This is a genomic window from Solihabitans fulvus (assembly GCF_008386585.1).
Lineage (GTDB): Bacteria > Actinomycetota > Actinomycetes > Mycobacteriales > Pseudonocardiaceae > Solihabitans > Solihabitans fulvus.
Window position 1 is genome coordinate 42,750 of record NZ_VUOB01000046.1, and the last position, 57,671, is coordinate 100,420.

The window sequence follows — 57,671 nt, forward strand, 5'->3', positions numbered from 1 at the left end:
CGACCCACACCGTAAGTCGCCACAATCGCCTGCGCCTCAATCGGATCACCCAACGTCGTCCCAGTCCCATGCGCCTCCACCACATCAACCTCAGACGACGACAACCCAGCACCCGCCAACGCCGCACGAATCACCCGCTGCTGCGCAGGACCATTCGGCGCAGCCAACCCATTCGACGCACCATCCTGATTCACGGCGGAACCACGCAACACCGCCAACACCACATGGTCATTGCGCTCAGCATCAGACAACCGCTCAACAAGAACGACGCCAACACCCTCAGCCCAACCAGTGCCATCCGCCGACGCCGCAAACGGCTTACACCGCCCATCCACCGACAAACCCCGCTGCCGACTGAACTCCACGAACATGCCGGGAGTGGCCAGCACGGTCGCACCGCAGGCCAGGGCGAGGTCGCACTCCCCCGCGCGCAGCGATCGCATCGCGAGGTGCAGGGCGACCAGCGAGGACGAGCAGGCCGTGTCCACGGTGACGGCGGGGCCGGCCAGTCCGAAGGTGTAGGAGAGTCGGCCGGAGGCGACGCTCGGCGTGGTGCCGGTGAGCGCGTAGCCCTCCAGGCCGTCCGACGCGTCCTGGAGGCGGGGGCCGTACTCCTGGGCGGTGGCCCCGACGAAGACGCCGGTCTGGCTGCCGCGCAGCGCGGCGAGGTCGAGCCCGGCGTGCTCGAACGCCTCCCAGGAGGTCTCCAGCAACAGCCGCTGCTGCGGATCCATGGCCAGCGCCTCGCGCGGCGAGATGCCGAACAGCGCGGGGTCGAACTCCGTTGCGCCGTCGAGGAATCCGCCGGCGCGGGTGTAGGTCGTGCCGGCGTGGTCGGGGTCCGGGTCGTAGAGCGCGTCGAGGTCCCAGCCCCGGTCAGTGGGGAACGGGCCGATCCCGTCGCGTTCCTCGATCAACAGCCGCCAGAGGTCCGCGGGCGAGGACACGCCGCCGGGCAGCCGGCAGCTCATCGCCACGATGGCGATCGGCTCGTCCCCGGCAACGCGGGTTGGCGCGCGCTCGACCGGGGCCGCGTCGGGCAGCAGTTCGGCGCGCAGTCGCTCGGCGACGGCCGTGGGCGTGGGGTGGTCGAACAGCAGGCTGCTCGGCAGCGGCACGCCGGTCGCGACGGCGAGGCGGTTGCGGAGGTCGACGGCGCTGTAGGAGTCGAAGCCGAGTTCCTTGAAGGGCCAGCCGATCTCGATCGCGGCGGCCGAGTCGTGGCCGAGCACTGCGGCGACCTGCGTGCACACCAGGTCGAGCAGGAGCCGATCCCGTTCGGCGGCGGGCAGCGCGACCAGCCTGTCCCGCAGGGTCTCCTCCGGTTCGTCGAGGATGTCCTGCGGTGGCCGGGATTCCAGCACGGGACGGGCGGCCGCCGGGTCGGGTCGGTCGATCCAGTACCGCCGCCGCTGGAAGGCGTAGGTCGGCAGCGGGACGCGCGCGGTGCCGTGCTCGGCAACCAGCGTGTCCCAGTCGACCGGGACGCCGCGGACGTGCAGTTCGGCCAGGGTCGCCAGCGCCGACCTCGGCTCCGGCTGGTCGCCCCGCAGCACCGGCAGGAAGGCCAGGTCCCGCGCGGAACTCCCCACGGTGTCAGGGGAAACGCAGTCGCGGCCCATGCCGGCGAGCACGCCGCGGGGCCCGACCTCGACGAACGTGTCGACGCCGTGGTCGGCCAGCCAGCGGACGCCGTCACGGAAGCGGACGGTGCCGCGCACGTGCTGCACCCAGTAGTCGGGCGAGGTCAGCTCCTCGGTGGTCGCCAGCCGGCCGGTCAGGTTGGACACCACGGGAATCCTGGGCGGCCGGAACGTCAGCGAGTCGGCGACGCGGCGGAACTCCGCGAGCATGCCGTCCATGCGGGCCGAGTGGAACGCGTGGCTGACCCGCAGCCTGCTGGTCCTCGCGCCGCGCTCGGCCCAACCCGCCGCGACGGCGAGGACGGCCTCCTCATCGCCGGACAGCACGACCGAGGTCGGACCGTTGACAGCCGCGAGGCTCACACCGTCCGGGAGCGCACCGAGTTCATCCTCGGCGGTCTCCACCGCCACCATGGCGCCGCCGGGCGGCAGCGACTGCATCAGCCGGCCGCGCGCGGCCACCAGCGCGCACGCGTCGTCGAGGGACAGCACGCCGGCGGCGCACGCGGCGGCCAGTTCGCCGATGGAGTGGCCGACGAGGTAGTCCGGCGCGATGCCGCAGTGTTCGAGCAGCCGGAACAGCGCCACCTCGACGGCGAACAGCGCGGCCTGGGCGAACACGGTCTCGTCGAGCAGTGCGGCCAGCGGTGAGTCTGGCGCGGCGAACACGACGTCGCGCACGCCCGCGTCGACGTGGCTGCCGAAGTGGACGTCCAGCCGGGCGCAGGCGGCGTCGAAGGCGCGCGCGTACTCGGGGAACGCGGCGTGCAGGTCGCGCCCCATGCCGAGCCGTTGGCTGCCCTGGCCGGAGAACAGGAACGCGGTCCCGCCCTGGCCGGCGACCCCGCGCAACACGGTCGCGGCGAGGTCGCCGCGCGCCAGGGCGCCGAGGCCGGACCGCACGGTGTCCCGGTCGCCGCCGAGGACCGCCGCCCGGTACTCGAGGGCGGTGCGGGTGGTGGCGAGCGAGCCGGCGATGTCGGCCGGGTCCTGGTCCGGGTTGGCGTCGAGGTGGGCGAGCAGCCGGTCGGCCTGGGCGCGCAGCGCGGCGGCGCTGCGTGCCGAGACGAGCCACGGCAGGGCACGGTCGGTGCGCGGCGCGGTGCCGGGTCCCTGGGCGACGGGCTCGGCGCGGGTCGGCCAGTCGGCGAGAATCACGTGGCAGTTCGTGCCGCCCATACCGAAGGAACTCACGCCGGCGAGCAGCGGTGCGTCCGGTCGGGGCCATGGTCCGGCCGCCGACTGGACGCGAAGATTGAGTCGGTCCAACGGAATATCGGGGTTCGGTCGCTCGAAATTCAGGCTTGGTGCCAGTTCGCGGCTCTTGACACAGAGTACGGACTTGATGAGTCCGGCAATTCCCGCCGCGCCCTCGAGGTGCCCGATGTTGGTCTTCACGGAGCCGACCGGCAACGGTTCGGCGGCGTTGCGGGCGGCGCCGAGGACCGCGCCGAGAGCGGCCGCCTCAATGGGATCACCGAGCCGGGTTCCGGTGCCGTGCAACTCGATGTACTGGATGTCACCTGGCGCCACTCGCGCGTCCGCGCAGGCGGCTTTGATCACATTCTCCTGGCCGCGCCGGTCCGGCGTGGTAAGCGTCTCCCCGAAACCGTCATTGTTGATCGCGCTACCGCGAATGACGGCATAAATCCGATCACCGTCCGCGACCGCGGCGCGCAGCGGCTTCAACACGACCAGGCCGCCGCCCTCGCCGCGAACGTAGCCATTCGCCCGCGCGTCGAAGGTGTGGCAGCGGCCGTCCTCCGACAGCGCGCCGAACAGCGTCGTGGCGGTGAACCCGGCCGGGTCGAGGTTGAGCTGCACCCCGCCGGCGATGGCGAGCGTGGACTCGCCCGATCGCAGGCTCCGCACGGCCAGATGCACCGCGACCAGCGACGACGACTGCGCGGAGTCCACCACGAGGCTCGGCCCGGACAGACCGAGCAGGTAGGAGATCCGGTTCGCCAGCGCGCTGCGATGCAGCCCGGTCGTGCTGTGCTCGGTGACGATCCCCTGGTCGCGTTGCAGCTTCGCGTAGTCGTCCGCGATGGAGCCGAGGAAGACGCCGGCACCGCTGCCGCGAAGCCGTTCGGCGGGAATTCCGGCGTCCTCAAGGGCTTCCCAGGAAAGTTCGAGGGCCAACCGCTGTTGGGGATCGACGGCGACGGCCTCGCGGGGTGACATGCCGAAGAAGGCCGCGTCGAACTGGTCCACACCATCGAGAAAGATCCCGCGCGGGGAATCGCCGACCTCGGTCGGTGACAATTCGTGCCCAGGCCCGCCGAGCCGCTCGCCAGGGAAGGTCGTCGCCGAGATCTGGTCGCCATTGTGCAGGAGTTCCCAGAACGCTTCACGGCTCGCCGCGCCGGGCATCCGACATGACATCCCAATGACCGCGACGTAACTGTCCGGTTTCATGGCGGTAGCAGGCATACGGATCCCAGACCCCCAGCGGCTGTGCTCGTCGTCCCCAGTTGCGACCAGCGTCGCTCAGCAAAATAACCTTACCTACCGCACCGCCGGCTGAATAGATTATTGGGCTGTTGCGCCCAACTGGTTGACCTGATCGGCCGCATAACTGATGCGCCGGGAGCAGGATCACCGAAAGATCGACTCGACTTTCCTGATCAAACAGGAAATGACGTTGCGCGCGAACAGGAAATCATGCGCGCACGCCGAATCCGCCGCACGCTTGCCCGGCGTGCGGCGGACTCGGTCGATGCCGTCAGCCGGCCACGCGGACCGGCAGCTCGGCGAGGCCGCGCATGATGATGTTGGGCACCCTGGTCGGGTTGTCGGTCGCCAGCGTGAGGTCGAGCCCGGCGAGCGTGCCGACGGCGACCTGCGCGGTGAGCCGCGCGAACGGCGCGCCGACGCAGAAGTGCGCCCCGAGGCTGAACCCGAGGTTGTGTCCGGTCGTCCTGGACAGCACCAGCGAGTCGGGGTCGTCGAACACCGCGGGATCGTGGTTGGCCGCGCCGATCATGAGCATCAGCTGCTCGCCGGGGTTGACGGTGAGCCCAGCAAGCTCGACCTCCTCCAGCGCGACGCGGGAGATCATCTGCACCGGGGCGTCGAAGCGCAACATCTCCTCGACCGCGCCGGGCACCTGGTCCGGGTTGGCGCGCAGCCACTCCTGCTGGTCGGGCCTGCGCAGCAACGCGAACATGCCGTTGCCGATCAGGTTCACCGTGGTGGCGTAGCCGGCCGAGAGCAGCAGCGTGCACGTCACCAGCAGCTCGTGCCCGGTGAGCCGGTCGCCGCCCTCCTCCGCCGCGACCAGCTCGCTGACCAGGTCGTCCGCCGGCTCGGCACGACGAAGCGCGACGAGCTCGGCGAAGTACTCGTTCAGCTCGGCCCTCGCGTTGTCCCTGCGGGCGATCTCCTCCGGCGTGAGGAAGACGCTCGGGTCCAACCCGTGCGCGATGTCGTTGGACAGCACCTGGAAGCGCGCGCGGTTCTCCGGCGGCACGCCGAGCAGCTCGCTCAGTGCGATGGCCGGCGCGGGGTGCGCCACGGCGGCCATCAGGTCGATCGGGTCGTCACCGGCCGCCGTCCGCGCGGCCTCGACGAGGTCGACGACGATCTCGGTCGCCCTGGCCCGCAGCCGGTCGACGCGCCGCGCCGCGAACGCCTTGCCGACCAGGGACCGCACCCTGGTGTGCTCGGGCGGGTCCATGAACATGAAGGGCCGCACCACCGAACCGTCCGGCGCCGTGCTGAAGTGCTCGGCCACCGAAGCGCCGTCGCCCCAGCCGAACTTGCGGCTGCGCAACACAGAGGAGCACTCCTCGTATCCGGACACCGCGAGCAGGCCCATGGGTGTGCGGACGACGGATCCCCGCTCGCGGATCGTCCGGTAGACCGCGTAGGGGTTCTCGTGGAAGGCCGGGTCGAACGGGTCGAACGGCAGGAGTTGCGTGAAGAAGCTTGGGTCGATCGCCGGCGTCTCGGTCACAGTCTGTCGTCCCGTTTCTCTGGTTCAGGCCGAGGCCGGCACGAGCTCGACCGGCATGCGCAGGGTCACCGTGTGCTTGTTGCTTGGGGCCCACCGCACGTCGCCGGTGACGCGGATCTCCGCCACCTTGTCCAGCAGCTCCTCGAGCAGCAGGCCGACCTCGATCCTGGCGAGCTGCTCGCCGAGGCAGGAGTGCGTGCCGTGGCCGAACGCCAGGTGCGGGTTGGGCGAACGCCGGATGTCGAACGTGCCGGGGTTGCCGAACACCGAGGCGTCCCGGTTGGCCGAGGCCCACCAGAACGTCACCTTGTCGCCCGCCTTGATCTGCGCGTCGCGGAACGTGACGTCCCTGGTCGCGGTGCGCCGGTTGTACGGGGTCGGCGAGGACCAGCGGAGCAGTTCCTCGATCGCGCCGGGCAGCAGCGACCGGTCGGCGCGTAGTGCCTGCCACTGCTCGGGGTGCTGCGCCAGCGCGAGCACGCCGGCCGCCATCGCGTTGCGCGGCGGCTCGCTGCCGGCGAGCAGCAGCAGGCAGAAGAACGCCTCCCGCTCGTACTCCGACAACGGGTTCTCGCCCTGGTCAGCCGGGATGTCCTGGAGCGACATGACGGACATCAGGTCGTTGGACGGCGGGGACGCCCGCTTGTGGGCGATCAACTTCTTGCTGTACTCGTAGATCGCGTACGCGGTGGCGGTCGCCTGGTCGTTGACCTTGCCGGAGGAGCGGTCGTCGAAGCCGGCGACGGCCTGGCCCCACCCGAGCAGCTGCGGCCAGTCCTCCCTCGGCGCGCCGAGCAGCAGCGCGATGGTCTGGATGGCGTAGGGCGCGGAGACATCCGGCTGAAAGTCGCATCCGCCGTTCGCCACGGCCCGGTCCACCAGATCGCTTGCCAGGGAACGAAGTTCCGGCGTGCGCGACTCGACCACCTGGCGGGTCACCGACGGGCTGACCAGATTCTTGATCAGCTCGTGCCTCGGGTCGTCGACCATGTTGATGAGCACTCCGGCGTGCACGCCGGCCTTCAGGTCGTCGATGTGCGTGCCGCCGCCGGCCCTGCCCCCGCCGCCCTGCGCGGAGAACACCGGATCGTCGGACGCCTCGACCAGGTCGGCATACCGGCTGAGCACCCAGAAACCCTCGCCGTCCACCGTCTTGCCCGGCGGGTGCCACAGCACCGGAGCCTCCTCGCGGAGCCTGGCGAAGACCTCGTGCGGGAAGCCCACGGCGAACTGCGCCTGGTCCGTGAGGTCGAAACCGCCTAGTGCGGCGGGAAGTTGATCGGACGCGCTGGACTGAACGCTGGTCATTCATCCCCCAAAGCAGCACATCTGCGTCGTTCCGCGATTGCGGCGCAAGCCTGCCTGGCAGGTCAGAAGACTGTCAAGACATCAAGGCGCGCACGGTCGCGAGCCGGACCGTCCACAAGGGAGCATCGCCGCCCGCCGGACCGGTCCGGCGGGCGGCGAGCCGCCACTTGGGTCAGTCCAGTGTCGACCAGAAGCGGCAGTCGTGCTCGACGCCACTGTTCACCTGATGGATGCCGCCATCACCCGGCGCGAGCGACTGGACCCGCGAGTCGCGGATCGGCGACCACGCCGGCAGGCCGGGGCCGTTGGGGTCGCCGGTCGCCGCGAACCGTGTCCAGTAACCGATCAACTGGTTGGCCAGGAGTTGTTGCTGTGGCGTGAGAACCGCCGTGAAGCCGGCCACATCGAACAGATACGCCAATTCCGACGAGTGGAACGCACCGGCCGGAATGTCCGAAGGGAACGTGAAGTAGCCCGTCGGCGCGTGCCGGTCGGCGAACTCGTAGGCGTAGGTTGCCGTCCGCGCCGCGAGTTGCCGGTCGTCGGCCATGTGCGCGCACGCCCACACCCGGTCGGTGAGCACCGCTCCCCAGGCGAGGCCCGGCGAGCCGAACGCGCTCGACGGGTATCGCGCCGCGACCTCCTGCGCCCGGTCGCCGAACGCGTCCGCGAGCAGTCCACGGTAACGGTCCTCGGTGAACGGTTGCGGGCTGAACGCGGCGGTCAGCCTGCCCTCGTCCCGAGTGTTGCCCGAAAGTATCGGCACACGGTGGAATCGGCCGTCGGCCAGCGCGCGGTCGGGTCGCTCAGGCAGGGCCACACTCCCGTAGGCGACCGGGGTCAGCCCGGCGGCCAGCGGGTCGTTCGCGAGGTCCGCCGCCGGGACCCGACGCAGGCAGTCCACGGCCGTGGCCCCGGCGCACCCGTGCGCCCTGGCCAGGGCCGCGCCGTTGTCCCGCACGCGGTCGACGTCGACGAACGCCGCACTGGCCGGCAGGCCGTAGACGACCCCGTTGCGCGGCCAGTTGCTCGAACAGGTGCCGCTCTCGATGATGACCCGCTGGAACAGCCCGGCCGACAGCGGCGAGGTGAGCTGCGCGCAGACGTCGAACGCGCCGCCGGACTCGCCGAACAGCGTCACGTTGCCGGGATCCCCGCCGAACGCGGCCGCGTTGCGCTGCGCCCACCGCAGCGCGGCCTGCTGGTCCTCGAGGCCGAAGTCGCCGGAGTCGGCGAGGTTCTCGTGGCCGAAGAAACCGAACACGCCGAGTCGGTAGTTGGTGGTGATCACCACGACGTCCCCGCCAACGGCCATCCGGTGGGTGTCGAAGTCGTTGGCCGAGCCGTAACTGTTGCCGCCGCCGTGCACCCACAGCATGACCGGCCGCAGCCTGCCGTGTGGCTGCGTGGTCGGCGTGGTCACGTTGAGATACAGGCAGTCCTCGGTGGTGCTCGGCGGGCCGCCGCCGGGGCTCTGCGCGCACCGGTTGCCCGGCACGGTCGCGTCCCTCGGCTCGGTCCACGGCTGCGGCGGCCGCGGCGGTTGCCAACGCAGCTCCCCGACCGGCGGCGCGGCGAACGGAATTCCCTGGAACGTCCGGTGATCCGATGACACGATGCCGCGCACCGGGCCGGCATCGGTCCGCACGACCGCGCCACCGCCACCGCCGTCCTCGGCCGCGAGCACCGGACCCGCCGAGCCGATCATGGCGCCGACCACGGCTGCGGCCGCCAGCAGCCGGAGCGCACGTCTCTGCTTCCCCATCGTCATCCCTCCGTCAGCAGGACTCGAGGCGGGACAATGCTTCCCCCGCACAGATACGTCGAACCTGGCATCGCCAGATCGACATGGTTGGCGAAGTTTCTTCGCCAACACCGGATCAGTCCCTGGTGACCTGCGCGCTGGCGTGCGCGCACAGGGCCGCGCGGTCGGGCTGGCCCGTCTTGGTGATCAGGCTCGCCACGTGCTTCTCCACCGTGCGCGGGGAGATGTAGAGCCGCTCGCCGATCGCGCGGTTGCCGAGCCGGTCCACCAGCAGGGTCAGCACCTCGTACTCGCGGACCGTCACCCCGCACCGCCGCAGGTCGGCCGGGATCAGCTGCCTGCCGTGCCGACGCTGCGGCGCGCGGACCCCGGACCTGCGCAGCAACGAGCGGCAGGCCGCCGCCACCGACGGCACCTCGGCGTCGTGGAAGTGTTCCTCGGCGCGGCGCAGCCACGCCTCGGGATCGCCCCAGCCGTCGGCGAGCGCGGCCTCGCCGACCAACCGCAGCCCGAGGTGGTGCGCGCGCGGATACGGCCCGGCGACGACCTCGGCCGCGGTGACGGTGGCGACGGCCTCGTCGAAGCGTGCGGCGCGGCCGAGCAGCACCGCCCTGGCGAAGGCGATGAACAGCCGGTTCCACCGCAGCTGCGCGTCGCACGACGCCGCGACCTCGTCGTGCTCCGGCCAGCCCGCCGCGCCGTCGAGCACGTCGAGCAGCAGGCCGACGCCGACCCCGCTGGACTGGGGGTACAGCGTCGGCGCGGCCTCCGCGTGCTCGCGCGCCGTGCGCAGCTCGGCCCGCGCGCCTCCCCTGTCCTCCTCCAACAGCGAGCAGAACGCGCGCGCAAGGCCCCACACCATCGGCAGCAGGTGCGAGTCCTCCTCGGTCTCCGCGTCGAACGCGGTGAGCTGGCGTTCCATCTCCGCGCGCCGGCCGCGGTGCGCCGCGAGCACGGCGTTGAGCGCGGGCAGGTAGCCGGGCAGCACGCCGATCTTCCACTGCGCCGCCGCGTCGAGCAGGGTCCGCGCGGCCGCGTGGTCCGCGCGCAGCACCGTGAGCATCGCGAGCGTGGTGTCCAGCCCGAACATCATCGGCACCGCGCCGAGCCTGGTCGCCTCCTGTCGCGCCGCGACGAGCCGGTGGTCGTCGCCGTTGCGCAGGATGTCGTTCGCGCCGAGCTTCGCCAGCGCGCGCAGCCGCCACAGCGTGAGCCCGTGCGTCGTGGCCGCCTCCAGCATGTGCTCGAAGTGCCGTTCCGACTCGGCGTGGTCGCGTCGGCGGGCCACCAGGCCGAGGATCTGCATCGCCTGGCACGTCACCACGGCCGAGTCGGTGTTGTCCGCGGCCCGCAACGCCAGCGACTCGGCGACCTCAAGCCGGTCCGGGTCCGGCAGTTGCAGCACGAGGTGCGCGGCGATCGCGTCCACCGGCGCGACGTCGGCCGCGGCGGCGTCCGGTCCGAGCAGATCGCGGGCGGTCGCGACCTGGGCGAGCCCGTCGGCCACCCGGCCGGTCAGATAGGTGGCCCAGGCCAGCCGGGTGTGCAGGGCGGCGCGCCTGGCCGGCGCGACGTGACACAGCCCGGCGAGCAGCGTGAACGCCCGGTCCACCTGCCCGGCCTCGGCCAACGCCAGCAGCAGCGCCTCCCCGATGTCCGCGCGCAGGTCGTCGGCCGCGTCGGCGGCCAGATCGAGCGCGTGTTGCAGGAAGTCGACCGAGGAGGTGACCGCGCCGACGGCCATCGCGCGGCGCCCGGCCTCGGCGAACAGCGTCGCCGCGGCCGTGACCTGGCCCGCGGCCAGGCGTAGCCCGGCGACCAGCTGGCACCGGTCGCCCGACAGGCCGGGCTCGGCGTCCTGCACGGCGTCCGCGGCCAGCAGGGCCAGGTCGGCGCGTTCGGCCGGCAACAGGTCCGCGAGGAGCGCCTCGACGGTCAACGCGTGCCGGAAGGCGCAGCAGCGGGGGCCGTCCTGGCCGACGAGGCCAGCGACGGTCGCGGCGCGCAGCCCGGCCGCGAAGCTTGTGTCGTCGAGTCCGGCGACCCGCTGCGCCGCCAGCACCGGGAACCGCTGGCCGAGCACGGCGGCGGCGCGCAGCACCGCGACCGCGTCCGGCCCGAGACTCGTCGCGCGGTCGGCGACGCAGCGCACGACGGTGACCGGCACCTCGGGTCGCAGGTCGCCGACGACCGTCCACGCGCCCTCGGTCGCCCGCACGGCACCGGTGACCACCAGGTGTTCGACCAGTTCCGCCACGACGAACGGGTTGCCGTCGCCGTCGCGGCAGAGCAGGTCGACCACCGCGCCAGGCACCGCGTCCCGGTCGGTGGCCAGGTGGTGCGCGGCGAGCCGACGCACCTGGTCGTCGGTGAGCCTCGGCACCGCCAGCATCCTGGCGGTGCCGCGCCGGGCCGCGTCCAGCGCCAGCCGGTAACCGGGGCTGTCCTGCGCGCGGCAGGTCGCCACCAGCAGCACAGGCTCCCGGTGCAGGTTGTCGGCCAGGTACTCCACGACGGCCACGGTGTCCGCGTCGGCGTTGTGCAGGTCGTCGAGGACCAGCAGGCACCCGGACCCGCGCCCGACCACCGCGAGCAGCCGAAGCACCGCCTCGGCGAGCAGCACCAGCGAGACCTCGCCGCCGGCCACCGCGTGCTCGTGCCATTCCGGCACGAACCCGGCCAGCACCGGCCGGTAGGGCGCCAGCTCCGGATCGTCCGGCGGGCCGGTCGTGCGCAGCAACGAGAACAGCGCCTCGGCCAGCGGGCGGAACGGCGCGGACGCGCGGCCGACCGTGCTGCTTCGGCCGCGCAGCACCGGCATGCCGGCCTCGGCCGCGCGCGCCTCGGCCTCGGCGGCGAGCCGGGTCTTCCCGATGCCCGACTCGCCGGTGAGGAACACCGCGCCGCCCCGGTTCCGGCCGGCGTCGGCCAACGCGTCGTCCAGCAGTGCCAGGTCCGGTTCGCGTCCCACGATCGGCACGCGTTCGACCCGGTGTGGCAAGACGTCCATAACCTCGCGCCCTCTCCCCGTAGCGCCTTGGTTATCAGTCCACCAAGTCTTAACAGGATTGGGCCGGGATCGGGTGCGGGTCAATCGAATTGGCCGGTGCGGACGACCGGACGACCGGATGACCGGGCGACCGGACGGGCTGCCGGCCGATCGGGATCACATGCCGGTCGCGATCACATGCCGGTCGGCTGCATCGACACGCTGCACGCGTCGTCGGTGGTCATGATGGTGGTCGAGAACTCGAGCGCCGGCTGGTCGAGCAGGATCTCCCCGGCCGGATGCGGATAGCGGCCGTTCTCCCTGCGGTCCGGGTCCTTCCAGAAACGAACCATGTCACTGCCGTTCATGCTTCTCCCCCTTGTGTCCGTTCGATTGTGCTGTGTGCGCGGGAAATCTCCTGGTCACTCGCCCTCGATGGCCGGCGGGTCGAGCAGGAGCACCGACGGCACCCGGTCGGGCAGGGCGAGGCGGAGCAGCCCGTGGCCGATTCCCGCCAGTCCGCAGAACAGGCCCGGCGTGGCGACGTTGCCCGGCGTGCCGCACCTCGGCCCGCCCCGATCCAGCTCGGCCAGCAGGAAGTTGGTGCGCCGGACCAGGGTAGCGGTCGCGTCCGCGCGGTGCCGCAGCCGCAACAACAGCTCCAGGTTGCCGAGTTCGCCGTGGCACAGGCAGTGGTTGGGCATCGGGCCCCTGGACTGCTCGGCGTCGAGGGCGAGTTCGAGGTCGGCGAGCACGGCGACGCGGGACGCGCCCTCGCCCAGCTGCGCCAGCACGTCCACGCGGGCCAGGCCGATGCCGGGGCCGCCGTGGCACCAGGCGTGCAGCACGGCCGACCCGCCGTCCCTGCCGCGCCGCAGGTCCGGCCAGCCGCGCGCGTCCCGTTGGTACAACTCGCGTTCAAAGTCGAAGCCGGCCAGCCCGGTCGCGGTCGCCCGCAGGTCGCCGCTGGCGGCCGCGTAGCGCAGCAACGCCCAGCTGATGCCGGCGGTGCCGTGCGAGAAGCCGGCGAGCGGCCGGTCCGCGCTGCTGGTGCGCCAAGCGAGCCCGGCGCCCGCTGGCGTCGCCAGCGACAGCAGCCGTTCCGCGCAGGCGGCCGCGGTGGCCAGCGCGTCGGCGTCTCCGGTGGCGCGGTGCACGGCGAGCATGGTGGCCAGGGTGCCGGCGCTGCCGCCGACGATGTCGAGCACCAGGTCGGTGGCCACCGCCTCGCGGCACAGGTCGACCAGGGCGGGCACGGGCTCGGCGACGGCCGGATCGCCCAGCAGTGCCGCGAGGTGCACCAGCCCGTAGGCCAGCCCGCTGAGCCCGCCGAGGCCGGCAGACTGGAGGTCCGGCGCCGCGCGCCGGTCGTCCCGCTCGACCAGCGCGGCGACCATCTGCGGGATCGGCGCGATCGCCCGGCGGGCGGCCTCGGTGAAGCGGTCCTCGCCGGTCAGCCCGCCGAGCTGGGCAAGGAACATCGCCACGCCGGTAAACCCGCCGTACAGCCCCAAGTTCAGCGGGCGCAGCGACCAGTGCCGCTCGTCGACGAGGTCGAGGCCGAGCCAGTTCACCCGGCGCGCGTCGCCGTGCGCGAGGGCGAGCAGCTCCGCGCCGACGCGCCGCGCGGCGTCGATCAGCCGCTCGGCGTCCGGGGCGCTGGCAGCGACGCCGCCGACGGGCGCGCTCGCGGTGAGCCGCACCTGGTCCGACGCCCTGCTGGCCATCGCCGCCCTGATCACCCACTCCTGCCTGGCTCGGTCCGCGCCGTCCAGCTCGCTGATCTTGCGGGCGACCCGGACCATGCTCGGCTCGTCCAGGACGTCGGGCAGCCGCACCCCTGCGCTGGTCCACAGGTCCCGGCTGCCCGGCCGGCCGAGGAAGATCGGCACGTCGCCGGCCCACAGGTCCTCGATCTCGTGCCGGACCAGTCGCGCCCGCAACGGGTCGTCGATCGACCTCGCCCACAGGAAGTCCAGGATGCGGTCCCGGTCGAGGCCGTCGCGCAGCACGTCGGGGTGGGTGGACTCGGTGAGCAGCCTGCCGTAGGTGCGGGTCGCCCGGACCAGCACCCTGATCTCGTCCTCGGCGAACGCGGCCACCAGCTCGATCAGCTCGCCGTGGTGGGCGGCCATCGCGTCGTAGGCGGCGCGGAACCCGCCGAGCAGCGCGTCGAGGTGGTCGGCTGGGTCAGCGTCGACCGCGCCGATCCTCGGCCGGTTCTGTCCACCTGCGAAGGTGGTGGCCGTGCGGGTCAGCCGCATCTCGTCGGTGCCGGCCGCGGCCCAGCCCGCGGCCTTCGTCGGCATCGGCGCGTCCTTGTCGCCGCCCATGCCCGACAGGTCGATGGCGCCCATCTCGCCGACGATCAGCCGAGGCAGCAGCGCGACCCGGTCGACCGATCGCGCCAGCGCGAGGCCGGCGGGGTCCTCGGCCAGCCAGTCCGGGCCGCCGAAGCCCAGCTGCGGGTGCAGCAGCGCCTCCAGGTCGACCAGGACGGGCTGGTCGCCGGACGCGATCAGGTTCTCGTAGTGGAAGTCCGCGCCGTCCAGCGCGTAGAGCAGGGCGAGCAGCGCGCCGAGCCGCCGGTAGTAGGCGTCGATCCCGGCGGTGTCCGCGCACGGCAGGTGGTCGGCGAACTGGATCCAGCCGTAGTCGCCCCGGTCCAGGACCGCGAGGCGCACCAGGTCCAGGCCGTCGACTCGGGTGTTCAGCCAGCTGACGACGTCGTTGAAGTGCCGGTGCACGGCGAGCGGCCGGGGCTTGTGGACCAGCCTGGCGCCGGAGGCGAACCGCAGCGTCGCCACCGCGCGACCGCGCTGGTGCGTGTCGCCGCTGGTGTCGACGGCCACCAGCGCGCCGGGGTCGACGCCGTGCAGGACGTCGCGGACGATCGCGGCGCGGTCCCGGTCGAAGCGGCCAAGCAGCTCGAACCGCGCGTCGGTGCGGCTCGTCGCGGTGTCGGCGAGCAGCCGCGCTAGCACCGGGTACTCCGTCCACAGCGCGGCGGCGTGCGCGGGCCGCCGGAAGTGTCGGACGAAGCCGGCGAACCGCTCCTCGGCGGTCGCGCCGTCGAGGCGGTCGGTGACGCGCAGGACGTTGAGTTCCAGCACCAGGGTGCGCGCGGCGAGCGAGACCAGCGTGTTGGCGAGCTGGCCGGCGAAGCCGGTGACCACGGCGTCCAGGTCCACGCCTGCGGCGGGCCGGAGGTCGCGACACCGCGCGGCGAGCCGGTCGCGCGCCCCCGCCACGAACGGCTCGACGACGGCGGCGAACCCGGCGAACCAGGTCGGCTCCTCGCTCGACGCTTGGTTCCTGTCGACCGGAGCCGACAGGGTGTCGGCGACGACGGCGGCCCAGGCCGGCCCACCCGCGGCCTCGGCCGGGGTGTCGGGATCCCCGGCCAGCAACGCGAGCAGGTCGGCCTCGGTCAGGTCGGCGGCGGCCAGCCTGCGGGCGAACCGGTCACCCTCGTCGAACCCGTGTGCCGCCCGCCACCTGGCGAACCTGCGCGCCGCGCCCTCGCAGGGCGGCACCACGGATCCGGCCCCCGCCGCCCGTCGCTCGGTCAGGTTCAGGCCACCCGCCCACCAGCCCGCACCGAGCACCGCGCCGTCGGGTGTGTCCACGTGTTCCGCCTCCCACCGACGCCCGCCGACCCTCGGTCAGGCTGCCGCACGTCCTCCCGTCCGGTCATGGGGGGTGCGCCCCCATATTTGGCATATGTGGCGCGCCGAGAGCGTTCCGGCGGGGAATGCGGGCGGGACGGCCCGCCGTTGCACCGGTGGATGAGCGCCCACGACCTGTTCGAGACCTCTGTGCGTGGCTGGGGCGAGTTCCCGGACAGCGAGCTGGCCAGGGCCCGGCGGCTGTTCCGGCCGGTGGCGCGGCCGCGCGGCGCGCTGCTCGCGCTGGCCGGCGAGCCCGCGAGCCAGGTCGCGTTCGTCGCGCGCGGCCTGGTGCGGCTCTACTACGCCGACGCGGACGGCCGCGAGCGGACGCATGGGTTCCGCGCGGAGGGCGAGCTGGTCTGCGCCTACCGCGCCGCCCTGCGCGACGAGCCGTCCCAGCTGTCCATCGCGGCCGTCGAGGCGTGCGAGCTGCTGGTCGCGCCGTTCGACGGGTTCCGGGAGCTGTGCGCGGGCCACCCGTGCTGGCGGGACCTGGTCGCGCGGCTGACCGAACAGCTGTACGTGCGGCAGGATCGTCGGCAGCGCGAACTGCTGCTGGACGACGCCGCCACCCGCTACCGGACCTTCGTCACCGAGCAGGCGCCGCTGGCCGCGCGGCTCACGCAACGGCTGATCGCCTCCTACGTCGGCGTCACGCCGGTCGCGCTCAGCCGGATCCGGCGGAGTGTTGATCTGGGTTAACGACAGGGCGTCAGGCGGCTCCTAGCGTTGCGCCGCATGACGATCATGCGTGTCGCGGCGGTCGACGAGTTCGGCCCCGTGGAGAACCTGCGTCCCCGCACGATGCCCGTGCGCGAGCCGGGGCCCGGCGAGGCGCTGATCCGGGTGACCGCCGCCGCGGTCAACCCGGCTGATCTCGGCATGTGCGAGGGGCGGTACCGGTGGCGCGAGCCGGTGCGTTTCCCGCTGGTGCCCGGCTACGACGTGGCCGGCGTGGTTGAGGTCGGCGCGCCGGGCTGGCCGGTCGGCACGGCGGTGATCGCGGCGACGGCGCACTCGCGGACCCAGGCCGGCGGGTACGCCGAGTACGTCACCCTGCCGACCGAGTACCTGGCGCCGGCCCCCGCCGGCCTCGACCCGGCGCACGCGGCCGCCATCCCGCTGGCCGGCCTCACGGCGGCGCGGGCGTTGGCCGCGTTGAACCTCGCGCCCGGTCGGACGCTGTTGGTGAACGGCCCGCACGGCTCGGTCGGCGGGTTCGCGGTGCAACTCGCCGAGGCCGCCGGTGTCGAGGTGCGGCCGTCCGGGCCCGTGGACGGCGTGCTGGACGTGATCGGCGGGGCCGCCGCGGTGGCCGCGTTCGCGGCCGTGCGAGACGGCGGGCGCTACGCGACCGTGGTGCCGGAGTTCTGGGTGGCGGGTGGAGTTTTCGCGCCGGCACGGGGAATCGAGCCCGTCTCGGTGCTGGTGGAGCCCGACGGCCTTCGGTTGGCGGAGCTGTCCCGGCTGGCCGACGCTGGCGTGCTGCGGCCAAGGGTGGCCAGGGTGCTGCCGCTCGCCGAGGCCGCCGAGGCGCACCGGCTGCTCGCGGCAGGCGGCCTACGCGGCAAGGTGATACTCAAACCGTGAGGTGATGTGGCTCACCCAACCGGTGATCGACCGGGGAGCGCGGAACTACCGTCTGGCCAGTTTCCCGCACCGGAAGGCCAGCCGTGTTCCTTGAGATTCGCACCTACCGTCTGAAGCCGGGCACCAGGGACGCGTTCCTGCGCGCCATGCGCGAGGAGGCCGTGCCGCTGCTCGTCGAGGCCGGCATCCGCGTGGTCGACTGCGGCCCGTCGCTGGTCGCCGAGGACGGCCACGAGGAGGCGTACCTGTTGCGCGCCTTCACTTCCCTCGCGCAGCACCGCGAGCAGGAGGACGCGTTCTACGGCAGCGACGCCTGGCGCCAGGGCCCCCGCGAGGCCATCGTGGGCCCGATCGAGACGCTGCACTCCGTGGTGGTCGAGACGTCCGAACAGGCCGTCGCGGCGCTCCAGCGGTACTGACGAGTACGACCGCCCCCGGCGGGGAAACCCGGCCGGGGGCGCGCGTTCGTGCCGTCGGGTCAGCCCAGTCCGGCGTGCTCGAAGGCGGCGCGGACGGTCTGGTCGAGCAGGACCGAGATGGTCATCGGGCCCACCCCGCCGGGCACCGGCGTGACCAGGTCGGCGCGGGACATCGCCTCGTCGAAGGCGACGTCGCCGACGTTTCCCTCGTTGTAGCCGGCGTCCACCACCACGGCGCCGGGCTTGAGCCAGTCGCCCCTGACGAACTCCGGCCTGCCCACCGCCGCCACCACGATGTCCGCCGTGCGCACGATCGCGGGCAGGTCCTGGGTCTTGGAGTGGCAGACGGTGACGGTCGCGTCGCGCGCGAGCAGCAGCATCGCGACGGGCTTGCCGAGGATCGGGCTGCGCCCGATGACGACGGCGTGCCGGCCAGCCGGGTCGACGCCGTGGTGGTCGAGCAGCCGCATGATGCCGCCGGGCGTGCAGGAGTCGTACCCCGGCAGGCCGAACGCCATGGCGGCGAACGAGTGCATGGTGACGCCGTCGACGTCCTTGCCTGCCGCGATCGCCTCGAACGCCGCGCGCTCGTCGATCTGCGCGGGAACGGGGTGCTGCAACAGGATGCCGTCCACCTCGGGATCCTCGGACAGCGCGGTGAGCGCGGCGACGAGCTCCTCGGTGCTCGTCGTGTCCGGCAGCGCCACGTGCCGCGACTCGATGCCGGCCTGGCGACACCGGTTCTGCTTCATCCGAACGTAGGTGACGGACGCCGGGTCGTCGCCGACGAGCACGGTGGCGAGGCAGGGCCGACGGCCGGCCCGCTGGTGGAAGTCCTCGCTGCGGCGCGCGGTGTCGGCGGCGAGGTCCTTGGCGAGCCCGTTACCGAGCATCAGTCGGGCGGAAGTGATCTCTGGCACGTGCGGCTCCTCGGGCGTGGGTACCGATCTGCCCAGGCGCGCGGCTCGCGGCCGGCTCCGCGCCGGCCAAGCCGCTCCCCGGTGGTGCCCCACCTGAACGCCAGTCACGACTCGGCACCAGCGTAACCGATCCGGTGGCGTTACCGAAAGTCTCCGCGTCACGCCATTGTGGATGGTCGCGCGCAGGGGACTGATACCCAAGAGGACGCACCGAAAACCTCGCCCAGCCGCTGTCCCCTCAGCCATGCTCTGCGCAATCCCCGATCGAGACCAACCAGAAGAATCGAACACCCATGACCTGCATTGCCTCCGTCGGCACCGCGCTGCCCGGCGAACCCGTCGACAATGCGACCCTGGCCGCACGGCTCGGCGTCTCCGAGCGCTGGATCCGGGCGTTCATCGGCACCAGGAGCCGGCACTTCAGCCTGGACATCAACACCGGCGACCGCACGTGCACCATGGCCGAGCTCGGCGCGCGGGCCGCACGGCAGGCGATGGATCGGGCCGGGCTGACCGCCAAGGACGTCGGCTTCCTGGTGCTCGCCACGGCCACGCCGGACGACCTCATGCCGGCGACCGTCAACCGGGTGGCGGATCTGTTGGGAGTCAACGACATCCCCACCTACCAGTTGCAATCCGGCTGCGCGGGCGCGGTGCAGGCGCTCGACCTCGGCACGATGTTGATCGCCAGGGGGCATCGGGCCGGGCTCGTGCTCGGCGCGGAGTCGTGCGCCAGGCACCTCCGGTTCGACCTCGACTGCACGAACCTGCCGAACCGCGAGTTGGTCAACTACGTGCTGTTCGGCGACGCCGCAGGGGCCGCGGTGCTGACCGCCGAGCCGGTCGCCGGCGGGATGGCCGTGCGAACGGTGCTCAACCAGCTCATCGGCCTCGGTCAGCAGCCGGGACAGCAGATCCGCTGGTACGGGGCGGTCGGCAAGCAGGACGACGAGCCCGCGATCGCCGAGGACTACAAGGCGATCGAGCGCCGGGTTCCCGTGCTGGCCGGCGAGATCCTCCAGTGGCTGCTGGGCGAGACCGAGTGGACGGCCGACGACGTCGACTTCCTGCTGCCGCCGCAGCTGTCGGTGAAGATGACCGGCCGCATCGTCGAGGAACTTGGCCTGCCGCGCGCGAAGGAGATCAGCTGCGTCGGCGAGACCGGCAACACCGGCAACGCGCTGCCGTTCCTCCAGCTCGACCTGATGGGCGGCCTGCCGCCGGGGCAGAAGGCGGCCGTGATCGCCGTCGAGTCCAGCAAGTGGATCAAGGGTGGCTTCGCGTTGGAGGGTGTGTGACCGAGGGCCTGCCCGGCTGGGACCGGGCGCGCCTGGTCGCCGAGTATCCGGCCGTGCCGGCCGCTCTCGCGGCGCTGTCGGCGGCCGACCAGCTGCGGGTCGGACGTCGGCTGGCGCGGCTGGACCCGGCCGACGTCCTGGCCGAACATCCTGACACGCCAACGGTGGACGCACATCAGCGCGGAGTTCACCGTGGCCCCGCTGTTCGCGCCGCTCACGGTCGCGCTGGCCCGCGACGGCCTGCTGCTGCGGACCGGCGCGGCCGCGGCCGCCGGGGCGACGACCGTGCACCTGCTCGACGCGTTCACGATCTTCCGTGACGTGCCCAATCCCTGGCAGGTCGAGGACGTGCGGGCGGCGCTGCGCCGGACGCTGGCCGGCCTGCCGGCCGGGCCGCGCGTCCTCAACACGGTGCCGCTCCCCCGCGCTCTGGCGCACCAGCTCGTCGACCACGCGTCGCGGGCCGCGCTCGGCATCGCGTGGCGCGAGTTCACCATCGAGCTGCTGCGGCTCGGCGAACGGCCCGACACCACGGTGATCGACCTGGACGTCCTGCTGACCGACACGGGTCCGCTGGACGACGCCAGGACACGGCTGCACGCCAACCTGCATTTCGGCGAGGAAGTCCTTGCCGTGTATGCGATCGAGGTGGCCGCCGCGCTGCGGGCCGGGCGCGGCCGCAAGGTTCTCGTGCTCGACCTGGACGGCACGCTGTGGGGCGGTGTGCTCGGCGACGACGGCCCCGACGGGATCGACGTCGGCGGCCCAGGAGCGGGACTGGCCTTCACCGAGGTGCAGCGGGTGGCCAGGCAGCTCGCCGCGCAGGGCGTGCTGCTCGCCGTGTGCAGCAAGAACGATGCCGAGCTGGTGGCGGAAACCCTGCGCACCCACCCGGACCTGACCCTGCGCGACACCGACTTCGTCGCCGTGCTGGCGAACTGGGAGCCCAAGGACCGCAACCTGGTCGAACTGGCCGACCGCGTCGGGCTCGCCCTGGACAGCTTCGTGTTCCTGGACGACAGCCCGTTCGAGCGGGCCGTGGTGCGCGGCAGCCTGCCCGAGGTGGCCGTCGTCGACCTGTCCGAGGACCCCGCCGAGCACGTCAGCAGGCTGCTCGCCGGCGGCTGGTTCACGGTGCCGTCGGTGACCGAGGAGGACCGCGCGCGGTCGGTCGCCTACCGGGCAACGGCTCGCTCGCTAGCCGAACACCTCACGGACCTCGACACCGAGGTGGAGGTGTTCCGGCCGACGGCGGTGCACGCGGCCAGGCTGGCGCAGCTCAGCCAGCGCACCAACCAGTTCAACCTGACCGGGATCCGGCTCGACGAGGCGGCCGTGACCACGCGGCTCGGCGACCTGGTCGCCGTGCGGGTCCGCGACCGGCACGGCGAGCACGGCCTCGTCGGGGCGGTGCTGACTCGCCGCGACGGCGACGTGCTGACCCTGGAGAACGCGCTGTTGAGCTGCCGCGTGTTCGACCGTCAGGTGGAAACCGCCTTCCTGCGGGCCGTCCTCGCGCACGCCGCCGACACCGGGATCACCGAGGTGCGGGGCGACTACCGGCCGACCGCACGCAACCGGCGGTTCGCGGACTTCTATCCACGGCACGGATTCCGCGCCGTTGGCGAGCACTACCGGCACGACCTCGCGGAGCTGCCGCCCGGGGTGCCGCACATCAACCTGGGAGGAAACCTATGACCCGCACCGAGTTCACCGCCCTGCTCGACTCGGAGCTCGGCCTCGACTACGGCCCCGACGACCTCGACCGCCCCTTCGACCAGCTCGGCGACTGGGACTCGGTGAACCTGCTGCACCTGGTCACCGTCCTGGAGCGACAGGGCGCGCGGAAGTTCGACGTGGTGGAGCTGTTGTCCGCCAAGAGCCTCGCCGACGTCCACGCGCTGGCGTACTGACACGCTGCCGCCGCCCAAGGGTTCCTCGTCCCTGGGCGGCGGCAGCACCGGCGCGATGCGGACGGCGCGCGGGCTCAGGGTCTTGTCCGGGTCGACGTCAGGGATGACCCGGATGCGATCGACGGGACCGTGTGCCAGGCTCCACTGGCGGGTCCGCCGCCCGTCGAGCTGAGTTCTGCGATATCCGTCGACAGCGAAGGAGAACCGGGGCGTAGTGATCCCACCCAAGGATGAACGTCAGGCACAACAGATGGTCGACAAGCTCATGGTCCTCGTCGAGGCGTATCGGGCCGCGGAGACCGCAGGCACGTCAACACGGACGATCTCCCATGCCGGATGGCACCCGGGCGCGCGACTCGGGGCCAACACTCCCGACGGAGAACTGTTGGCCTACAACGACTCCGGCGACGAAGCCTCCTGTGTGCTCCGCGCGGGCCAACGCACCCTCTGCAACGTCCATGTCGGTGGGCATGGCCGTGACTTCACCGAACGCCCCTACACGGTGTGGAGCGTGTCGCCCGGCCTGACCGGCGCACTCGCCCCGCACGCCGTGAAGCTGGAGCTGATCGGTGACGACGAGACTGCGATCCCGGCCGACGTCGTGGCGCACACCTTCGCCGTCGAGACCGCGTTCGGCCTGCCGAGCGAGCGCAGACTGAGCGAACTGCGGGCGACGGGAACGGCGTCGAAACACGACGAGGTGACCGCGGTGTGGGAGGTCATCGACGAGGCGCGGGAGAAGCTGCGCGAGCTGACAGTCCGGGTCTACGACAACACCGACACCGTGTTGTACGAGGGACCCGCGCTCACCGGCGACAAGTAGCGGCCAGACTCGCGACGGCCGAGGTCACCTAGGCCGCGGCCCGCAGTGCCGTGGCCGACAAAGCCGAGCGGCACGCCGAAGGCCGTGGTCGACACACCTCGGTGCTCCGGCCCGCGGATCCCGCGGGCCGGGGCACCGGCGCCTCGTCGGCGGGTCAGTCTCGCTGCCCGCGTCGCCGAGCGATCAGCACGAACAGGACGCCCGCCGCGAGCAGGGCGAGGCCGCCGAGCAGTGCCGGGTAGATCACCGCGCCGGTGAAGGCCACGACCGGCGGCGTGGGTCGCAGCGGCGTGGTGGTCCGGCACGCCGGGTCGGTGGAACCCCGGGCGCAGTTGGTGCCAGGGGTGTCGGAGAACACCGCGTTGCGCAGGTTCTGGTCACCGCCGACCGGGTCGTTGACCTTGACTGAGTAGGTGACGGTCGCGGTCGCCCCGACTGGCAGGTCACCGGTCCAGGTCAGCTCCGGCTTGGCGTAGCTGGTGGTGCCGATGATGGCGGTGGCGTCGTCGCGGTAGGTCGCGTCGTCGAGCACGCCGGTCAGGTCGTCGGTGAACGTCGCGCCGGTGAGCGGAACCTGCCCGGTATTGCGCACGGTCACCCGGTAGGTCAGCATGTCGCCCGCGCCGGCCTGCGTGCTGTCGGCGGTCTTGGCGACGGCCATGCCGGCGATCGGTGTGGTGGTGCCGCACTTGGGATCCCTAGAACCCGGCGGGCAGCTGGCTCCCGGGGTGGCGGAGCCGACCGCGTTGCGCAGCTGGAAGTCCCCAGTGGGCACGGCGTGCACGGTCACGGTGTAGGTGATCGTCGCGCTCGTTCCGACGGGCAGATCGCCGGTCCAGGTCAGTGTCGGCGCGGTGTAGTTGGTCGAGCCGAGGGTGGCCTTGGCGTCGGCGTTGTAGGTGGCGTTGGGCAGGACGCCGGTCAGGTCGTCGGTGAGGGTCGCGCCCTTCAGCTCCGTCTGGCCGCTGTTGGTGGCCGTGACCGTGTAGGTGACCGTGTCGCCTGGCTTGGCGTTGGCCCTGTCGGCCTTCTTGGTGATGTCCAGGCGCGGCACCAGAACGGTGGCCGAGCAGTTCGGGTCAAGCCCGCCGACGTCCAGTCTGGCTGGCATGGGCAGCGGGCAGTTGCTACCCGGTGTGCTGGAGGTGACCACGTTGCCGAGCTTCTTGTCGCCGGTGGGTGGGTCGTTCACGGTGACCGTGTAGGTGACGGTCGCGGTCGCGCCGATGGCCAGGTCGCCGGTCCAGGTCAGCTTTGGCGCGGTGTAGGTGGTGGCACCGGTGGTGGCCTTGGCGTCGGCGTTGTACTTCGCGTCGTCGACGACCTGGGTCATGTCGTCGGTGAAGGTCGCGCCGGTCAGCCCGGTCTGGCCGCTGTTGGTGACGGTGACGGTGTAGGTGACCGTGTCGCCCGGCTTGGCCTGGGTGGTGTCGGCCTTCTTCACGATGGTCAGGCCGGGAAGCGGGGTCACCGTGCGGCACTTGGGATCGGTCGACCCCGGCGGGCAGTTACCGCCAGGAGTGTCGGAGGTGACGGCGTTCGTGAGCTTGTGGTCGCCGGTGATGGGATTGTTGACCCTGATGCTGTAGGTGATCGTCGAGGTGGCGCCGACCGGTAGATCGCCGGTCCAGGTCAGCTTTGGCTTGGTGTAGCCGGTGGTGCCGGCTCCCCCCGGGCTGACCGCAGCGTCGTTGTTGTAGGTCGCGTCGTCCAGGACGCCCGACAGGTCGTCGGTGAACGACGCGCCGTTCTGCGGAGTCTGGCCCGTGTTGCGCACCGTCACGGTGTACTTGACGACCTCGCCGGGCTTAACGGGATCGGTGGGCTTCGCCCCGTCACGCGTCGCGACCTTGCTGATCTCCAGGCCCGCGATCCGGGTTGTGGTGCCGCACTTGGGATCCGTGGAGCCGGGCGGGCAGTTGCCGCCAGGAGTGTCCGAGGTGACCGCGTTGGTAAGCGTGAAATCGCCCTTGACCGGGTCATTCACGGTCACGCTGTAGGTCACCGTGGAGGTCGCGCCGATCGGCAGGTCACCGACCCAGGTCAGTCTGGGCGCGGTGTAGGCGGCCGCGCCGATGGTCGCGGACTGGTCGCTGTTGAACGCCGCGTCGTCCAACACCTTCGTCAGGTCATCGGTGAACGTCGCCTTGGTTTGAACGGTCTGGCCGGTGTTCTTCACCGTGACCATGTAGGTCACCTTGTCGCCCGGCTTGGCGTTCTTCCTGTCGGCGACCTTCGTGATCTCCAGACCGGCGATCGGCGTTGTGGTGCCGCACTTCGGATCCGTCGAACCGGTCGGGCAGTTGCCGCCGGAGGTCTCGGAGGTGATCGCGTTGGTGAGCTTGAAATCGCCCTTGACCGGGTTGTTCACGGTGACGCTGTAGGTGACCGTGGAGGTCGCGCCGATGGGCAGGTCGCCGACCCACGTCAGTGTGGGTGCGGAGTAGGTCGGCGTGCCGATGGTGGCCTTCTGGTCGTTGTCGAACGTCGCGTCATCGACCACCTGCGACAGGTCGTCGGTGAAGGTCGCCTTGGTTTGGACAGTCTGGCCGGTGTTCTTCACCGTGACGGTGTAGGTCACCTTGTCGCCCGGCTTGGCGTCCTTCTTGTCCGCGACCTTCGTGATCTCCAGACCGGCGATCGGCGTTGTGGTGCCGCACTTGGGATCCGTGGAACCGGGCGGGCAGTTGCCGCCAGGAGTGGTGGACGTGACGGCGTTCGTCAGCGTGAAGTCGCCCTTGACTGGCTTGTTCACCGTCACGCTGTAGGTCACCGTGGCGGTTGAACCGATCGGCAGGTCGCCGATCCAGGTCAGCTTCGGCGCGGTGTAGGTGGGCGTGCCGATGGTCGCCGACTGGTCGTTGTTGAAGGTCGCGTCGTCGATGACCTTGGTCAGGTCGTCCGTGAAGGTCGCGCCCGTCTGCACGGTCTGACCGGTGTTCTTCACCGTGACGGTGTAAGTCACCTTGTCGCCCGGCTTGGCGTTGGTCTTGTCCGCGACCTTGATGATTTCCAAGCCCGCGATCGGCGTTGTGGTCCCGCACTTGGGATCCGTGGAACCGGGTGGGCAGTTACCGCCGGGAGTGTCGGACGTGACGGCGTTGAGCAAGGTGAAGTCGCCCTTGATGGGGTTGTTCACCGTCACGCTGTAGGTCACCGTCGCCGTCGCACCGATCGGTAGATCGCCGAGCCAGGTCAGCTTCGGGGCCGTGTACGTCGGCGTGCCGATGGTGGCCGACTGATCGTTGTCGAAGGTCGCGTCGTCGATGACCTTGGTCAGGTCGTCGGTGAAGGTCGCGCCCGTCTGGATGGCCTGACCGGTGTTCTTCACCGTGACGGTGTAAGTGACCTTGTCGCCCGGCTTGGCGTCCTTCTTATCTGCGACCTTCGTGATCTCCAGACCGGCGATCGGCGTTGTGGTGCCGCACTTCGGATCCGTCGAACCCGCAGGACAGTTGCCACCAGGAGTGGTGGACGTGACGGCGTTGGTGAGCTTGAAGTCGCCCTTGACCGGATTGTTCACCGTCACGCTGTAGGTGACCGTCACTGTCGCGCCGATGGGCAAGTCACCGACCCACGTCAACTTCGGCGCAGCGTAGGTGGATGTACCGATGGTCGCGGACTGGTCGTTGTTGAAGGTGGCGTCATCCACGACCTGCGACAGGTCGTCGGTGAAACTTGCACCCGCCTGAACGGTCTGACCGGTGTTCTTCACCGTCACCGTATAGGTCACCTTGTCGCCCGGCTTGGCATCCTTCTTGTCCGCGACCTTGCTGATCTCCAGACCCGCGATCGGGGTTGTCGTGCCGCACTTCGGGTCTGTGGAACCGGGCGGACAGTTACCGCCAGGAGTGTCCGAGGTGACCACGTTGGTCAGCTTGAAATCGCCCTTGACGGGGTTGTTCACCGTCACGCTGTACGTCACCGTCGACGTCGCGTCGATCGGCAGGTCACCAACCCACGTCAACTTCGGAGCCGCATAGGTGGGCGTGCCGATGGTCGCCGACTGATCGCTGTTGAACGCCGCGTCATCGACCACCTGCGACAGGTCATCGGTGAACGTCGCGCCCGCCTGCACAGTCTGACCGGTGTTCTTCACCGTGACGGTGTAAGTGACCTTGTCGCCCGGCTTGGCATTCGCCTTGTCGGCGACCTTGTGGATCTCCAGGCCAGCGATCGGCGTTGTGGTGCCGCACTTGGGATCCGTCGATCCCACTGGGCAGTTGCCGCCGGGGGTATCGGACGTGACCGCGTTCGCGAGCGTGAAGTCGCCGGTCACCGGGTTGTTCACCGTCACGCTGTACGTCACCGTCGACGTCGACCCGATCGGCAGATCGCCAACCCACGTCAACTTCGGAGCCGCATAGGTCGCGGTGCCGATGGTCGCGGACTGATCGCCGTTGAACGCCGCGTCGTCGATGACCTTGCTGAGGTCGTCGACGAACGTCGCCCCGGTCTGGACGGTCTGACCGGTGTTCCTCACCGTCACTGTGTACGTGACCTTGTCGCCGGGCTTCGCGTTGGTCTTGTCCGCTGTCTTGGTGATCTCGAGACCTGCGATCGGCGTTGTTGTGCCGCACTTGGGATCCTTGGAACCCGCAGGACAGTTGCCGCCAGGGGTGTCCGATGTGACTGCGTTGGTCAGCTTGAAGTCACCCTTAACCGGGTTGTTCACCGTCACGCTGTACGTCACCGCCGAAGACGCACCAACCGCCAAATCACCAACCCACGTCAGCTTCGGGGCCGCGTAGGTCGCCGCACCGACCGTGGCCGACTGATCGCCGTTGAACGCCGCGTCGTCCACCACCCGCGACAGATCGTCAGTGAACGTCGCCTTGGTTTGGACGGTCTGACCGGTGTTCCTCACCGTGACCGTGTACGTGATCTTGTCACCAGGCTTGGCGTTTGCCTTGTCAGCCTTCTTGATGATCTCCAGACCGGCGATCGGCGTCGTCGTCCCACACTTCGGATCCTTCGAACCCGCAGGGCAGTTGCCACCAGCGGTGTCGGACGTGACGGCATTGGTCAACGTGAAGTCGCCCGTAACTGGGCTGTTCACCGTCACGCTGTACGTCACCGTTGCGGTCGCGCCGATCAGCAAATCACCAACCCACGTCAGCTTCGGCGCTGCATAGGTCGCCGCACCGACCGTGGCCGACTGATCGCTGTTGAACGCCGCGTCGTCCACCACCCGCGACAGGTCATCGGTGAACGTCGCGCCGGTCTGCACGGTCTTGCCCGTGTTCCTTACCGTGACTGTGTAGGTGACCTTGTCGCCCGGCTTCGCGTCCTTCTTGTCCGCTGTCTTGGTGATCTCCAGGCCAGCGATCGGGGTTGTGGTGCTGCACTTCGGGTCCGTGGAACCGGGCGGACAGTTGCCGCCGGGAGTGTCCGAAGTGACCGCGTTCGTCAGCGTGAAATCGCCCTTGACCGGATTGTTCACCGTCACGCTGTAGATCACCGTTGCGGTCACACCGATCGGCAGGTCACCCAACCACGTCAACTTCGGGGCCGCGTAGGTCGCCGCACCGACCGTCGCGGACTGATCGTTGCTAAACGCCGCATCGTCGACCACCTGCGACAGGTCATCGCTGAAGGTCGCGCCCGTCTGCACGGTCTGACCGGTGTTCTTCACCGTCACCGTGTACGTGACCTTGTCACCGGGCTTGGCGTTTGCCTTGTCAGCCTTTTTGATGATCTCCACGCCGGCAATCGGCGTCGTCGTCCCACACCTCGGATCCTTCGACCCCGTAGGACAGTTGCCACCAGGGGTGTCGGACGTGACGGCGTTGGTGAGTGTGAAGTCACCCGCCACCGGCTTGTTCACCGTCACGCTGTAAGTGACCGTTGCGGTCGCGCCGATCGGCAGGTCGCCCAACCATGTCAGCTTCGGAGCCACGTAGGTCGCCGTGCCGATGGTCGCGGACTCGTCGTTGTTGAACGCCGCGTCGTCCACGACCTTGGACAGGTCATCGGTGAAGGTCGCGCCCGTCTGCACGGTCTGACCGGTGTTCTTCACCGTCACCGTGTAGGTCACCTTGTCGCCGGGCTTCGCGTTCGCCTTGTCCGCGACCTTGCTGATGTCCAGGCCCGCGATCGGCGTCGTCGTCCCGCACTTGGGATCCTTCGAACCCGCAGGGCAGTTGCCACCGGGAGTGTCCGACGTGACGGCATTGGTCAACGTGAAGTCACCCGTCACCGGGTTGTGCACCGTCACGCTGTACGTCACCGTTACGGCCGCGCCGATCGACAAATCACCAACCCACGTCAACTTCGGAGCCGCATAGGTCGCTGCACCGACCGTCGCGGACTGATCGCCGTTGAATGTCGCGTCGTCGACCACCTGCGAGAGATCATCGGTGAACGTCGCGCCCGTCTGCACGGTCTGGCCGGTGTTCCTCACCGTCACCGTGTACGTGACCTTGTCGCCGGGCTTCGCGGTGGCGGGGCTCGCCTTCTTCTCGATGCTGAGGCCGGCGATCGGCGTCGTGGTGCGGCACTTGGGGTCGGTGGATCCCGGCGGGCAGTTGCCGCCTGGGGTGTCGGACGTGACCGCGTTGGTGAGCGTGAAGTCGCCCGTCACCGGATCCTTGACCGTCACGCTGTAGGTGACCGTCGAGGACGCACCGATCGGCAGGTCGCCAACCCACGTCAGCTTCGGCGCCGCATAGGTCGCCGCACCGACCGTGGTCGACTGATCGCCGTTGAACGCCGCGTCGTCGACCACCCGCGACAGATCGTCGGTGAACGTCGCGCCCGTCTGCACGGTCTGGCCGGTGTTCCTCACCGTCACCGTGTACGTGACCTTGTCGCCGGGCTTCGCATTCGCCTTGTCCGCGACCTTGTGGATCTCCAGGCCCGCGATCGGCGTCGTCGTCCCGCACTTCGGATCCGTTGACCCGGCAGGACAGTTACTGCCCGGCGTCGTGGAGGTGACCGCGTTGGTGAGCGTGAAGTCGCCCGTCACCGGATCCTTGACCGTCACGCTGTAGGTGACCGTTGAGGACGCACCGATGGGCAGGTTGCCGGTCCAGGTCAGCTTCGGGGCCGCGTAGGTCGCCGTGCCGATGGTTGCGGACTCGTCGCTGTTGAACGTCGCGTCGTCCAACACCTTCGTGAGGTCATCGGTGAACGTCGCATTCGTCAGCGGCGTCTGGCCGGTGTTGCGCACGGTGACCGTGTAGCTCACGGTGTCGCCGGGCTTCGCGTCGGTCTTGTTGGCGGCCTTGCTGATCGCGATGCCCGACACCGGCGTCGTGGTGGCGCACTTCGGATCCGTCGACCCCGTCGGGCAGTTGTTCCCCGGCGTGCCCGACGTGATCGCGTTGGCCAGCTTGTGATCCCCGGCCGCTGGGTTGTGCACCGTGACCGAGTAGCTGATGGTCGCCGTCGCGCCGACCGCGAGGTCGCCGGTCCAGGTCAGCTTCGGGGCCGCGTAGGTCGTCGCGCCGATGTCCGCGGTGGCCGTGCCGCTGAACGTCGCGTCGTCCACGACGCCGGTCAGGTCGTCGGTGAATGTGGCTGCGGTCAGTACCGTCTTTCCGGTGTTGCGGACCGTCACCGTGTAGGTCACCGTGTCGCCCGGGTTCGCCGAGCTCCTGTCCGCCTTCTTCTCGATCGTCATGCCCGGCAACGACGTGGTGGTCGAGCACGTCGGGTCGGTTGCCCCCGGCGGGCAGTTGCCCGGCACGCTGGTGCTGACCACGTTGTGCAGCTGGTGGTCCCCGGTGATCGGGTTGTGCACCGTCACCGAGTAGGTGACCGTCGCCGACTCGCCGACGGCCAGGTCGCCGGTCCAGGTCAGCGTGGGCGCGGCGTAGGTCGCCGTGCCGATGGTCGCGGACTGGTCGCCGTTGAACGTCGCGTCGTCCACGACGCCAGTCAGGTCGTCGGTGAACGTCGCCGCCTGCGCGCCGCTCAGCGGCACCTGACCGGTGTTGGTCACCGTGACCGTGTACTTGACTGTGTCGCCGGGGTTCGCGGCCTGCTTGTCCGAGGTCTTCCTGACCGTCAGTTCCTTGCCCGGCGTGGTGGTGCTGCACGACGGATCCGTTGACCCAGCGGGACAGTTGTTGCCCTGCGTGGTCGAGGTGACCACGTTGTTGAGCTTCTTGTCGCCTGGGTCGGGATTCTTCACGGTGACGGTGTAGGTGACGGTCGCCGACGCGCCGACCGCGAGCGTGCCCGTCCACGTCAGCTTGGGCGCGGCGTAGCCGACCGCGCCGGCCCCGGTGGGGCTGACCGCGGCGTTGTTGTTGTAGGTCGCGTCGTCCAGGACGCCCGTCAGGTCGTCGGTGAACGTCGCGCCGGTCTGGACGGTCTGGCCGGTGTTGCTGACGGTGATCGTGTACGTCACGGTGTCGCCCGGCACGACCTGGGTCTTGTTGCCGGTCTTGACGATCCGCAGGCCGGAGATCGGAGTGGAGGTCGCGCACTTCGCGTCCGTGGAGCCGGACGGACAATTGCCGCCGGGCGTCGTGGACGTCACCACGTTGCCCAGCCGGTGATCCCCGGTGTCTGGCTTGTTCACCGTCACCGAGTACGTGACCGTCGCCTGCGCACCGATCGCGAGGTCGCCCGTCCAGGTCAGCTTCGGCGCGGCGTAGGTGGCCGAGCCGGCCGATGCCGACTGGTCGCCGTTGAACCTCGTGTCGTCCACGACGCCGGTCAGGTCGTCGGTGAAAGTGGCTCCGGACAACGCGGTCTGGCCGGTGTTCTTGACGACGACGGTGTAGGTGACCTTGTCGCCGGGGTTGGCGCTGGTCTTGTCGACCGTCTTGCTGATCTCGATGCCGGAGACCGGCGTCGTGGTGGAACAGCCCGGATCCGTCGAGCCGGCAACGCAGTTGTTGCCGGGCGTCGTGGACGTGATCGCGTTGACCAGCTTGTGCGCGCCGGTCGCCGGGTTCCTGACCGTCACCGAGTAGGTGACCGTCGCCGACTCGCCGACCTTCAGGTTGCCCGTCCACGTCAGTCTCGGCGCGCTGTAGCTGGTGGTGCCGAGCGTGGCCTTGTCGTCGTTGTTGTAGGTGGCCTGGTCGACGACCTTGGACAGGTCGTCGGTGAGGGTCGCGCCGGTCTGCGTGGTCTGACCAGTGTTGGTCACCGTCACCGTGTAGGTGACCTTGTCGCCGGGGTTCGCGCTGGCCCTGTCCGCCTTCTTCGCGATCGTCAGCCCGGCGATAGGCGTTGAGGTCGCGCACTTCGCGTCCGTCGAACCCGCCGCGCAGTTCGTGCCCGGCGTGGTCGAGGTGACCACGTTGTCCAGCTTGAAGTCGCCAGGCACGGGGTTCTTCACCTTGACCGAGTAGGTGATCGTCGCCGTGGCGCCCACGTCGAGGTCGCCTGACCAGGTCACCTTCGGGGAGCCGAAGCTCGCCGTGCCCGTGCTTGCGGTGATGCTGCCGGCGACGAAGTCCGCGTCGTCGAGGACCTTGGACAGGTCGTCGGAGAACGTCGCGACCTGCTTGCCAGTGAGCTTCACGTCGCCGGTGTTCTTCACTGTGACCGTGTACTTCACCGCGTCGCCGGGGGCGGCGGACTGTCTGTCGACCGACTTGGCGATCTCGGCCCTCGGCGTGCCGACCTTCACCACGGTGACCTTGGTGTCGGTGGAGTTCGGTGGCCCCGTCGGCGTTTCCCGGTAGACGCCGAGAGCGCTGTTGCGGATCTCCGAGCCCGGCGCGATGTCGTCGCGCACCTTCACCTTGAAGGTGACCGTCCAGGTGGTGCCGCCGTCGACGGTGCCGCCCCCGGTCGGGGTCGAGCTGGTGCCGATGGCCACCTTGATGCCCGAGGACGCGCTGAAGCCCTCAGAGTCCGGCACGGCAGTGGCGGTGCCACTTGGCGGTTTGCGGGTGATCGAGCCGGGCACGTAGTCGGTGCCCGCCGGGATCCTGTCCTGGATGACGCTGGCGAACGCCTGGTCCGTGCCGTCGTTGCGGCCGGTGATCGTGTAGGTCAGCGTGTCGCCGATCCTGGCTGGGTTGTTGCCCTGGTCGTTGACCACCGACTTGTCCACGATCAGACAGCCCGCGGTGCCGAACAGGACGCCGTCGAGGAAGTTGCCCTGCGTCTTGTCTCCGCCGGCCGCCGAGATGGAGGCGAAGGCGAACCGGGTGGTCGTCTGCCCGGCCGGCACGGTGTAGGTCCCGCGCCACTCCCCCCACTTCGAGTTGCCGTCGGTGATGTTCGTGCTCGACGCGCCGGTCGGCGTCTGCGCGACCAGGGTTCCGTTCGGCGCGCCGATCTGCACCTGCATGGTGTCATTGCCCTGGCGACCGCGATGGAAGATCCGCCAGCTCAACGCCTGCCCCGGCGTGGTGGCCAGGTCCTGGAACAGCGTGCCGACCTCGTTGGCGTTCAGTTCGGCGAACTGGTTGCCGTCCGCCGACGGCACGCCGTTCGCGCCGCTCTTCCAGAACTCGACCTTGTGGTCGGACGCGGTGGTGATCCACCCCGGCACGCCGCCGGGTTTGGTGGCGTCGTCGTAGAACTGGACGTTCTGGGAGTTGACCGGCTGTTCGAAGCTGCCGTTGGTCAGGGAGACCTTGGACGGGCACGCGCCGCCCTTCCTCGGCACGAACGACGTCGTGGAGCACCGGTCGTCGGACGAGCCCGCCGTGCAGTTGCTGCCGCGCGAGTTCGAGGTGACCACGTTGGCCACCTTCCGGTTCCCGCTGGACGGGTCGTTGACCGTCACCGAGTAGGTGACCGTCGCCGACTGGCCGGGGTCGAGTTGGTTGGACCACGCCAACGTCGAGCCGGTGACGGTGGCCGTGCCGAGCGTGGCGGCAACGTCCCTGTTGTAGGCGGCGTCGTCGAACACGTCGCTCAGGTCGTCCTGGAGCTGGGCGGACCGCAGCGATGCCTTACCGCTGTTCGAGGCGGTCACGGTGTAGGTGATCTTCTGGCCTGGCAACACCGTCGAGCCGGTTGGCGGGTCAGACGCCTTCGACAGCACCAGGTTGGGGTCGTTGCCGGTGTTCGTGACCGTGCACGCGATGTCGGTGCCGATGCCCAGCGCCGCCTTGCGCGAGGTTCCGCCGGCTCCGGACAGCGTCGTGTCCGGCTGGCCTCCCCTGGTGCACGACCAGTTCTGCTGGTAGTCCGACAGGAGCGTCCCGCTGTCCGCCGACTCCTCCAACGTGTACTCGACGGCGGGATTGCCGCCGAGCACGAACTGTTGGCCGGTGCTGGCGCTGGTCGCGCCGCCGGTGGACGCGGTCGCCACCGTGTTCGCGTTCGGACCGGTGATCTTCAGGCTGAACGAGTCGGTCGGGTTGACCTGCTTCTGGACGCTCTTGGACAGCGTCAGCCGGGAGAGCACCACCCCGAACGCGACGGCCTGACGCCCGCCGGTCACGAACGACCCGGCGACCCTGGTCGGCTCGGTCGCCATGGTGACGATGTCCCCGACGCTGCCGTTGGAGTTTCCGGTGCAGTTCACCGACGTCGTGCCGATTCCCGTCAGCCCGCCGCCACAGCCAGCGGTGTAGCCCGCGGGCGTGACGTTGTCCAGCAGGCTGATGTTCTTGTCCGAGGAGAGCGTCAGCTGCTCGCCGGTGTTGGTCGACTCGGCGTCGGCCATGACGAAGCCGAAACCCTTCTGGGCGTTGCCCTTGGCGTCGGTCACGGCGATGTTGTCCAACGTGATCGTGCCGTTCGACCCGGCGGGAGAGCCGTTGTCCGTGTGCAGCGCGGGCTTTCCCGGGGTGTTCTTGTACGCGTCCTTGCCGATCGGCGTTCCCGACCAGGTCGGGAACGCCGACGCGCTGACCGGCCGCCGGCCCGCGCTGCCAGCGGTGTGCTTGATCGTGAAGGACACCGTGATGTCGGGCGTGATCTGCACCGACATGCTCTGGCCGCTCGCGCTCTGCGCCGAGGCGGGGTTGAACGAGGACATGTCCAGCCAGCAGATCGTGGTCGCGAACGGTCCCCCGGTGCCGAAGCCGCACCCGGTCGGGTCCGCGCGCGACGTCGCCGCGTCCGACCTCGGTGCGTCCGGCTTCGGCGCGGTCGAGGCGTCGGCGGCGGGTGGCGGGGACTGCGGTGCGGTCGCCTGGATCGGCACCTGGTAGTCCTCGACCTCGCCGGAGTCGGCCCGCCCGCTCGGGCTGCGTACCTGGCCGGCGTCGTAGCCGATCCGGAACCTGGCCCACGCCAGGCCGTCCCGCACCTCGTCGGGCACCGTCCACGCCAGGGTCGCGTGGTCGGCGCCCGGCGCGACCTCGGCGGTGGCCAGTTCGGCACCGTCGAACGAGCCGTTGCCGTTGAAGTCGATCCAGCCCGCCACCGTCGCGGCGCTCGACCCCGCCGTCACCGGGACCCGCACCGTGTAGCGCTCGCCCCTGCCCGCCGCTGCCGGGAACTCCGGGCCGGCGTCGCGGGTCGGGCCCGCGCCGAGGAACACGTCCGACACCACGTGCGAGGCCGCGCCGAAGGTCGCCGGCGCGGTGCCGGCGACCTCGTCCACGGACGCCGACAGCGCGATCGGGTTGTCTGGCGGTGCGTCCGCGTCGCCGCCGACGCTCGTCCGCCGGGTGTCCACGGCCAGGGTCACGCTGGACACCGTGCCGGTCAGCTCGACCGTGCCACAGCCGAGCCCGTCACCGCAGTCCGCGCGCCCGGGACTCGGGTCGGTCGGGGTGACGCCGGACGGTTCGACCGCCCACCGGGAGCCCGGGAAGCCGGCCACGGCGCGCATCGCCGGGGCCGCTGGCGGGCCGGCGGTGACGCGCAGCCGGGACTGCCGGGGGCCGTTCGGCGAGGAGCCGCCCAGGTTGCCGAGGTTCAGGCGCGGGTTGCGCACGGGCCGGGAGAACGAGACCGTCACCGTGCCCGACGGCCGAAACTCCCCGTCCGCCGGCAGGTCCTGCGCGACCACGATGCCCCGCGCGGAGCTCCCGGAGACGTCCTGCCCGCCGTAGGCGCCGGCGGGCATCGTGGCGCCGCCCTCGGCACGCAGCGACCCGCCGACGCCCTGGGCCTCGAAGTCCACCGACAGCCCGGAGGGCAGCGTCTGCACGCTCCTGCTGGTCTCCGTCGCCCTTGGACCGGCCGAGGCCGGACCGGGTGCGCCGGCCACCACCGCAACCACGGCAAGAGCGGCCGCCAACCTGATCCCGCACGCCGACCGCATCGTGTTCCCCTGTCCATGGACAACTGCGACACAGACAAGGGGAGATCAGGTTGCCCCGCAAACGACGTCAGGCGTACGAAACAACGACTTCACTCGAACTGGTGAATTCGGCTCACGTCGCCGTGATAGCGGCTGTCCCGATTGGGGCTACGCGGTTCGGCCTGCGTCGCGGGTGAAGGCGATGTAGCAGTACTCGTCGAGCATCTTCGCGAGCGGGCGGCCCGGCCGGCCGAGCAGCACGGACAGGCCGTGTTCGTCGGTGCCGGCCTCGGCGAGCAGCGCCCGCGCCCAGTCCCGGCCGAGCCGCTGGTGGGCGGCGTACGCGGCGGAGTCCCGCGCGCCGTGCAGGTGCCTGGCGATCATCTCGTCCCAGGGCATGACGCCCAACGGCCGCAGCGCGTAGAGCAGTTTCGCCGCCGCGGTCGGGCCGAGCGAGCGGGGCCGCGCCGCGTGTGCCGCCGGCATCGCGGCCAGTTCGGCGTAGCAGTCGCCGAGCCCGGCGATGGTGGCCTCAGACAGGTCCGCGATCGAGGTGGTCAGGTCGGGGAGCGCGTCACGCCACGTGTCCCACCATCGGGCGAGGTTCACGTCGAAGACGTCCGGCTCGCCCTGCCTCGGGTAGCGGATGCGGCAGCCCCAGGAGTTCAGCCAGCGCAGCATCGAGACCCGGTGCTCGGCCACCGCGAGGTCAAGTCCCGGCGCGGTCGCCGCCACCAGCACCTCCCACGGCCGGTCGGCCCCGGTGTACTTGGCGAAGTCGGCCACGGCCGCCCGCAGGGCCGCGAGATCGGGCGCATCACTGGACACGGACGGGAACCTACCGGGTGGGGCCGACAGTCCGGGCCGGCCCCGCGTCCGCCTGCCGAGGTCAGGGCCGCTGGACGAGGTCGCCGGCGCGCAGCCTGGCGAGCACGGCGAGCCGGTCCTCCTCGATGATTCGGCGGGTGGTGATCCGTCCCGGGTAGCAGCGCGTGAACATGTTCGTGAAGTGCGTGCCGTAGTGGATGGCCTCGCCGCCGGTCGGGTCGGCGAGCGGCCGCACGGTGGCCGCGAAGTTGGGCTCGTGGAAGTAGGCCATGGTGAACCGCTCGCGGGTGTTGAGCCGGACCTTGTGCGGCGTGGACAACAGGTCGCCGCCGGTGAGGAACTGGAGGATGTCGCCGGGGAACACGGTCAGGGTGTTGGGCACCGGCCGCACGAACGTCCAGGGTTCCTCGTGCTCGAACAGGCCCGCGGTGCTCTCCTCCGGCAGCCAGTTGCGGTTGCGGTGCTCGCCGGGCACCGGCGGTCGCACGTACAGCCCGCCGACCTCGTCCTGCGCGGCGATCACCAGCATGCCGTAGTCGGTGTGCGCGCCGATGCCGCGCGCGGTGTCCGCGGTGGCCGAGGGGAACCGCAGCACGCGCATGTGGTGCCAGCCGTCGCGGGTGAGCCGGGTCAGCGCGTCGAGGTCGTCCAGCCGAAGGCCGAACGCGATGAGCCGCAACAGCTTCTCCCCCATCGTGCCGAGTTCGGACATCAGCGCGGTCATCGCGTTCCGGTAGAACCGGTCCGGCCACGGCACGGGACCGTGGCAGGGCCACGCCTCCCGGACGCGCCGGTCGTGTGCCGGAACGTCCTTGCACACGGTGAAGATCTCCGAGTAGTCGGCCTCGCCAGCGGTGACCTCCTCGCCGGAGGCGATGTAGCCGCTGTAGGTCAGGTCGCTGACGTGTCTTGCCTTCACGTGGCGGGGCAGTCGGAAGAACCGTTTGCTCGCCAGCATCGCGTCGGCGACCGCGCAGTACTGGGTCGGCTCGGCGGCGATCTGGAAGATCCCGTCGGCCCGCCAGGCGCGCACCAGCGCGTTGGCGAGCGTCAGGTCGGCTTCGCTGCCGGTCACGGTGTCGGGCAGCCGGAAGGTCCGCAGTTCGGTCATGGTCCACTCCTCGTGTCTGGGTCGTCACCCAGCTACACGAGCCCTGCCGCCCACCCGGTTCAGCCTCCTGCGCGGCGACTACGCGAGCCTGGTCACCAGGGGCAGTTGTTTGGCTCCGACGATCACCCACGGGTTCTGGAGGACGGCCGGCGCGTCCGGGTCGAGCCGGATGTCCTGGTATCGCGCGAACAGCTGACCGAGCGCGATCTTCGCCTCCAGCCTGGCCAGCGGCGCGCCGAGGCAGAAGTGCACGCCGTGGCCGAAGGTCAGGTGCGGGTTGGGCGCGCGGTGGATGTCGAACCGGTCCGGGTCGGGGAACAGCGTCTCGTCGCGGTTGGCGGAGGCCAGGTACAGCATGACGATCTGGTTGGCCGGGATGACGTGACCGCTCAGCGTCACCTCGGTGGTGGTCCGGCGGCCGAGCCTGGCGAAGGGCGTGCGGTAGCGCAGCACCTCCTCCAGCGCGGCCGGCCACAGGGCGGGGTCGGCGCGCAGTTCGGCGGCGGCCTCGGGATTGCCGGCCAGGCTGAGGATCGTGTTGCCAAGCAACGCGGTCGTGGTGATGTGCCCGGCGACCAGCAGCAGCCCGATGAAGCCGAGGATCTCGCCGTCGTCGAGTCGCTCGCCGTCGACCTCGGCGCGCAGCAGTTCGCTGGTGAGGTCGTCGCCTGGGTTTGTCCGGCAGCGCGCGATGTGCGCCAGGATGTAGGTGTTCATCTCGCGGATCGTCGGCGCGACGGCGTTCAGCGCCGCCTCGATCTCCTCGGGCCCGGTGTCGCCCTGGAGCTGGTCGCCGTCGAACAGGGTCGCCGCCCAGCGGCGGAAGATCGACCGGTCCTCGGCCGGGATGCCGAGCAGTTCGGCGATCACGATCACCGGCAGCGGGTAGGCCAAGGCGTCCATCAGGTCGAACCGCTCGGGGTCGTCGAGCCCGTCGAACAGCTCGCTGGTGATGGCGACGATCCTGGGTTCCAGCCCGGCCATCATCCTCGGGGTGAACGCCTGGTTGACCAGCCTGCGCAGCTTGCGGTGCTCCGGCGCGTCCATGCCGACGAAGTTGCCCTTGCGGAAGATCTCGAAGTCCTCCTGGGTGGGCGTCATGCCGGAGAAGTCCGAGGAGTAGGTGGCGGGATCGGACAGCGCGGCCGACACGTCCGCGTGGCCGAACACCTGCCAGAAGCCCTGTTTCTCGTCGAAGAACACCGGGGTGTTCCTGCGGTGCCCGTCCGACCAGGCGATCAGTTCCTCGATGGTGAAGCGAACGGGATCGACCGTGCCGGCGGTCGCCTCTGTCGTGCTCATCCCTGGCCCTTTCCTCTGCTGTCACGGGGTTCGATCGGGTGCGGCGCGCCCCGGCTCGCGGCCGGGGCGCGGACGCCGGGTCAGTCGCGCCGGTCCGCCTCCATCCGCTCGCGCAGGCTGCGCGGGCGCATGTCGGTCCACACCTCGTCGACGTAGGCCGAGCACTCCTGCTTGGTGCCCTCCTTGCCGACGCTGTGCCAGCCCGCCGGCACCTCGTGGCTCGCCGGCCACAGCGAGTACTGCTCCTCGTCGTTGCGCAGCACCTGGTAGGTGATGTCGTCGTCCACTGTGCGGTGTCCCTTCCTGCGGGCCGTCAGCCGGATTCGGCTGCGGTGTCTGGGGTTTCGACGGCGACTGGCTCGCCGTCGGGCGACGGTGTGTCGGGCTGCGGCGCGTCGGGTCGGGGAAACGAGCGGAGCGTGGCGCTGAGCGTGAACAGCAGGGTGATCAGCGCGATGCCGCCGGTGCACACCAGCACGGCGCGGCCGCCGGGCACGAGCTGCATCAGCGCGCCGCCAAGCACCGGTCCGACCGCGCCGGACACCCCGGCGGCGACGGCCATCACGCCGCTGAGCCTGCCGCGCAGCTCGTCCGGGGTGAGCAGCAGCTGGTAGGTGTTGATCGTGGTGCTCGCGGTCGGCGGCAGCAGCGCGATCGCGGCGAACAGCACGCCCATCAGGTAGCCGTTGTGGATGAGCAGCGCGACGGGCGTGAGCGCGGTCAGCGCCCAGAACACCACCATGATCGACAGGTACGGGCTGAGCAGGCGGTGCAGGCGGGGCGCGATGAGCGCGCCGGCGATGCCGCCGACGCCGAGCATCGCGGCCATCACGCCGAGCTGTCCCGACGGCACGCCGGCCTGTTGCAGCAGCACGATGATGACCACGAAGTAGGCGCTGAAGAACAGGTTCAGGGTCACCGCGCACCACATCGTGATCCGCACGTGCGGGTGCCGCCAGGTCCAGCGCAGCCCGGCGGCGATCTCCCTGCCGAGGTGGCTTGGCGGACCGATCCTCGGCGGGCTCGGCGGCAGCCGCACGAAGGACAGGGCCACGAACGCGGCGGCGTGGCTGATCGCGTCGGCGACGAACGGCACAGCGCGGCCCGCCGCGTACAGGAAGCCGCCGACGGCCGTGCCGGCCAGTTGGCCGAGGTTCGCGCGCGCGGAGTTCATCGCCAACGCGGTGGCGAGCTGCTCGGTGGCCACCAGACGCGGCAGGCAGGCCGCCTCGGCGGGCCCGAACAGGGCCTTGCTCGCGCCGAGCACCGCGCCGACCGCGACCAGGTGCGGCACGGTGACGGCGTCCCACCACAGGGCGGCGACGAGGCTGGTGACCGCGACGGCCTGGCCGGCCTCGCAGTAGAGCATGATCTTCTTGCGGTCCCAGCGATCCGCGAGCGCGCCGGCCGGCAGCCCGGCGACCAGCTGCGCGGCCGCGATCACCCCGAGCACCAGGCCGGACACGGCCGGCGAGTGCGTGATCGCCAGCACCAGCAACGGAAACGCGATGACGGTCGCGCTGAACCCCGCCCCCGACAGCGCCTGGCTGCTCCACAGCAGGCCGTAGTCCCTATTGCGGGACAGGCTCACGGCCATCGCCGCTCACCCTCCGTTCCTGGGTCGGCCGCCTCGGCGGCATTGGCTTCCCGCGGTCACGAGGTGCCCCGGCAGTCCCGCGCGATGGCCCGTAGCGCCGCCGCGAAGTCGTCGGCCACGGACCGCACCGTCGCCAGGTCGTGCACGTCCGGTTGGTAGAACAGGGCGAACCCGAGTTGGCCGCCCGACACGCCGCCGACGACCTCCAGCAGGTGGCCCGCCCGGTCGGCAGGGTCGTGGTCCTGGCCGAACGCGGAGGGCGTGCCGCGCAGCAGGCCGCGCCCCTCGTCCTCGGCTGGGCCGTCCCACTGGCCGAGGTAGTTGAACGCGATCTGCGGGCCGGTGCCGCCGGCCAGCCGCTCGCGCGCGGCGGGCGACCCGAGGTAGCGCAGCGCGCCGTAGCCAAGGCCGTTGCCCGGCACGGCCCGCAGCTGCCGGCGCACCGACCTGATCAGCGTGCGCCAGTCGGATCCGTCCTGGTCGGGCACGTCGAGGGCGACCGGGTACATGGTGGTGAACCAGCCGACGGTCCTGGACAGGTCGACGCCGTCGAAGATCTCCTCGCGGCCGTGCCCCTCCAGTTCGACGGACACCGACGCGCGGCCGGTCCACCGCGCCAGCGCCCACGCCAGGCCGCCGAGCAGCACGTCGTTGATGCGGGTGCGGTAGGCGGCCGGCGCGCCGCGCAGCAGCGCCTCGGTGTCCTCGGCGCCCAGCTGCACCGACACCGTGCCCGCCGGCCGCGCCGGGCCGGTCGGCGCGTGGTCGACGGGCAGTTCGCCGCCGCCGGCCGCGTCGGTCCAGTGCGCCAGTTCCTCGTCGAAGCCGCCGGTCGCCGCGTGCTCGGCGAGCCGCCGCGACCAGTCCCGGAACGAGGTGGACTTGGCGCCGAGCGTGATCTGTTCGCCGCGCGCGGCCTGCTGGTAGGCGATGTCCAGGTCCGCCAACAGGATCCGCCAGGACACGCCGTCCATCACCAGGTGGTGTGCGGCGAGGAACAGGTGGTGGCCCTGCCCGCCGCCGGGTCCGAACAGCGCTGCCCGCAGCAGCGGTCCCGAGCCGAGGTCGAGGCTCGCGTGCAGGTCGTCGGCGATCTTCTCCATGGCCGACTCGCGCGAGCCGTTGTCTGCGTAGCTCAGGTCGTGCCGGTCCAGCGGCACCGAGGCCGTCGCGGGCTCGTTGTGCTGCCGCCACTCGCCGTCGACGCGCTCGAACCGCAGGCGCAGCGCGTCGTGCTGGGCGAGCACCGCGTCGAGGGCGCGTTGCAGGGCGGCCTCGTCCGGGCCGTCGACCAGCGCCACCAGCGCGGACTGGTTGAAGTGCTGTGGGTTCGTCTGGTGCGTGTCGAAGAACCAGTGCTGGATCGGGGTCAGCGGCACCGGGCCGACGACCTCGGCCTGCTCGCCCGGCCCGTCCGACACCTCGGTGACGACCTGCGCCAGCGCCGCGACGGTCGGATGCGTGAACAGGTCCTTGGCGGTCATGCCGATGCCGGCGGTTCGCGCCCGCGACACCACCTGGATGCTGAGGATGGAGTCGCCGCCCAGCTCGAAGAAGTTGTCCAGCCTGCCCACCTTGCCGAGCCCGAGCACGCTCGCCCAGATCTCCGCGATGGTCCGCTCGGTCTCGCTCTCCGGCGCGACGTACGCCGCCTCGACGACCTCGACGGGACCCGGCTCGGGCAGCGCGTCGCGGTCCAGCTTTCCGTTGGGGCTCAGCGGGAGCGCGTCCAACGGGACGAACACCGACGGCACCAGGTAGTCCGGCAGCGAGCGGCCGAGGAACTCGCGCAGCTCGGCCACCACCGGCACCGAGGAGCCCGCGGCGCCGACGACGTAGGCAACCAGGCGGGCATGCCCGGTGTCGGTGCGCCGCGCCAGCACGACGGCCTCGGCGAGGTCGGTGTGCCGCAGCAGCGCGGCCTCCACCTCGCCCGGCTCGATCCGGAAGCCGCGGATCTTGACCTGGTGGTCGGCGCGGCCGATGAACTCCAGCACGCCGTCGACCGTCCAGCGGACCACGTCGCCGGTGCGGTACATGCGGCCGCCCGCCGCCCCGAACGGGCAGGCCACGAACCGTTCCGCGGTCAGCCCAGGACGGTTGAGGTAGCCGCGGGCCAGTTGGCCGCCTGCCACGTACAGCTCGCCGGGCACGCCGATCGGCGTCGGGCGCAGCTCGGCGTCGAGCACGTACACCCTGGTGTTCCGGATGGGCCTGCCGATCGGCGGGATCCCGTCGCCGGTCAGGGGTTCGCTCCACGCGGTCACGACGGTCGACTCGGTGGGGCCGTAGGCGTTGATCATCTGGCGGCCCCGCGCCCAGCGGGCCGCGAGTTCCTCGGTGCACGCCTCGCCGCCGACCACCAGGGTGCGCAGGTCGGGCAGGTCCGTGTCGGGCACGGTGGCCAGCGCGGCTGGCGGGATCAGCGCGTGCGTGACGCGGCCAGCGCGCAGCACCTCGGCGAGTTGCCGGCCGAGCAGCGGGCCCTCGGGCGGCACGACCAGCACCGCGCCGGCCGGCAGCGACATGCACAGCTCGAGCACCGAGGCGTCGAAGCTCGGCGAGGAGAACTCCAGCACCCGATCCCCCGCCGCCACGGCGAAGTGGTCCGCCTCGGCCTCGGCGAAGCCGGCCAGGCCGGCGTGCGGGACCAGCACGCCCTTGGGGCGTCCGGTGGAGCCCGAGGTGTAGATCACGTAGGCGGGGTGGTCCGCGAGCAGCCCGACGCCGGTCGGGTTCTGCTCGGACAGCCCGGCGAGCAGGTCGGGCGCGTCGACGAACAGCACCTCGGTGTCCGCGTCGGCGACCTCCGTGCCACCGGTGGTCAGCAGCAGCACGGGCCGCGCGTCGGCGAGCATCGCCGCGATGCGGGCGGGCGGGTAGGCCGGGTCGACGGGCAGGAACGCCGCGCCAGCCTTGAGCACCGCCAGCTCCGCGACGATCAGGTCGACCGAGCGGGGCAGCAGCAGCGCCACGATCCGCTCGGGTCCGGCGCCGCGCGCGATCAGCGCGTGCGCCAACCGGTTCGCCCGGCCGTTCAGCTCGGCGAAGCTCAGCTCGCGGCCGTCGAACAGCACGGCGGGCGCGTCGGGGTCGCGCCGCACCCGATCCTCGAACAGCTCCGGCAACAGGACGGCCGGCACGTCGTGGTCGGTGTCGTTCCAGGCGAGCAGGACGCGGTCGCGTTCGTCGGCCGGCAGCAGCTCGCTCGCGCGCAGCGGGCGATCCGGTTCCGCGATGACGGCGTCCAGCAGCGCCTTGAGGTGCCGGACCATGCGCCGCATGGTGGCCGCGTCGAACAGGTCGGTGTTGTAGGTCAGCGCCCCGCGCAGCCCGCCGGCCAGCTCGTGGAACTCGACGGTCACGTCGAAGTTGGCCGCGATCCTCGGCAGTTCGACGTCGGACACGTCGAGCCCGGCCAGCGTCGGCGTTTGCCTCGGCGTGTTCTGCAACACCACCATGGCCTGGAACAACGGGGTTCTGCTGGTGTCCCTGGTGGGTTGCAGCTCGTCGACCAGCCGCTCGAACGGCACGTCCTGGTGGTCGAACGCGCCGTGCACGGTCTCCCGCAACTGGTCGAGGAACTCGGCGAACGTGCGTCCGCCGTCGATCCTGGACCGCAGCACGACGGTGTTCACGAACAGCCCAACCAGGTGTTCCAGGCCGGGGTGGTCGCGGCCGGCGACGGCCGTGCCGACGGCGATGTCGTCCTGCCCGGACCACCGGTGCAGCAGCAGTTGGCAGGCGGCGACCAGGACGGTGAACAGCGTGCAGTCGTGTGCGTGGCCGAGTTCCCGCAGCCGCGCGGTGACGGTGTCGGGCACGTCGAAGTCGAGCGACGCGCCGGCCCTGGTCGCCACCGGCGGCCGGGGCCGGTCCGTCGGCAGCTCAAGCGATCCGAGGTCGGCGAGCGTGTCCCGCCAGTAGCCGAGCTGGTCGTCCAGCGCCGCGCCGGAGAGCAGTTCCCGTTGCCACACGGCGAAGTCCGCGTACTGCACCGGCAGCGTGGGCAGGTCGCCCGCGCTGCCGCGCGTCGCGGCGTCGTAGTGCGCGCCGAGTTCCCCGACCAGCAGGCCGACGGACCAGCCGTCGGTGATGATGTGGTGCAGCACCAGGGTGAACACGTGCTCGTCCTCGGCCAGCCTGATCAGCCGCACCCGCAGCAGCGGGCCGCGCCGGAGGTCGAACGGCTCGGTGCCCTGCTCGGTGAGGACGCGGTCGAGTTCGGCCGCGCGGTCGGGCTCGGGCAGGCCGGTCAGGTCGAGCACGGGCAGCGGCACCGGCCGAGGCGGGTGCACGGTCTGCACGCCCCGCCCGTCGACGGCATCGAAGGTGGTGCGCAGCGACTCGTGCCGCGCGACCAGGCCGGTCAGCGCGTCGGCGAGCGCCTCGGGCCGCAGGTCGCCGCGCAGCCGCAGGGCGAGCGCGGTCAGGTAGGCGGACCCGCCGGGGTCGAATTCGTCGAGGAACCACATCCGTTGCTGGGCAAAGGACAGCGGCAGGTCGCCGTTGCGTGGCACCGGGCGGATGGCCAACGTCGACGCGCCGGGCTCGGCCGCCAGTCTCGCGGCCAGCGTCTCCGCCAGCCTCGCAACGGTGCGGTCGGTGAACACGGCGCGCGGCGACAGCGGCACGCCGAACTCCTCGCGCAGCCGCGCGGCAAGCCGGATGCTGAGGATGGAGTCGCCGCCGAGTTCGAAGAAGTTGTCCTCCGCGCCGACCCGTTCGACGTCGAGCACGTCGGCCCACACCCGCGCCACGGCGCGTTCCTCGGCGGTGCGCGGCTCGACGTAGGCGGCCGTGGCGCTCGCGTCCCGATCCGGCGCCGGCAGCGCGTTCCGGTCGAGCTTTCCGTTGCGGTTCAACGGGAACTCGGCCAGCGCGACGACCGCGTCCGGCACCAGGTAGCTGGGCAGGCGCGCGGCGGCCTTGGTCCGCAGCTCGGCCGGCACGAGGTCGCCGGCCGGGAGGACGTAGGCGACGACGCGCTTCACGCCCGGCAGGTCCTCGCGCACCACGACGGCGACGTCCGCGACGGCTGGGTCGGCCAGCAGCGCGGCCTCGATCTCGCCGGGCTCGACGCGGAAGCCGCGCACCTTCACCTGGTCGTCCGCGCGGCCGAGGAACTCGAGGTAGCCGCCGCGCCAGCGCGCCAGGTCACCGGTGCGGTACATGCGCGCGCCCGGGGTCCCGAACGGGCAGGCGACGAACCGTTGCGCGGTCAGGCCGGGCCGGTCCAGGTAGCCCCTGGCCAAGCCCGCTCCGGCGAGGTAGAGCTCGCCGGGCGCGCCGAGCGGCACCGGCCGAAGGTCGCGGTCCAGCAGGTAGATCCGTTGGTTGTCAAGGGGTTCGCCGATGGGCACCGGGTCGGGCACGGTGTCGGCTGCGACGAGCCGGCCCGCGGTGGCGAAGGTCGTCGTCTCGGTCGGGCCGTAGCCGTCGACCACCACCAGCCCTGGGCAGGCGGCCAGCACCCGGCGCACCGCGTCGGGCGGGACGACGTCGCCGCCGGTCCACACTTCGCGGACCCCGCGCAGGCAGTCGGGATCCTCCTGCGCGACCATCCGGAACAGCCCGGCGGTCAGCCACAGCGCCGTCACGCCGTGCTCCGCGATCACCCGGCGCAGTGCGGCCGGGTCGGGGTCGCCCTGCGGGGCCACCACGACGCAGCCGCCGGTCAGCAGCGGCACCCACAGCTCGTAGGTGGACGCGTCGAACGCGAGCGGCGAGTGCAGCAGCACCCGGTCGTGCGCTCCTCCGGCGAACCGCCGGTCCCTGGCCAGCGCCGTGACATCGCGGTGCCGCACGGCGACGCCCTTCGGTGTGCCGGTCGAACCCGAGGTGTACATGACGTACGCCAGGTTGTCCGGATGCAGCGCCACCTCCGGCAGCGCGAGCTCTTCCCCTTGCTCCGCAACGATCACGCAATGTCCATTGTGGACCTCACTGGCGAGGTCGGCGCGGATGCCGTCGGTGAGTAGCACGGACGCGCGCGCGTCCGCGAGCACGTCCCGCATCCGCTCGCGCGGCGCGCGCAGGTCCAGCGGCAGGTACACCCCGCCCGACTTCGCCACCGCCAGCTCGGCCACGACGAGGTCGACCGAGTGGTCGAGCAGCAGCCCGACGCGGTCCTCCGGCCGCACCCCGAGCCGGACCAGCCGGGCGGCGAGCCGGTCGGTCGCGGCGTCGAGTTCGGCGTAGGTCAGCGCGACGCCGTCGGCGCGCACCGCGACGGCCTCCGGCGCGGCGGCCACCTGGGCGGCGAACAGCTCCGGGATGGTCGCGTCGGGCAGGTCGCGGTCGGTGTCGTTGCGCTCCACCAGGATCGTGCGCCGCTCCGCCTCGGTCAGCATCGACAGGCCGGCCACGATCCCGCCGTCCTCCTCGGCGATGCCCTCCAGCAGGGCGCCGAGGTGCCCGGCGAGGCGGTCCGCGGTGGCCGCGTCGAACAGCGCCGGGTCGTAGTCGAGGTCGAGGTGCAGCCGGTCGTCCAGGTAGGCCCGCACGGTGATGGCGAAGTTGGTGGTGTCGGCCGAGGTCACCTCGGTCACCCGCAGGCCGGCCTCGGTCATCGCGTGCTCGTCGAACGGGTAGTTCTCGAACACCAGGATGCTGTCGAACAGTCCGGTGCCGGCCGGCACATCGCTGACGCGCTGGATCCGCACCAGCGGCACGTACTCGTAGCGCCGCGACTCGCTCTGCGCCGCCTGGAGGTCGCGCAGCCAACCGGCGATGTCCCGGCCGCCGTCGACGGAGACCCTGGTCGGCACCGTGTTGATGAACAGGCCGATCATCGACTCGACCCCGGGCAGATCGGCCTGCCGGCCCGAGACCGTGCCGCCGAACACGACCTCGCGGTCGCCGCTGTGACCGGCCAGCAGCAGCGCCCACGCGCCCTGCACGAGCGTGTTGACGGTGACGCCGATGCGCCGCGCGGTGCGCTGGAGCCGGCCGGTGCGGTCGGCGGACAACACGACCGCGGTCCGCGCGGCGGATTCGGCCCGGTGCTCCTCCCTGGGCTGCCGGTCGTAGGGCAGCGCGGTCGGCGCGGTGACGCCGGCGAGCAGCGTCCGCCAGTGTTCCTCAGCCGCCCGCTGGTCCTGGCCGGCCAGCCAGCGCAGGTAGTCGGCGAACGGTCGCCTCGGCGGCAGCTGCGGCGCGCGGCCGCCGACGACGGCCGCGTACTGCTCGCACACCTCGGCGAAGACCTGCGCGGTGCTCCAGCCGTCCAGCGCGAGGTGGTGCGTGGTCCAGATCAGCTGCACCACGTCGTCGGCGAGCGCCACGACCACCAGCCGCAGCAGCGGATCCTCGGCGGGGTCCAGCCCGGCGGCCCGGTCCGCCGCCACGAGGCCGGCCAGCCGGCTCGCCTGTTCCTCTGGCGGCAGGGCACGCAGGTCGTGGTGGGTGACGGGCACCTCGACGCGCCGCAGCACCACCTGGAGCGGGGTCGGCACGCCCTGCCAGGCGACGCGGCTGCGCAGCACGGGTGCGCGGTCCACCGTGCGCTGCCAGGCGGTGGCCAGCGCGGCGGGGTCGGCGATCCCGGACAGGGTCAGCCGGAGCTGGTTGACGTACGCGCCGGTCTCGGTGTCGCTGAGGCTGTGGAACATCATGCCGGCCTGCAACGGCGTTAGCGGGTACACGTCGACGACCTCGCGGCCGTTCCCGACCAGGGTGTCCACAGTGGACTGGTCGAGGCGCGCGAGCGGGAAGTCGGCCGGCGTGCGCCCGCCAGCCTCCGGTTCGGCGCAGTGCGCGACGATCGACCGCAGCGCGTCCACCATGCCGACGGCCAGCCTTCGCACGGTGTCCTCGGTGTGCGCGCCGATGGAGTACTGCCAGCTCAACACCAGCTCGCCGCCCTCGACGCCGCCGACGACGTCGAGCAGGTACGGGCAGGTGGCGTCGGGCGCCCGGTCCTGCCCGACGCCGGCAGACTGCGCGCGGACCAGGCCGGTGCCGGCGCCCGCGGCGTCCCACTGGCCGTGGTAGTTGAAGGAGATCCGTGGTTGCTCGGCGGGCGGCAACAGGTCCCGCAACGCGTCGTGGCCGAGGCCGCGGTTGGGCACCGCGCGCAGCTGTTCCTTGACGGACTTGAGGAGTTCGCCCCAGCCAAGGTCGGGGGTTGCGGTCAGCGGCACCGGGAACTGGGTGGTGAACCAGCCGACCGTGCGGGACAGGTCGACGCCGTCGAGGAGTTCCTCACGGCCGTGGCCCTCGAGCGTCACCGCCGTGGTGTCCCGCCCGGTCCACGTCGCGAGCGCCCGCCCGAGGGCGGCCAGCAGGACGTCGTTGACCTGGGTGCGATAGACGCCGGGAACCTGGTGCAGCAACGCGTCGGTGGCCGCGGTGTCCAGCCGCACCGTCACCGATCTGGTGGACGACACGGTGTTCGGTCCGGTCGCATCGACCGGCAGGTCGACGGGAGCCGCCGCCACGGCGCGCCAGTGCGGCAGGTCCGCGTCGAGGCCGCCGGCCCGCACGTGCTCGGCCAGCCGGTGCGCCCAGTGCGCGAGCGAGGTACCGACCGGCGCCAGCTCGATCGGCCTACTGTGCCGGGCCGCGTCGTAGCCGGCCTCCAGGTCGCCGAGCAGGATCCGCCAGGACACCCCGTCGACGACGAGGTGGTGCACGGCGAGGAACAGCCGGAACCGCCCGTGCCCCAGGTCGAACAGCGTGCCGCGCAGCAGCGGCCCGTCCACGACGTCAAGGGCGGTCTGCGCCGCGACGGCGTGCTCGCGCAGCGCGGCCGACCGGTCGTCCTCAGCCAGCGCGGACAGGTCGACGCGGCGGAACACCTCGGCGGCCTCGGTCGCCTCGACCTCCTGGAGCCACTGGCCGTCGACACGGACGAACCTGGTGCGCAGCGCCTCGTGCCGTTCGACGGCCGCCGCGACGGCGGCGGCCAGCGCGTCCGCGTCGAGGTCCTCGGCGAGGTCGAGCAGCAGCGACTGGGTGAAGTGGTCCGGGTGCTCGGTGTCGTCGTGCAGGAACCACCGCTGGATCGGGGTGAGCGGCGCTGGCCCGGCGGGAACCTCGGCGAGGTGCCCGGCAGAGGCGGGTGTCAGGTCGATGCTCACGGCGAGGTCGGCGATGGTCTGGTGCAGGAAGATGTCCTTGGAGGACAGGGAAAGCCCGGCCTGCCGCGCCTTGGCCACGATCTGGATGCTGAGGATCGAGTCGCCGCCGAGGGCGAAGAAGTTGTCCAGCACGCCGACTCGCGGCACGTCCAGGACCTGCGCCCAGACCTCGGCGAGCACCCGTTCCGGCTCGGTGCGCGGGGGCACGTGCTCGTGGTCGGTCGGGGTCGGCGCGTCGGGGGCGGGCAGCGCGCGGCGGTCCACCTTTCCGCTTGGTGTCAACGGAAGCCGGTCGAGCGGCACGAACACAGAGGGCACCAGGTAGTCGGGCAGCTCGCGGCGCAGGCCGGCCCGCACCGCCTCGGTGTCCAGGTCCCGCTCGGCCACCAGGTAGGCCACCAGCCGGCGGTGCCCGCCGTCGCTGTCCCTGGCCACCACGACGGCCTCGGCGATCCCCGGCCTGCGCAGCAGCGCGGCCTCGATCTCGCCGGGTTCGACGCGGAACCCGCGCACCTTGACCTGGTCGTCGGACCGGCCGAGGTATTCGAGCACGCCGGCCGAGGTCCACCTGGCGCGGTCGCCGGTGCGGTACATGCGGCTGCCGGGCGGCCCGAACGGGTTGGGCGCGAAGCGTTCCGCGGTCAGGCCGGGCCGGTCGAGGTAGCCCCTGGCCAGTTGGTCGCCGGCCAGGTACAGCTCGCCGGGCACGCCGACCGGCACCGGGCGCAACCGCGCGTCCAGCACGTGGGCGCGGAGGTTGCCGAGCGGTCGGCCGATCGCCGGCCGCGCGACCTCGCCGACCGGGCAGGACAGCGCGTCGACGGCGCATTCCGTTGGCCCGTAGAGGTTGTGGCAGGCGGTGCCGGGGACATCGGACAGCTCCTGCCACAGGTCCTGGCCGACGGCCTCGCCGCCGACGAGCAGGATCCTCGGCCGGTGTTCGGCGGTCAGCAGGCCGGCCGGCAGCAGCTGGCGCAGATAGGTCGGGGTGACGTTGACGACGTCGATCCAGTGCCGCGCAACGTGGTCGACCAGCGCGTCGGGGTCCAGCCGCACGGCGTCGTCGACGAGGTGCAGCTCGTGGCCGTCGGCCATCAGGAGGATGCCCTCCCACGACGTGTCGAAGGAGAACACGCCCGTCAGCGCGACCCGCAGCGGCTCGCCGGTCAGGCCCCACGAGGCGCGGTGGTCGACCAGGAGGTTCACCAGGGCACCGTGTTCCACCACGACGCCCTTGGGGCGCCCGGTCGAGCCCGAGGTGTAGATGACGTACGCGGCGTTGTCGGGCCGCAGCGCGCCGAGCCGGTCCGCGTCGGTGAGGTCGACGGCCGGCAGCCGCCCGATCGTCGCCTCGGTGTCCGGGTCGTCCAGCACGAGGTGCGGCGCGTCACCTGGCACTACCGGGCCGTCGGCGACGGTGAGCACCAGCGCGGGTTCGGCGTCGCGCAGCAGCAACGAGATCCGCTCGGCGGGCAGCGCAGGGTCGACGTACAGGTGGACGCCGCCCGCGTTCAGCACCGCGAGCAGCGCGACGACGAGCTCGGCCGAGCGCGGCAGGGCGAGCGCCACCAGCCGTTCCGGCCCGACACCCAACGCCACCAGGTGCCTGGCGAGCCGGTTGACGTGGTCGGTCAGCGCGCCGAAGGTCAGCTCGGTGTCCCGGTGGACCAGGGCGGTGCGGTCCGGCGTGCGCCGCGCCTGGTCGGCGAGCAGCTCGGGCAGGGTCGTCGCCGGCACTTCGCGCGCGGTGTCGTTCCAGTCGACCAGCACCCGCCGCCGCTCGTCGTCGGTCAGCAGCGGCAGGTCCGCGATGGCGCGGTCGGGGTCGGCGGCGATTCCGGTCAGCAGCACGGAGAGATGCCCGGCGAGGGCGGCGATGGTGCCGGCGTCGAACAGGTCGGGGTTGTAGGTCAGCGAGGCGCGCAGCGCGCCGTCCTGCTCGCGGAACTCCATGGTGAGGTCGCAGGTCGACGTCGTCACCGGCAGCGTGACGTCCGCCATCCGCAGGCCGGCCAGCGCGGGTTCCGCCTCGGTCCGGAACTCCGTGTTCTGCAACAGCACCATGACGTCGAACAGCGGGTTGCGGCTCGTGTCGCGGACGGGGTGGACCTCGTCCACGATTCGCTCGAACGGGACGTCCTGGTGCGCGAACGCGGCCAGCACGGTGTCCCGCACCTCGGCGAGGAACTCGCCAAAGCCCCGATCGCCCGATGGGCGCGCGCGCAGCACGAGCGTGTTGACGAAGAAGCCGATCAGCCCGGCGAGTTCGGGGCGTTCACGACCGGACACGACGGTGCCGACGGTGAGGTCGTCCTGCCCGGACCAGCGGTGCAGCAGCGCCTGGCAGGCGGCGACCAGCGTCATGAACAGGGTGCCGTCCTGCCGGCCGCCCAACGCCTTCAGCCGCGCGGTCACCTCGGCGGGCAGCACGAACTCGTGCAGCGCGCCGGTCGAGGTGCGCACGGCGGGGCGCGGCCGGTCGGTCGGCAGCTCCAGCGGCGACACCCCGGCCAGCTGGCCGATCCAGTAGGGCAGCCGGTCCTCGACGGCGGACTGTTCGCGTTGCCACACCGCGAAGTCCGCGTACTGGACGGGCAGCGCGGGCAGGTCGGCGGCCTCGCCGCGCAGCGCGGCCCCGTACAGCGCGCCCAGTTCGCGCACCAGCAGGCTCATCGACCAGCCGTCGGTGACCACGTGGTGCAGCGCCAGGTTCAGCACGTGCGTCCGGTCGTCCAGCCGCAGCAGCAGGACCCGCAGCAGCGGCCCCTCGCCAAGGTCGAACGGCCTGCCGTTCTCCTCGGCCAGGATCCGGTCGATCTCCGCGTCGGGGTCGGCGTGGCCGGTCAGGTCGAGCACGGTCGCCGCGACCGGACTCGGCGGGCGCACCACCTGCACGGCCCGGCCGTCCACGGCGTCGAAGGTGGTGCGCAGCGACTCGTGCCGCGCGACCAGCCCGGTCAGCGCGGTGTCCAGGGCGGCCACGGCCAGCTCCCCGGTCAGCCGCACCGCGAACCGCGTCACGTACTCGGCGCTGTCCGGCGCGAACTCGTTGAGGAACCACAGTCGCTGCTGCGCGAAGGACAGCGGCAGCTCGCGGTTCCGGTCCACCGGCACGATTCCGGCCGCGTCGGGCTCCTCGGCCGTGATGGCGGCGGCGAGTGCGGCGATGGTCGCGTTGGTGAAGACCACGCGCGGCGACAGGCTCACCCCGAACACCGCGCGCAGCCGGGACGCGACGCGGATGCTGAGGATGGAGTCGCCGCCCAGCTCGAAGAAGTTGTCCTCGACGCCGACCCTGGGCAGGCCGAGCACGTCGGCCCAGATCTCCGCGATCGCGTGTTCCGCGCCGGTGCGGGGCGCCAGGTAGCCCGCGCGGGCCGCCGCGCCGCGATCCGGCTTCGGCAGGGCGCGGCGATCCACCTTTCCGTTGCGGGTCAACGGGAACTCGTCGAGGAACACGAACACCGACGGCATCAGGTAGTCCGGCAGCGCACCGCCGAGCAGGCGACGCAGCTCGGCGGCGTCCAGCGCGGCCTCCCCGGCCGGGACCACGTAGGCGGCGAGGTACTTGTCGCCGGGCGCGTCGGTCCGCACGGTCACCACGGCCTGGCCGACCTCCGGCAGCTCCAGCAGGGCCGCCTCCGCGTCGCCCGGCTCGATCCGGAACCCGCGGATCTTGACCTGGTCGTCGGCGCGGCCGACGAACTCGACCGTGCCGTCCTCGTGCCACCGCCCGAGGTCGCCGGTGCGGTACATCCGGCCGCCTGCCGGCCCGAACGGGTCGGCCAGGAACCGGGCGGCGGTCTGTCCCGGCCTGTGGACGTAGCCGCGCGCCAGGCCGGCGCCGGCCGCGTACACCTCGCCGGGCACGCCGACCGGCACCGGCCGCAGCGCGCCGTCCAGCAGGTAGATCCTGGTGTTGTCCAGCGGTCGTCCGATCGGCACCGTCTCCGGCACGGACGCCTCGTCCGGCATCGGGTGGCTGGTGACGAACGTGGTGGTCTCGGTCGGCCCGTAGCCGTCCACGACGAGCACACCGGGGCACGCGGCCAGCACCTGCCGGACGGCCGCGGCCGGCACGACGTCGCCGCCGGTCCACACCGCGTGGATCCCGGTGAGGCAGTCCGGGGAGTCCTGGGCGATCAGCCGGAACAGCCCCGCGGTCAGCCACAGCGCGGTCACCCCGTGCATGTCGATGGTGCGCCGCAACAGTTCCACGTCGAGGTCGCCCTGCGGGGCGACGACGACCGCGCCGCCGCGCAGCAGCGGCACCCACAGTTCGTAGGTCGAGGCGTCGAAGGCGGGCGGCGAGTGCAGCAGCACCCGGTCGTGCGCGTCGCCGTCGAAGGACCGGTCGAAGGCCAGCGCGGCGACGTCGCGGTGCCGCACGGCGACGCCCTTCGGCGTGCCGGTGGAACCGGACGTGTACATCACGTAGGCGAGGTTGTCCGGGTGCAGCGACACCGAGGGCTCGTGTGCCGGCCAGTCGACTGCCTGCCGGTCGACGAGGATCGTGTGTCCACTGTGGACCTCGGCGCAGGTTTCGGCGAGGGCCGCCTCGGTCAGCACGACCGAGACGCCCGCCTCGGCGAGCACCAGCCGCGACCGCGCCGACGGCGCGCGCGTGTCCAGCGGCACGTACGCGCCGCCCGCCTTGACCACCGCGAGTTCCGCGACGACCAGCCCGACCGAACGGGTCAGCAGCACCCCGACCGGGGTCTCCTCGGTGACGCCGAGCGCGATCAGCCGGTGCGCCAACCGGTTGGCGCGCCGGTCGAGTTCGGCGTAGCTCAACGCGACGCCGTCGGCGAGCACCGCGGGCGCGTCCGGGGTCCGCCGCGCCTGCGCCGCGAACAGCTTGGGCAGCGTGCCGGTCGGCGCGTCGCGGTCGGTGTCGTTCCACTCCACCAGCACGCGCCGCCGGTCGGTGTCGGTGAGCAGCGACAGCGAGTCGAGCGGCCGGTCGGGGTCCTCGGCGACGGCCGTCAGCAACAGCAGCAGCTGGTCGGCCATCCGCTCGACCGTGCCGCGGTCGAACAGCCTTGGGTCGTAGGCGAGGTCGACGTGCAGGCGGGTGTCGAGGTGGGCGCGCAGGCTGAGCGGGAAGCTGGTGGTGTCGATGGCCCGCACCTCGTGCACCAGCAGGCCGGCCGCCGCCATCGCGGTGTCGTCGATGGGGTAGTTCTCGAACACCATCATGCTGTCGAACAGGTTGACGCCGCTGGGCAGTTCGCTCCAGCTCTGTAGTTCGGCCAGCGACACGAAGTCGTGCCGGCGGGATTCCGTCTGCGCCGCCTGAAGTTCCCGCAGCCACGGCAGGATCGCGCGGTCGCCGGGCACGGAAACCCTGGCCGGCACGGTGTTGATGAACATGCCGATCATCGAGTCGATGCCGGGCAGCTCGGCTGGCCTGCCGGACACGGTGGTGCCGAAGACGACCTCCGACGCCCCGCTGAGCCGGGACAGCAGCAGCGCCCACAGGCCCTGGGTGATGGTGTTGACGGTGAGCCCGCTCTGCCCGGCGACCCGGCGCAGCCGCTCGGACCGCTCGATGGACAGGGCCGCGAGCACCGAGGACGCCGACTCCGCGCGGTGCGCCTCGGTCGGCGCCCGGTCGAAGGGCAGCGCGGTCGGCGCGTCCAGCCCGGCCAGGGTCCGCCGCCAGTACCGCTCGGCCTCGTCCCGGTCCTGCTCGCGCAGCCAGCGCAGGTAGTCGCGCATGGGCCTGCGGGCCGGCAGGGCGGGATTCTCGCCCCGGACGACGGCCGCGTACTGCTCGCAGATCTCGCCGAGCACCTGCGCGACGCTCCAGCCGTCCAGCAGGACGTGGTGGAACGTCCAGACCAGCAGGACCTCGTCGTCGGCGAGCCTGGCGATGGCCAGCCGCATCAGCGGCGGCTCGGCCAGGTCGACGCCGGCCGCGCGGTCCCGCGCGATCAGGTCGGCGAGCGCGCGGTCCCGGTCGACCTCGGACAGGTCGCGCCAGTCGTGCTGGGCGACGGGCAGAGTGACCTCGCGGCGCACCACCTGCACCGGTTCCGCGACCCCCTGCCAGCGGACGCAGCCGCGCAGCACCGGGGTCCGGTCGACCACGCGTTGCCACGCCGTCGCCATCGCCTCGACGTCGCCGACCCCCGACATCCGCAGCCGAGCCTGGTCGACGTACGCGCCGGTCGCCGCGTCGACCAGGCTGTGGAACACCATGCCGGTCTGCAACGGCGTCAGCGGCAGCACGTCCTCGACGTGGCGGCCGTCGCCGACGACCTCGTCCACCTCGTCCTGGCTGAGGTCGACGAGCGGGAAGTCCGACGGCGTCGCGCCGCCGGCACCGGGGGCGACGCAGTGCGCGACGAGGTCCCGCAGCGCGGTCAGCAGGTCCTCGGCCAGCCGCCGCACGGTGGCCTCGTCGTGCACTTCGTCGGAGTACAGCCAGGTCAGCTCCAACTGCCCGGCCGCGACGACACCGGTCACGTCCAGCAGGTAGGGCCGGTCAGCGTCGGGGTCGTGGTCCTGGCCGGCGAGGTCGAACCGCCCACGGTAGAGGCCGTCCTCCTGAGCGGCGAGATCCCACTGCCCGTGGTAGTTGAAGCTGATCCTCGGCAGCGCGGCGAGGCCGTCGACGGGCCGCAGGTAGCGCAGGGCCTGGTGGCCGAGGCCGCGGTGCGGCACCGCGCGCAGCTGTTCCTTGACCGACTTGAGCACCGCGCCCCAGTCGCCGGCCGGGACGCTCAGGGTGACCGGGAACATCGTGGTGAACCAGCCGACCGTCCTGGACAGGTCGACCCGGTCGAGGATCTCCTCGCGACCGTGCCCCTCCATGCCCACGAGCACGTCCTCGCGGCCCGTCCAGCCTGCCAACACCCGGCCGAGCGCGCTGAGCAGCACGTCGTTGACCTGCGTGCGGTACGCGGCGGGCACCTGGTGCAGCAGCGCGTCGGTGTCGGCCGCGCCGAGGCGCACCGACACCGAGCGGGTCGACGCGACGGTGTTCGCGCCGGTCCGGTCGACGGGCAGGTCCGGCACGGCGCGGCCGGCCTGGCTCGTCCAGTGGTCGAGATCGCCGTCGAGGCCGCCGGTCCGCGCGTGGTCGGCCAGCCGCCGCGCCCAGCGCGCGTAGGGCGTGCCGGCGGACGCCAGCGCGACGGGACGGCCGTCGGCCGCCTGCCGGTAGGCGACGGCGAGGTCCTCGAGCAGGATCCGCCAGGACACGCCGTCGACCGCGAGGTGGTGCACGGTCACGAAGAGCACGGGTTGGTGTTCCCGGCCACGGTCGAACAGGATCGCCCGCAGCAGCGGGCCCTCGGTGACGTCGAGGGTGGTCTGGGCAGCGACGGCCGCGGCGTCCATCGCGGCCGCCTGTGCCGCGCCGGACAGCTCCGACACGTCGACGCGGTCGAGCACGTCGGCCGGTTCGGTCGGCGCGGCCTGCTGGGTCCACTCGTCGCCGGCCAGGACGAAACGGGTCCGCAGCGCGGGATGGTGCGCGACTAGGGCGCCGACGGCGTGCGCCAGCGCGTCGCCGTCCACGTCGGCGGCCAGTTCCATCGCCTGCGACATCGCGTAGTGGTGCGGATTCCGCCTGCCCTCGAAGAACCAGCGCTGGATCGGGGTGAGCGGCGCGGCCGCGGTGTCGGGCCCGTCGTCGGCGATCTCGGCCTCGGCCGCCGGTTCAAGGTTGGCCGCCAGGGTCGCGATCGTCTGGTGCAGGAAGATGTCCTTGGAGGTCAACCGAAGGCCGGCCCGCCGGCAGCGGGACACCACCTGGATGCTGAGGATCGAGTCGCCGCCGAGTTCGAAGAAGTTGTCCTCGACGCCGACCTTCGGCACGCCGAGCACCTCGGCCCAGGCCGCCGCGAGTTCGGTCTCCACGGGGGTGCGCGGGGCCAGGTACCCGCCGGTCGAGCCGGCCGGGTCGACCGGCTCCGGCAGCGCGGCCCGGTCGAGCTTTCCGTTGCGGTTCAACGGGAACGCCTCGACGGTCGCGAACGCGGCCGGCACCATGTGTCCCGGCAGCGACCGGCCGAGGAAGTCCCGCAGCTCGGTCACGCTCGGCGTCGCCGAGCCGAGCGCGGGAATCAGGTAGGCGATCAGGCGGTTGTGCCGCTCGCCGTCGCCGGTCGAGGCGGCCGGCCTGGCCAGCACGACGGCCTCGGCCACGGCGGGATGCGCGCCAAGCGCGGCCTCGATCTCGCCGAGCTCGATGCGGAAGCCACGGATCTTCACCTGCTGGTCGGCCCGGCCCAGGTACTCCAGCCTGCCGTCGTCGCTCCAGCGGACCAGGTCGCCGGAGCGGTACATCCTGCTGCCGGGCGCGCCGAACGGGTCGGCCGTGA

At 71.7% G+C, this 57,671-nt stretch carries 22 protein-coding genes and 1 riboswitch (1 of these 23 only partly in view); of the genes, 7 read left to right on the forward strand and 15 right to left on the reverse strand.

The window, feature by feature from the left end; translation table 11 throughout:
* From F0L68_RS43665 to F0L68_RS25200, 7 genes are all read right to left on the reverse strand, one after another.
* Positions 1 to 4,028: type I polyketide synthase (locus F0L68_RS43665; RefSeq protein WP_240543004.1), on the reverse strand; the 4,028-nt coding region annotated here is incomplete at its 3' end.
* Positions 4,029 to 4,368: 340 nt separating this feature from the next.
* Positions 4,369 to 5,601, reverse strand: coding sequence for a cytochrome P450 (locus F0L68_RS25180; RefSeq protein ID WP_149852272.1), 1,233 nt, complete (start codon positions 5,599 to 5,601; stop codon positions 4,369 to 4,371).
* Between the two features lie 24 nt (positions 5,602 to 5,625).
* Positions 5,626 to 6,909, reverse strand: coding sequence for a cytochrome P450 (locus F0L68_RS25185; RefSeq protein WP_149852273.1), 1,284 nt, complete (start codon positions 6,907 to 6,909; stop codon positions 5,626 to 5,628).
* A gap of 172 nt (positions 6,910 to 7,081) precedes the next feature.
* On the reverse strand, positions 7,082 to 8,674 hold the full coding sequence (locus F0L68_RS25190) for a carboxylesterase/lipase family protein (protein WP_223199116.1): 1,593 nt from the start codon (positions 8,672 to 8,674) through the stop codon (positions 7,082 to 7,084).
* Positions 8,675 to 8,789: 115 nt separating this feature from the next.
* Positions 8,790 to 11,684 (reverse strand): ATP-binding protein, encoded by a 2,895-nt coding sequence (locus F0L68_RS25195; protein WP_149852275.1) that lies wholly within the window; start codon positions 11,682 to 11,684, stop codon positions 8,790 to 8,792.
* A 173-nt stretch (positions 11,685 to 11,857) separates the two neighbouring features.
* Positions 11,858 to 12,031, reverse strand: coding sequence for a hypothetical protein (locus tag F0L68_RS42655; protein ID WP_188316818.1), 174 nt, complete (start codon positions 12,029 to 12,031; stop codon positions 11,858 to 11,860).
* Between the two features lie 54 nt (positions 12,032 to 12,085).
* Entirely contained in the window at positions 12,086 to 15,292 is a 3,207-nt protein-coding gene (locus F0L68_RS25200; RefSeq protein ID WP_149852276.1) for a type 2 lanthipeptide synthetase LanM family protein, read from the reverse strand.
* A 159-nt stretch (positions 15,293 to 15,451) separates the two neighbouring features.
* Here F0L68_RS25200 and F0L68_RS25205 point away from each other — a divergent pair, with 159 nt between their 5' ends.
* From F0L68_RS25205 to F0L68_RS25215, 3 genes are all read left to right on the forward strand, one after another.
* Entirely contained in the window at positions 15,452 to 16,036 is a 585-nt protein-coding gene (locus F0L68_RS25205) for a Crp/Fnr family transcriptional regulator (protein ID WP_188316819.1), read from the forward strand.
* A 36-nt stretch (positions 16,037 to 16,072) separates the two neighbouring features.
* Positions 16,073 to 16,924: an NADP-dependent oxidoreductase gene (locus F0L68_RS25210; RefSeq protein ID WP_149852278.1), complete on the forward strand. Its 852-nt coding sequence runs from the start codon at positions 16,073 to 16,075 to the stop codon at positions 16,922 to 16,924.
* Between the two features lie 83 nt (positions 16,925 to 17,007).
* Entirely contained in the window at positions 17,008 to 17,343 is a 336-nt protein-coding gene (locus F0L68_RS25215) for an NIPSNAP family protein (protein WP_149852279.1), read from the forward strand.
* Between the two features lie 59 nt (positions 17,344 to 17,402).
* On the opposite strand, the gene F0L68_RS25220 is transcribed toward F0L68_RS25215, so the two are convergent.
* Complete coding sequence (locus F0L68_RS25220) at positions 17,403 to 18,236, reverse strand: bifunctional 5,10-methylenetetrahydrofolate dehydrogenase/5,10-methenyltetrahydrofolate cyclohydrolase (RefSeq protein ID WP_188316824.1); 834 nt, start codon at positions 18,234 to 18,236, stop codon at positions 17,403 to 17,405.
* A 50-nt stretch (positions 18,237 to 18,286) separates the two neighbouring features.
* A riboswitch (ZMP/ZTP riboswitch) is annotated at positions 18,287 to 18,381 on the reverse strand.
* A 175-nt stretch (positions 18,382 to 18,556) separates the two neighbouring features.
* Here F0L68_RS25220 and F0L68_RS25225 point away from each other — a divergent pair.
* The 4 genes from F0L68_RS25225 (at position 18,557) to F0L68_RS25240 (ending at position 22,297) form a co-directional block, all read left to right on the forward strand.
* Complete coding sequence (locus tag F0L68_RS25225; protein WP_149852280.1) at positions 18,557 to 19,561, forward strand: 3-oxoacyl-ACP synthase III family protein; 1,005 nt, start codon at positions 18,557 to 18,559, stop codon at positions 19,559 to 19,561.
* A 192-nt stretch (positions 19,562 to 19,753) separates the two neighbouring features.
* Complete coding sequence (locus F0L68_RS25230) at positions 19,754 to 21,259, forward strand: HAD-IIIC family phosphatase (RefSeq protein WP_188316820.1); 1,506 nt, start codon at positions 19,754 to 19,756, stop codon at positions 21,257 to 21,259.
* Positions 21,256 to 21,474, forward strand: a complete 219-nt coding sequence (locus F0L68_RS25235) for a phosphopantetheine-binding protein (RefSeq protein WP_149852282.1) — start codon at positions 21,256 to 21,258, stop codon at positions 21,472 to 21,474. Before F0L68_RS25230 ends, F0L68_RS25235 begins: the two co-directional genes overlap by 4 nt.
* A gap of 250 nt (positions 21,475 to 21,724) precedes the next feature.
* Positions 21,725 to 22,297, forward strand: coding sequence for a hypothetical protein (locus tag F0L68_RS25240; protein ID WP_223199118.1), 573 nt, complete (start codon positions 21,725 to 21,727; stop codon positions 22,295 to 22,297).
* A gap of 154 nt (positions 22,298 to 22,451) precedes the next feature.
* Here F0L68_RS25240 and F0L68_RS25245 read toward each other — a convergent pair whose 3' ends face one another.
* The 7 genes from F0L68_RS25245 to F0L68_RS25275 all read right to left on the reverse strand — a co-directional run.
* Positions 22,452 to 35,438, reverse strand: coding sequence for a DUF7927 domain-containing protein (locus F0L68_RS25245; protein ID WP_149852284.1), 12,987 nt, complete (start codon positions 35,436 to 35,438; stop codon positions 22,452 to 22,454).
* A 147-nt stretch (positions 35,439 to 35,585) separates the two neighbouring features.
* A complete protein-coding gene (locus tag F0L68_RS25250; RefSeq protein ID WP_149852285.1) occupies positions 35,586 to 36,245 on the reverse strand; it encodes a hypothetical protein in 660 nt (219 codons plus the stop codon).
* 61 nt (positions 36,246 to 36,306) lie between these two features.
* A complete protein-coding gene (locus F0L68_RS25255; RefSeq protein ID WP_149852286.1) occupies positions 36,307 to 37,356 on the reverse strand; it encodes a 2OG-Fe(II) oxygenase family protein in 1,050 nt (349 codons plus the stop codon).
* Positions 37,357 to 37,434: 78 nt separating this feature from the next.
* Positions 37,435 to 38,658 carry a cytochrome P450 gene (locus F0L68_RS25260; RefSeq protein WP_149852287.1) on the reverse strand — a complete coding sequence of 408 codons (1,224 nt, stop codon included), beginning with the start codon at positions 38,656 to 38,658 and terminating at the stop codon, positions 37,435 to 37,437.
* Positions 38,659 to 38,738: 80 nt separating this feature from the next.
* Positions 38,739 to 38,945: an MbtH family protein gene (locus tag F0L68_RS25265; RefSeq protein WP_149852288.1), complete on the reverse strand. Its 207-nt coding sequence runs from the start codon at positions 38,943 to 38,945 to the stop codon at positions 38,739 to 38,741.
* Positions 38,946 to 38,971: 26 nt separating this feature from the next.
* Positions 38,972 to 40,255, reverse strand: a complete 1,284-nt coding sequence (locus tag F0L68_RS25270; protein WP_149852289.1) for an MFS transporter — start codon at positions 40,253 to 40,255, stop codon at positions 38,972 to 38,974.
* Between the two features lie 56 nt (positions 40,256 to 40,311).
* Positions 40,312 to 57,671 carry the 3' portion of a non-ribosomal peptide synthase/polyketide synthase gene (locus tag F0L68_RS25275; RefSeq protein ID WP_149852290.1) on the reverse strand. Its footprint extends 2,608 nt past the window's final position, so only the last 17,360 of its 19,968 coding nucleotides appear in the window; the start codon falls outside the window, past its right edge — the gene reads right to left on this strand; it ends in the stop codon at positions 40,312 to 40,314.

Bases quoted from the DNA above. Each gene is read 5' to 3' on its own strand.
- F0L68_RS25245 (WP_149852284.1), bottom strand. From the start codon at position 35,438: ATGCGGTCGGCGTGCGGGATCAGGTTGGCGGCCGCTCTTGCCGTGGTT.
- F0L68_RS25255 (WP_149852286.1), bottom strand. From the start codon at position 37,356: ATGACCGAACTGCGGACCTTCCGGCTGCCCGACACCGTGACCGGCAGC.
- F0L68_RS25195 (WP_149852275.1), bottom strand. From the start codon at position 11,684: ATGGACGTCTTGCCACACCGGGTCGAACGCGTGCCGATCGTGGGACGC.
- F0L68_RS25210 (WP_149852278.1), top strand. From the start codon at position 16,073: ATGACGATCATGCGTGTCGCGGCGGTCGACGAGTTCGGCCCCGTGGAG.
- F0L68_RS25185 (WP_149852273.1), bottom strand. From the start codon at position 6,909: ATGACCAGCGTTCAGTCCAGCGCGTCCGATCAACTTCCCGCCGCACTA.
- F0L68_RS25270 (WP_149852289.1), bottom strand. From the start codon at position 40,255: ATGGCCGTGAGCCTGTCCCGCAATAGGGACTACGGCCTGCTGTGGAGC.
- F0L68_RS25240 (WP_223199118.1), top strand. From the start codon at position 21,725: ATGGTCGACAAGCTCATGGTCCTCGTCGAGGCGTATCGGGCCGCGGAG.
- F0L68_RS25190 (WP_223199116.1), bottom strand. From the start codon at position 8,674: ATGGGGAAGCAGAGACGTGCGCTCCGGCTGCTGGCGGCCGCAGCCGTG.
- F0L68_RS25220 (WP_188316824.1), bottom strand. From the start codon at position 18,236: ATGCTCGGTAACGGGCTCGCCAAGGACCTCGCCGCCGACACCGCGCGC.
- F0L68_RS25260 (WP_149852287.1), bottom strand. From the start codon at position 38,658: ATGAGCACGACAGAGGCGACCGCCGGCACGGTCGATCCCGTTCGCTTC.
- F0L68_RS25235 (WP_149852282.1), top strand. From the start codon at position 21,256: ATGACCCGCACCGAGTTCACCGCCCTGCTCGACTCGGAGCTCGGCCTC.
- F0L68_RS25205 (WP_188316819.1), top strand. From the start codon at position 15,452: ATGAGCGCCCACGACCTGTTCGAGACCTCTGTGCGTGGCTGGGGCGAG.
- F0L68_RS25225 (WP_149852280.1), top strand. From the start codon at position 18,557: ATGACCTGCATTGCCTCCGTCGGCACCGCGCTGCCCGGCGAACCCGTC.
- F0L68_RS42655 (WP_188316818.1), bottom strand. From the start codon at position 12,031: ATGAACGGCAGTGACATGGTTCGTTTCTGGAAGGACCCGGACCGCAGG.